Annotated in this window: 60 protein-coding genes, 1 other RNA gene and 3 pseudogenes (2 of these 64 cut by a window edge); 33 read left to right on the top strand and 31 right to left on the bottom strand. The window is 62.8% G+C overall.

The features are described 5' to 3' along the window. From accC to aroQ, 3 genes are all read right to left on the bottom strand, one after another. On the bottom strand, positions 1–347 hold the 5' portion of the coding sequence (accC, locus tag ACZ5YV_RS00855) for an acetyl-CoA carboxylase biotin carboxylase subunit (RefSeq protein ID WP_464788166.1). The gene continues 1,006 nt to the left of window position 1, outside the view; the window shows 347 of its 1,353 coding nt (coding positions 1–347); it begins with the start codon at positions 345–347; its stop codon lies beyond the left edge, outside the window. Positions 348–360: 13 nt separating this feature from the next. Beyond that, positions 361–837 carry an acetyl-CoA carboxylase biotin carboxyl carrier protein gene (accB, locus tag ACZ5YV_RS00860; protein ID WP_464788167.1) on the bottom strand — a complete coding sequence of 159 codons (477 nt, stop codon included), beginning with the start codon at positions 835–837 and terminating at the stop codon, positions 361–363. A gap of 84 nt (positions 838–921) precedes the next feature. Beyond that, positions 922–1,362 (bottom strand): type II 3-dehydroquinate dehydratase, encoded by a 441-nt coding sequence (aroQ, locus tag ACZ5YV_RS00865; protein WP_464788168.1) that lies wholly within the window; start codon positions 1,360–1,362, stop codon positions 922–924. Between the two features lie 123 nt (positions 1,363–1,485). On the opposite strand from aroQ, the gene thiS reads away from it, so the two are divergent. From thiS to ACZ5YV_RS00900, 7 genes are all read left to right on the top strand, one after another. Beyond that, complete coding sequence (gene thiS / locus ACZ5YV_RS00870; protein ID WP_464788169.1) at positions 1,486–2,487, top strand: sulfur carrier protein ThiS; 1,002 nt, start codon at positions 1,486–1,488, stop codon at positions 2,485–2,487. A gap of 160 nt (positions 2,488–2,647) precedes the next feature. Beyond that, positions 2,648–3,358 carry a CoA transferase subunit A gene (locus ACZ5YV_RS00875; protein WP_464788170.1) on the top strand — a complete coding sequence of 237 codons (711 nt, stop codon included), beginning with the start codon at positions 2,648–2,650 and terminating at the stop codon, positions 3,356–3,358. After that, positions 3,358–3,993, top strand: coding sequence for a CoA transferase subunit B (locus ACZ5YV_RS00880; RefSeq protein ID WP_464788171.1), 636 nt, complete (start codon positions 3,358–3,360; stop codon positions 3,991–3,993). The genes ACZ5YV_RS00875 and ACZ5YV_RS00880 overlap by 1 nt, the downstream gene beginning before the upstream one ends. Positions 3,994–4,003: 10 nt before the next feature. Further along, a complete protein-coding gene (locus ACZ5YV_RS00885) occupies positions 4,004–4,444 on the top strand; it encodes an HIT family protein (protein ID WP_449471208.1) in 441 nt (146 codons plus the stop codon). Between the two features lie 44 nt (positions 4,445–4,488). Further along, on the top strand, positions 4,489–5,787 hold the full coding sequence (locus ACZ5YV_RS00890; RefSeq protein WP_464788172.1) for a glycosyltransferase family 4 protein: 1,299 nt from the start codon (positions 4,489–4,491) through the stop codon (positions 5,785–5,787). Between the two features lie 75 nt (positions 5,788–5,862). Beyond that, complete coding sequence (locus tag ACZ5YV_RS00895; protein WP_464788173.1) at positions 5,863–7,455, top strand: capsular polysaccharide export protein, LipB/KpsS family; 1,593 nt, start codon at positions 5,863–5,865, stop codon at positions 7,453–7,455. Further along, the gene (locus tag ACZ5YV_RS00900; protein WP_464788174.1) at positions 7,448–8,716 is read left to right on the top strand and encodes a capsule biosynthesis protein; all 1,269 of its coding nucleotides are present in this window, start codon (positions 7,448–7,450) and stop codon (positions 8,714–8,716) included. Before ACZ5YV_RS00895 ends, ACZ5YV_RS00900 begins: the two co-directional genes overlap by 8 nt. Positions 8,717–8,911: 195 nt before the next feature. On the opposite strand, the pseudogene ACZ5YV_RS00905 reads toward ACZ5YV_RS00900, so the two are convergent. Further along, a pseudogene (locus ACZ5YV_RS00905) lies at positions 8,912–9,718 on the bottom strand (phosphotransferase family protein); the annotation flags it as partial. On the opposite strand from ACZ5YV_RS00905, the gene ACZ5YV_RS00910 reads away from it, so the two are divergent. Next, complete coding sequence (locus ACZ5YV_RS00910; RefSeq protein WP_464788175.1) at positions 9,611–10,357, top strand: HAD-IIB family hydrolase; 747 nt, start codon at positions 9,611–9,613, stop codon at positions 10,355–10,357. The pseudogene ACZ5YV_RS00905 and the gene ACZ5YV_RS00910 overlap by 108 nt on opposite strands. Before the next feature lie 113 nt (positions 10,358–10,470). Here ACZ5YV_RS00910 and ACZ5YV_RS00915 read toward each other — a convergent pair whose 3' ends face one another. Both ACZ5YV_RS00915 and ACZ5YV_RS00920 read right to left on the bottom strand, forming a co-directional pair. Then, positions 10,471–11,643 carry a glycosyltransferase gene (locus tag ACZ5YV_RS00915; RefSeq protein WP_460987502.1) on the bottom strand — a complete coding sequence of 391 codons (1,173 nt, stop codon included), beginning with the start codon at positions 11,641–11,643 and terminating at the stop codon, positions 10,471–10,473. Positions 11,644–11,701: 58 nt separating this feature from the next. Further along, positions 11,702–12,265: a helix-turn-helix domain-containing protein gene (locus ACZ5YV_RS00920; RefSeq protein ID WP_464788176.1), complete on the bottom strand. Its 564-nt coding sequence runs from the start codon at positions 12,263–12,265 to the stop codon at positions 11,702–11,704. A gap of 100 nt (positions 12,266–12,365) precedes the next feature. On the opposite strand from ACZ5YV_RS00920, the gene ACZ5YV_RS00925 reads away from it, so the two are divergent. Continuing rightward, positions 12,366–12,824: a DUF6456 domain-containing protein gene (locus ACZ5YV_RS00925; RefSeq protein ID WP_464788177.1), complete on the top strand. Its 459-nt coding sequence runs from the start codon at positions 12,366–12,368 to the stop codon at positions 12,822–12,824. Between the two features lie 3 nt (positions 12,825–12,827). On the opposite strand, the gene ACZ5YV_RS00930 is transcribed toward ACZ5YV_RS00925, so the two are convergent. The 4 genes from ACZ5YV_RS00930 to ACZ5YV_RS00945 are packed head-to-tail and all read right to left on the bottom strand — an operon-like array spanning position 12,828 to position 15,462. Next, positions 12,828–13,373 carry an NUDIX hydrolase gene (locus ACZ5YV_RS00930; protein WP_464788178.1) on the bottom strand — a complete coding sequence of 182 codons (546 nt, stop codon included), beginning with the start codon at positions 13,371–13,373 and terminating at the stop codon, positions 12,828–12,830. Beyond that, entirely contained in the window at positions 13,370–14,047 is a 678-nt protein-coding gene (locus ACZ5YV_RS00935; RefSeq protein WP_464788179.1) for a TPM domain-containing protein, read from the bottom strand. Before ACZ5YV_RS00935 ends, ACZ5YV_RS00930 begins: the two co-directional genes overlap by 4 nt. Then, a complete protein-coding gene (locus ACZ5YV_RS00940) occupies positions 14,047–14,847 on the bottom strand; it encodes a TPM domain-containing protein (RefSeq protein ID WP_464788180.1) in 801 nt (266 codons plus the stop codon). The genes ACZ5YV_RS00935 and ACZ5YV_RS00940 overlap by 1 nt, the downstream gene beginning before the upstream one ends. A gap of 9 nt (positions 14,848–14,856) precedes the next feature. Continuing rightward, complete coding sequence (locus tag ACZ5YV_RS00945; RefSeq protein WP_464788181.1) at positions 14,857–15,462, bottom strand: LemA family protein; 606 nt, start codon at positions 15,460–15,462, stop codon at positions 14,857–14,859. A gap of 102 nt (positions 15,463–15,564) precedes the next feature. Between ACZ5YV_RS00945 and mscL the strand changes: the two genes are divergently transcribed. The 11 genes from mscL (at position 15,565) to ACZ5YV_RS01000 (ending at position 24,064) form a co-directional block, all read left to right on the top strand. Further along, positions 15,565–15,993, top strand: a complete 429-nt coding sequence (mscL, locus tag ACZ5YV_RS00950) for a large conductance mechanosensitive channel protein MscL (protein ID WP_464788182.1) — start codon at positions 15,565–15,567, stop codon at positions 15,991–15,993. 145 nt (positions 15,994–16,138) lie between these two features. Further along, a complete protein-coding gene (locus ACZ5YV_RS00955; protein ID WP_464788183.1) occupies positions 16,139–16,414 on the top strand; it encodes a hypothetical protein in 276 nt (91 codons plus the stop codon). 139 nt (positions 16,415–16,553) lie between these two features. After that, a complete protein-coding gene (locus ACZ5YV_RS00960) occupies positions 16,554–18,917 on the top strand; it encodes a chemotaxis protein CheA (RefSeq protein ID WP_464788184.1) in 2,364 nt (787 codons plus the stop codon). Between the two features lie 10 nt (positions 18,918–18,927). Then, positions 18,928–19,365, top strand: a complete 438-nt coding sequence (locus ACZ5YV_RS00965) for a chemotaxis protein CheW (RefSeq protein ID WP_464788185.1) — start codon at positions 18,928–18,930, stop codon at positions 19,363–19,365. 76 nt (positions 19,366–19,441) lie between these two features. Next, a complete protein-coding gene (locus tag ACZ5YV_RS00970) occupies positions 19,442–19,807 on the top strand; it encodes a response regulator (RefSeq protein ID WP_196225378.1) in 366 nt (121 codons plus the stop codon). A 54-nt stretch (positions 19,808–19,861) separates the two neighbouring features. Next, entirely contained in the window at positions 19,862–20,944 is a 1,083-nt protein-coding gene (locus ACZ5YV_RS00975; protein WP_464788186.1) for a chemotaxis protein CheB, read from the top strand. Further along, complete coding sequence (locus ACZ5YV_RS00980; RefSeq protein WP_464788187.1) at positions 20,941–21,813, top strand: CheR family methyltransferase; 873 nt, start codon at positions 20,941–20,943, stop codon at positions 21,811–21,813. The genes ACZ5YV_RS00975 and ACZ5YV_RS00980 overlap by 4 nt, the downstream gene beginning before the upstream one ends. Positions 21,814–21,957: 144 nt before the next feature. Further along, positions 21,958–22,656, top strand: a complete 699-nt coding sequence (locus ACZ5YV_RS00985; protein ID WP_464788188.1) for an N-acetylmuramoyl-L-alanine amidase — start codon at positions 21,958–21,960, stop codon at positions 22,654–22,656. Between the two features lie 43 nt (positions 22,657–22,699). Continuing rightward, positions 22,700–23,099: RNase P RNA component class A (gene rnpB / locus ACZ5YV_RS00990), an RNA gene on the top strand. Positions 23,100–23,198: 99 nt separating this feature from the next. After that, a complete protein-coding gene (locus tag ACZ5YV_RS00995; protein ID WP_464788189.1) occupies positions 23,199–23,747 on the top strand; it encodes a J domain-containing protein in 549 nt (182 codons plus the stop codon). Further along, complete coding sequence (locus ACZ5YV_RS01000; protein WP_464788190.1) at positions 23,720–24,064, top strand: (2Fe-2S) ferredoxin domain-containing protein; 345 nt, start codon at positions 23,720–23,722, stop codon at positions 24,062–24,064. The genes ACZ5YV_RS00995 and ACZ5YV_RS01000 overlap by 28 nt, the downstream gene beginning before the upstream one ends. Here the strand turns inward: ACZ5YV_RS01000 and ACZ5YV_RS01005 are convergent. Both ACZ5YV_RS01005 and ACZ5YV_RS01010 read right to left on the bottom strand, forming a co-directional pair. After that, entirely contained in the window at positions 24,057–24,488 is a 432-nt protein-coding gene (locus ACZ5YV_RS01005; RefSeq protein WP_464788191.1) for a hemerythrin domain-containing protein, read from the bottom strand. The genes ACZ5YV_RS01000 and ACZ5YV_RS01005 overlap by 8 nt on opposite strands. A gap of 130 nt (positions 24,489–24,618) precedes the next feature. Beyond that, positions 24,619–25,230: a superoxide dismutase gene (locus ACZ5YV_RS01010; RefSeq protein ID WP_464788192.1), complete on the bottom strand. Its 612-nt coding sequence runs from the start codon at positions 25,228–25,230 to the stop codon at positions 24,619–24,621. Positions 25,231–25,442: 212 nt separating this feature from the next. On the opposite strand from ACZ5YV_RS01010, the gene ACZ5YV_RS01015 reads away from it, so the two are divergent. Continuing rightward, positions 25,443–26,006, top strand: a complete 564-nt coding sequence (locus ACZ5YV_RS01015; RefSeq protein WP_464788193.1) for a urate hydroxylase PuuD — start codon at positions 25,443–25,445, stop codon at positions 26,004–26,006. A gap of 95 nt (positions 26,007–26,101) precedes the next feature. Here ACZ5YV_RS01015 and ispZ read toward each other — a convergent pair whose 3' ends face one another. The 4 genes from ispZ to dapF form a co-directional block, all read right to left on the bottom strand. Further along, complete coding sequence (gene ispZ, locus ACZ5YV_RS01020; protein WP_464788194.1) at positions 26,102–26,749, bottom strand: septation protein IspZ; 648 nt, start codon at positions 26,747–26,749, stop codon at positions 26,102–26,104. Positions 26,750–26,854: 105 nt separating this feature from the next. Further along, a complete protein-coding gene (gene ftsY, locus ACZ5YV_RS01025; RefSeq protein WP_464788195.1) occupies positions 26,855–27,793 on the bottom strand; it encodes a signal recognition particle-docking protein FtsY in 939 nt (312 codons plus the stop codon). Then, a complete protein-coding gene (gene mtaB / locus ACZ5YV_RS01030; RefSeq protein ID WP_464788196.1) occupies positions 27,790–29,121 on the bottom strand; it encodes a tRNA (N(6)-L-threonylcarbamoyladenosine(37)-C(2))-methylthiotransferase MtaB in 1,332 nt (443 codons plus the stop codon). Before mtaB ends, ftsY begins: the two co-directional genes overlap by 4 nt. Positions 29,122–29,124: 3 nt before the next feature. Continuing rightward, on the bottom strand, positions 29,125–29,928 hold the full coding sequence (gene dapF, locus ACZ5YV_RS01035; protein WP_464789116.1) for a diaminopimelate epimerase: 804 nt from the start codon (positions 29,926–29,928) through the stop codon (positions 29,125–29,127). 345 nt (positions 29,929–30,273) lie between these two features. Between dapF and ffh the strand changes: the two genes are divergently transcribed. From ffh to rplS, 6 genes and pseudogenes are all read left to right on the top strand, one after another. Beyond that, positions 30,274–31,746: a signal recognition particle protein gene (gene ffh / locus ACZ5YV_RS01040; RefSeq protein ID WP_464788197.1), complete on the top strand. Its 1,473-nt coding sequence runs from the start codon at positions 30,274–30,276 to the stop codon at positions 31,744–31,746. Between the two features lie 104 nt (positions 31,747–31,850). After that, positions 31,851–32,336, top strand: a complete 486-nt coding sequence (rpsP, locus tag ACZ5YV_RS01045; RefSeq protein ID WP_449471253.1) for a 30S ribosomal protein S16 — start codon at positions 31,851–31,853, stop codon at positions 32,334–32,336. A 147-nt stretch (positions 32,337–32,483) separates the two neighbouring features. Continuing rightward, positions 32,484–32,948, top strand: a pseudogene (rimM, locus tag ACZ5YV_RS01050) (ribosome maturation factor RimM); the annotation flags it as partial. Positions 32,949–32,961: 13 nt separating this feature from the next. Beyond that, entirely contained in the window at positions 32,962–33,234 is a 273-nt protein-coding gene (locus tag ACZ5YV_RS01055) for a hypothetical protein (protein ID WP_464788198.1), read from the top strand. Further along, entirely contained in the window at positions 33,231–33,962 is a 732-nt protein-coding gene (gene trmD, locus ACZ5YV_RS01060) for a tRNA (guanosine(37)-N1)-methyltransferase TrmD (protein ID WP_464788199.1), read from the top strand. The genes ACZ5YV_RS01055 and trmD overlap by 4 nt, the downstream gene beginning before the upstream one ends. A gap of 12 nt (positions 33,963–33,974) precedes the next feature. Next, positions 33,975–34,343, top strand: a complete 369-nt coding sequence (gene rplS, locus ACZ5YV_RS01065) for a 50S ribosomal protein L19 (protein WP_449471260.1) — start codon at positions 33,975–33,977, stop codon at positions 34,341–34,343. Positions 34,344–34,438: 95 nt separating this feature from the next. On the opposite strand, the gene ACZ5YV_RS01070 is transcribed toward rplS, so the two are convergent. The 10 genes from ACZ5YV_RS01070 to ACZ5YV_RS01115 form a co-directional block, all read right to left on the bottom strand. After that, positions 34,439–35,431: a TerC family protein gene (locus tag ACZ5YV_RS01070; protein WP_464788200.1), complete on the bottom strand. Its 993-nt coding sequence runs from the start codon at positions 35,429–35,431 to the stop codon at positions 34,439–34,441. A 4-nt stretch (positions 35,432–35,435) separates the two neighbouring features. After that, positions 35,436–35,615, bottom strand: a complete 180-nt coding sequence (locus ACZ5YV_RS01075) for a hypothetical protein (protein WP_464788201.1) — start codon at positions 35,613–35,615, stop codon at positions 35,436–35,438. A 205-nt stretch (positions 35,616–35,820) separates the two neighbouring features. Further along, positions 35,821–37,095 (bottom strand): MFS transporter, encoded by a 1,275-nt coding sequence (locus ACZ5YV_RS01080; RefSeq protein ID WP_464788202.1) that lies wholly within the window; start codon positions 37,093–37,095, stop codon positions 35,821–35,823. A gap of 24 nt (positions 37,096–37,119) precedes the next feature. Then, the gene (locus tag ACZ5YV_RS01085) at positions 37,120–37,923 is read right to left on the bottom strand and encodes a TrmH family RNA methyltransferase (RefSeq protein ID WP_464788203.1); all 804 of its coding nucleotides are present in this window, start codon (positions 37,921–37,923) and stop codon (positions 37,120–37,122) included. Positions 37,924–37,988: 65 nt separating this feature from the next. Next, positions 37,989–38,261: an HPr family phosphocarrier protein gene (locus ACZ5YV_RS01090; RefSeq protein ID WP_464788204.1), complete on the bottom strand. Its 273-nt coding sequence runs from the start codon at positions 38,259–38,261 to the stop codon at positions 37,989–37,991. Further along, complete coding sequence (locus tag ACZ5YV_RS01095) at positions 38,258–38,662, bottom strand: PTS sugar transporter subunit IIA (RefSeq protein WP_097091003.1); 405 nt, start codon at positions 38,660–38,662, stop codon at positions 38,258–38,260. The genes ACZ5YV_RS01090 and ACZ5YV_RS01095 overlap by 4 nt, the downstream gene beginning before the upstream one ends. Before the next feature lie 29 nt (positions 38,663–38,691). Next, positions 38,692–39,624: an RNase adapter RapZ gene (gene rapZ / locus ACZ5YV_RS01100; RefSeq protein ID WP_464788205.1), complete on the bottom strand. Its 933-nt coding sequence runs from the start codon at positions 39,622–39,624 to the stop codon at positions 38,692–38,694. After that, positions 39,621–40,055, bottom strand: coding sequence for an HPr kinase/phosphorylase (locus tag ACZ5YV_RS01105; protein ID WP_464788206.1), 435 nt, complete (start codon positions 40,053–40,055; stop codon positions 39,621–39,623). Before ACZ5YV_RS01105 ends, rapZ begins: the two co-directional genes overlap by 4 nt. Positions 40,056–40,148: 93 nt before the next feature. Next, positions 40,149–41,744, bottom strand: a complete 1,596-nt coding sequence (locus ACZ5YV_RS01110; protein WP_464788207.1) for a sensor histidine kinase — start codon at positions 41,742–41,744, stop codon at positions 40,149–40,151. Further along, positions 41,713–42,417: a response regulator gene (locus ACZ5YV_RS01115; RefSeq protein WP_464788208.1), complete on the bottom strand. Its 705-nt coding sequence runs from the start codon at positions 42,415–42,417 to the stop codon at positions 41,713–41,715. Before ACZ5YV_RS01115 ends, ACZ5YV_RS01110 begins: the two co-directional genes overlap by 32 nt. A 286-nt stretch (positions 42,418–42,703) precedes the next feature. Between ACZ5YV_RS01115 and ACZ5YV_RS01120 the strand changes: the two genes are divergently transcribed. From ACZ5YV_RS01120 to ACZ5YV_RS01130, 3 genes are all read left to right on the top strand, one after another. Next, positions 42,704–44,299, top strand: a complete 1,596-nt coding sequence (locus tag ACZ5YV_RS01120; protein WP_464788209.1) for a phosphoenolpyruvate carboxykinase — start codon at positions 42,704–42,706, stop codon at positions 44,297–44,299. A 114-nt stretch (positions 44,300–44,413) separates the two neighbouring features. Next, entirely contained in the window at positions 44,414–44,731 is a 318-nt protein-coding gene (locus ACZ5YV_RS01125; RefSeq protein ID WP_449471275.1) for a hypothetical protein, read from the top strand. 171 nt (positions 44,732–44,902) lie between these two features. Continuing rightward, a complete protein-coding gene (locus ACZ5YV_RS01130; RefSeq protein ID WP_464788210.1) occupies positions 44,903–45,718 on the top strand; it encodes a ferredoxin--NADP reductase in 816 nt (271 codons plus the stop codon). Positions 45,719–46,822: 1,104 nt separating this feature from the next. Here ACZ5YV_RS01130 and ACZ5YV_RS01135 read toward each other — a convergent pair. Beyond that, positions 46,823–47,266, bottom strand: a complete 444-nt coding sequence (locus ACZ5YV_RS01135) for an NfeD family protein (RefSeq protein WP_464788211.1) — start codon at positions 47,264–47,266, stop codon at positions 46,823–46,825. Continuing rightward, positions 47,266–48,237, bottom strand: a complete 972-nt coding sequence (locus ACZ5YV_RS01140; protein ID WP_464788212.1) for an SPFH domain-containing protein — start codon at positions 48,235–48,237, stop codon at positions 47,266–47,268. Before ACZ5YV_RS01140 ends, ACZ5YV_RS01135 begins: the two co-directional genes overlap by 1 nt. A gap of 98 nt (positions 48,238–48,335) precedes the next feature. Here ACZ5YV_RS01140 and ACZ5YV_RS01145 point away from each other — a divergent pair, with 98 nt between their 5' ends. Beyond that, the gene (locus tag ACZ5YV_RS01145; protein WP_464788213.1) at positions 48,336–49,151 is read left to right on the top strand and encodes an HpcH/HpaI aldolase/citrate lyase family protein; all 816 of its coding nucleotides are present in this window, start codon (positions 48,336–48,338) and stop codon (positions 49,149–49,151) included. A 60-nt stretch (positions 49,152–49,211) separates the two neighbouring features. Here ACZ5YV_RS01145 and ACZ5YV_RS01150 read toward each other — a convergent pair. The 3 genes and pseudogenes from ACZ5YV_RS01150 to ACZ5YV_RS01160 form a co-directional block, all read right to left on the bottom strand. After that, positions 49,212–50,215 (bottom strand): annotated as a pseudogene (locus ACZ5YV_RS01150) (IS30 family transposase). A 163-nt stretch (positions 50,216–50,378) separates the two neighbouring features. Continuing rightward, the gene (locus ACZ5YV_RS01155; protein ID WP_464788214.1) at positions 50,379–50,999 is read right to left on the bottom strand and encodes a hypothetical protein; all 621 of its coding nucleotides are present in this window, start codon (positions 50,997–50,999) and stop codon (positions 50,379–50,381) included. An 84-nt stretch (positions 51,000–51,083) separates the two neighbouring features. Continuing rightward, complete coding sequence (locus ACZ5YV_RS01160) at positions 51,084–52,532, bottom strand: sigma-54-dependent transcriptional regulator (protein WP_464788215.1); 1,449 nt, start codon at positions 52,530–52,532, stop codon at positions 51,084–51,086. A gap of 157 nt (positions 52,533–52,689) precedes the next feature. On the opposite strand from ACZ5YV_RS01160, the gene ACZ5YV_RS01165 reads away from it, so the two are divergent. Together ACZ5YV_RS01165 and ACZ5YV_RS01170 are read left to right on the top strand one after the other, a co-directional pair. Next, on the top strand, positions 52,690–52,815 hold the full coding sequence (locus ACZ5YV_RS01165; RefSeq protein ID WP_464788216.1) for an aa3-type cytochrome c oxidase subunit IV: 126 nt from the start codon (positions 52,690–52,692) through the stop codon (positions 52,813–52,815). A 25-nt stretch (positions 52,816–52,840) separates the two neighbouring features. After that, positions 52,841–53,765 carry the 5' portion of an NAD(P) transhydrogenase subunit alpha gene (locus tag ACZ5YV_RS01170; RefSeq protein ID WP_464788217.1) on the top strand. 194 nt of this gene lie beyond the right edge of the window, so the window shows 925 of its 1,119 coding nt (coding positions 1–925); the start codon lies at positions 52,841–52,843; its stop codon lies off the right edge, out of view.

Here is a 53,765-nt window from a genome sequence, read left to right on the forward strand (position 1 = left end):
TCGCCCATGATGCGGATATGTTCAGGCTTCGGCCCGACGAAGGCGATGTTGTGCGCCTCCACAATCTCCGCGAACTGGGCGTTTTCCGACAGGAAGCCGTAGCCGGGGTGGATCGCGTCTGCGCCGGAAATTTCGGCGGCGGAAATGATCGCGGCGACGTTCAGATAGCTGTCCTTGGCGGCAGGCGGGCCGATGCAGATCGCTTCGTCGGCGAGGCGCACATGCATGGCGTCGGCGTCGGCGGTGGAGTGGACCGCCACCGTCTTGATGCCCATTTCATGGCAGGCGCGGTGGATGCGGAGCGCGATTTCGCCCCGGTTCGCGATCAGCAGCTTTTCGATGGCCATGTGTCGCGCGGCCTTATTCGATGACGATCAGCGGCTGGTCATATTCGACCGGCTGGCCGTTATCGACCAGCACGGCCTTGACCGTGCCCGCGTTGGGCGCGGTGATGGCGTTCATGACCTTCATCGCTTCGACGATTAGTACGGTGTCGCCTGCCTTCACGCTCGATCCGACGGCGGCGAACGGTGCCGCGCCCGGTTCAGCCGAGAGATAGGCGGTGCCTACGATGGGCGAGCGGACGGCGTTGGCGGCGGCGGGAGCGGCCGCTTCGGCAAGCGCCGGGGCGGCTGCCGCAGGTGCGGCCACCGGAGCGGCGACGGGTGCGGGCGCATAGGCGACAGCAGCGTTGGCCGCCTTGCGCGCGACGCGGATCTTGCGATCGCCGTCCTCCACCTCGATTTCCGTCAGATTGGTGTCGTCGAGCAGCGCGGCGAGGTCCCGCACCAGCTGCACGTCGACCTGCATTGCGCCCTTTTCAGCCTTTTCGTTCATTTGAAGTCCCTGGACGGTAAAATGTCTTATGCGATGCCCGCGCCTATGCGCATTTGGGCCGAAGCGCAACTTTTGAGCGACGTGTTACAGTTCGAGCGCGGCTTCCAGTGCCAGCATGTAGGACATAGCGCCGAAACCCGCGATCGTTCCCTTGGCCGCCATGCCGACATAGCTTTTGTGGCGGAAAGGCTCGCGCTTGTGCGGGTTGGACAGGTGCACCTCTATGACGGGCACGCTGATGCCCTTGATCGCGTCATGCAGCGCGACGGAAGTGTGGGTGAGGCCGCCCGGGTTGAGGATCACGGCATGCGCGCCTTCCTCATGCGCTTCCTGCAACCAGTCGATCAGGTGGCCTTCATGATTGGATTGGCGAAAATCGATTTCGACATGGGCGCGCTGCGCCGCATCCTCCATCCGCTCGGCAATGTCGTCGAGCGTGTCGAAACCGTAGATTTCCGGCTCCCGCGTGCCCAGCATATTGAGGTTGGGGCCATTCAAGACGTAGATTTTCCGCGCATCGGCCATGGCAATCCCCCTTAGCATGTTGCGGCGGGGGCGTCGCGGCCCCTATATGCTGCCCAAGATCCTTAGCCTTTCGTGTCGCGCCAAGTCGAGACACGTTCTTTCGATTGAAGACAGGACAGAGCATTGCACGTCGACGGAACCGTATCGGTCAACATCAATGGAGAGCATCGCCGCATCCGTGCGGGCATGACGCTGGCGGAGCTGGCGAGCGAGCTGGGCTTCGTGCCGGAGAAGGTCGCGGTCGAGCGTAATCTGGAGGTTGTGCCGCGTTCCACGCTGGCGCAGGTGTGCGTCGAGGATGGCGATGAGCTGGAGATCGTGCACTTTGTTGGCGGTGGCGATGTGTCGGCTGTGGATGACGACAGCTGGGCGGTTGCCGACAAGACGTTCCGCTCGCGGCTGATCGTGGGCACGGGGAAATACAAGAATTTCGAGCAAAATGCGGCGGCGGTCGCGGCTTCGGGGGCGGAAATCGTCACCGTGGCGGTGCGGCGCGTCAATGTGTCGGACCCCCATGCGCCTATGCTGACCGACTTCATCGACCCGAAGAAGATCACCTATCTGCCCAATACGGCGGGTTGCTATACAGGTGAGGAAGCGATCCGTACGCTGCGCCTGGCGCGTGAGGCGGGGGGATGGGACCTCGTAAAGCTGGAGGTGCTCGGCGAGGCGCGGACGCTGTATCCCGACATGGTGGAGACGCTGCGCGCGACCGAGGTGCTGGCCAAGGAAGGCTTCAAGCCGATGGTCTATTGCGTGGATGATCCGATCGCGGCCAAGCGGCTGGAGGATGCGGGCGCGGTGGCGATCATGCCGCTGGGCGCGCCGATCGGGTCGGGGCTGGGCATCCAGAACCGGGTGACGATCCGCCTGATCGTGGAGGGCACGAAGCTGCCGGTGCTGGTCGATGCGGGTGTCGGCACGGCGTCGGAAGCGGCAGAGGCGATGGAGCTTGGCTGTACCGGCGTGCTGATGAACACCGCTATTGCCGAAGCGAAGGACCCGGTGCTGATGGCGGCGGCGATGAAGGCGGGGGTTGATGCCGGGCGCATGGCTTATCGCGCTGGGCGGATGGGCAAGCGGATGTACGCCGACCCTTCGAGTCCGTTGGCTGGGTTGATTTAACGGGCAACGTGCTCCTGCGCAGGCAGAAGTCCAGTTGAAACGTCTGGACTGGGTTCCTGCCTTCGCAGGAACGCCGGAGCGCTACTTTCGCCATTGCAGCAAATTGACCGGCTGCCCGCTTCCTCCTATGGGCGAAACGCATTCAGGAGGAGGAAAAGCGATGGTCAAGAAGCTATACCCCGATGCTGCGTCTGCGTTGGAGGGCCTTCTCTTCGATGGCATGCATCTTTGTGCAGGTGGCTTTGGACTTTGCGGAATTCCCGAGCGTCTGATCGACGCGATCCGTGATTCGGGGGTCAAGGACCTTACCATCGCTTCCAACAACGCCGGAATTGATGGCGAGGGGCTCGGCAAGCTGCTGCGCACCCGGCAGGTCAAGAAGATGATCTCCTCCTATGTCGGCGAGAACAAGGAGTTTGAGCGGCAATATCTGGCTGGTGAGCTGGAGGTGGAGTTCTGCCCCCAGGGCACGCTGGCGGAGCGCTGCCGCGCTGGCGGCGCTGGCATTCCGGGCTTCTACACCAAGACGGGCGTCGGCACGGCGGTTGCCGAGGGCAAGGAAGTCAAGAATTTCGACGGCCAGGACTATATCCTGGAACGCGGGATCTTTGCCGATGTCGCCATCATCAAGGGGTGGAAGGCTGACGAGAGTGGCAACCTGATCTTCCGCAAGACCGCGCGCAATTTCAACCAGCCGATGGCGACCGCCGCCAAGATTTGCGTAGCCGAAGTCGAGGAAGTGGTGCCGGTCGGCAGCCTTGATCCCGACGCGATCCACCTGCCCGGCATTTATGTGAAGCGCATGATCGTCGGCGCGCCTTACGACAAGAAGATCGAATTCCGCACTGTGCGCCAGAGGGAGGCCGCGTAATGGCTTGGACGCGTGACGAGATGGCTGCGCGGGCGGCCAAGGAACTGAAGGACGGTTTCTACGTCAACCTTGGCATCGGCATTCCGACGCTGGTGGCGAACCATATTCCCGCTGGCGTGGAAGTGACGCTCCAGTCCGAGAACGGCATGCTAGGCATCGGCCCTTTCCCGATCGAGGGCGAGGAGGATGCGGACCTGATCAATGCGGGCAAGCAGACGATCAGCGAACTGCCGAACACCGTCTATTTCTCCAGCGCTGACAGCTTCGCCATGATCCGGGGCGGGCATATCGACCTTACTGTGCTGGGCGCGATGGAGGTCGCGGAAAATGGCGACATTGCCAACTGGATGATCCCCGGCAAGATGATCAAGGGCATGGGCGGCGCGATGGATTTGGTCGCGGGCGTCAAGAAGATCATCGTCGTCATGGAGCATACGTCCAAGGACGGCAGCCCGAAGTTCATCCCGGCCTGCACTCTGCCGCTGACCGGCAAGAATGTGGTCGACATGATCGTGACGGACCTGTGCGTATTCCAGCGCCCCGACCATGACAGCCCGTTCAAGCTCGTTGAACTCGCGCCGGGCGTGACGGCGGAGGAAGTCGCCGCTAAGACCACGGCTCATTATCTGAGCTGAGGACTGTGGCATGAGCCTTGAGGGCACCTATGACGAAGGCAATGTCTTTGCATTGATCCTTCAGGGCAAGATCCCTTCGACCAAGCTGTATGAGGATGCGCATACATATGCCTTCCTCGACATCCAGCCGCAGTCGAAGGGTCACAGCCTGGTCATTTCCAAATGGTCGAAGGCGCGCAACATCCTTGAGATCGAGGAGGATGCACTGGCGCAGGTGATGGCGACGGTGAGGAAAGTCGCCAAGGCAACGGCCAAGGCGCTCGATCCTGACGGCATCCATGTCGCCCAGTTCAACGGTGCGCCTGCCGGGCAGACCGTGTTTCACCTGCATTTCCATATCGTGCCGCGCTGGCAGGGCGGGCCGATGGGCTTTTCCGCCCATGCCCAAGGCAATTTCGCTGATCCCGCTGCCCTTGAAGCGCTGGCGGAAGAGATACGTGGCGCATTCTGAGCCGCGCGCCAATTTCATGACCAAGCCTGTTGAGACGCGCTGACATGGCGCTGAAACCGTTCAATGCGCCCGGCGCCCGGCTGGCGCTGCGATCGAAACCAGCAAGAAGCTATGTCGCGGCGGCTGATGGCAAGGCGGAGATCATCCTCGACATTTCCCGGCTATTGTCGCGCAGCTTCCATGCAGCGCCGACGGGCATCGACCGGGTCGAATATGTCTATGCGCGTGAATTGCTGGAGCGAATTCCGGATCGGCTGGCCTTTGCCGCCGTGCATCCGGCAGGCGGCTATTATGGTCGGCTGAACAGTGCGGCGGTGCGGCAGTTTCTGGCGTTCACGGCGGCGCGCTGGCGCAATAGCAGTGCCAAGGATGAGGCGGCGAGCCGGGCGGCGGTGATCCGGCACCTGATTGCGCTGCGTCCGCGTCCTGTGCCCCGCGCCCGGAGCCCGCGCGTCTATCTGCAAGTATCGCCCCACCATCTGGACGATCCGGATCAGGTGGGCGCTATACTGAGGGCGGAAGGCGCGCGTTTCGTGACGCTGGTTCATGATGTGATCCCGCTCACCCATCCGGAGTTCGCACGGCCGCAGGGGGCGGAGGAACATCGGCGGCGGATACGCACGATTGATCGCTATGCTGACGGCATCATCGGCAACAGCCAGGCGACGATCGATGCGCTTGGCCCCTTCATGACGCGGAGCATGGAAGGGCGCAGCCTCTGCGTCGCTCATTTCGGCTCTGACCCGCCCGATATTTTTGGGGGCGATAGCCATAAGGTGCCGTCACGGCCTTATTTCGTTTATATCTCGACCATCGAACCACGAAAGAACCATCTGCTGCTGCTCAATCTGTGGCGGCGCCTGGTGGAGCGGTGGGGCGATCGGGCTCCGGTGCTGGTGCTGATCGGCCGCCGTGGCTGGGAAAATGAGAATGTCGTCGACATGCTGGAGCGGGCGGCAATCCTGCGCGGCCATGTCATCGAAGCGGGCAGCGTGCCGGACACGGAAATGCACGCGCTGGTAGCGGGCGCGCGGGCGATGCTGATGCCTTCGTTCGAGGAAGGGTTCGGCATTCCGGTGATCGAGGCGCTGTCGGTGGGTGTGCCGGTGATTTGCAGCGACATCGTCGCGCATCGGGAGGTTGGGGGAGAGGCGCCGGATTATCTCGACCCGCTGGACGGGCTAGGCTGGATGCGGTTGATCGAGGCTTATGCGCTGCCGGATGCGCCCGAGCGCGAGGCGCAGATGGCGCGTATCAAGGCGTGGCGCGCGCCGCAGTGGCGAGACTATTTCGACATCATCATGCAATTGCTGGCCGATGTGACGGCTTCCACGCCCGCTTGACGTCCCTGCCGGGGGTGCGCATGAAAGTTTTGTGGACAATTGCTTTTCTGCCGGGTGCGGACGGGATTTGACGAAGTGACGCCGCTGCCCTTCCTGCGATCGCCGCCCTTTCCCGGAATTGCTCCGCGCGTGGCGGCGGTGAGTGTTCTGCATGGTCGGGGGGGTGAACCGGACGAAGTTCCAGACGGCGTTATCGACCAGATCGCGGCGGCGCGGGTTGGAGGGGCCTTTTGGGGTCGCCAGCGAGAGGGCGTGAAGCTGGTGGCGCGAGCAGGGTGCCGTTTCCCCCGCGAGGGCTTGCAGCGCGATGAGATCGTCATTCTGTCTGCGCGACCTTCCGGCAAACAATATGATCCCTGGGTGCTGGTGGCGCAGGCGCGCTCCGTCCACGCTGCGGCCGACGATGAACTGGCGATCATTGCGGGGATGCTGGGCGTTGCTGTGCATGGACCTGATGGGGAAGTGATCGCGCCGGAGCGGCTTCGGCTGGCGGCAAAGCGCGCGGTCGCGGCCGCCACTTACCGGAATTGTTTCAGCGGCGAGACGGTGGGCGTGGAGCAAGCCGTCGCGCAACTGGCAGAGTGGGGCCGCCATCTGCAAGGCAACCGGCATATCGCCGCAGCCAGCGGCATGGCCTTCTGGAAGCGCGAAGCGATGCAGCGGTTCCTATGGGATGGGGAGCGTTCGCCGCCCTTCCTTTCCCCGCGCGCCGGGATGCGGCGGGTAAGGCGCGAGGGTGGGGCGTTGGCGGTGTGGCCATCGCGGGTGCCATCGTCCTTGCAGGCGGATGCGCCGGACATTGCGGTTGCGCGGGTGGAGGATGGCTTCTTGCGGTCGAAGGGGCTGGGGGCCGCGCTCACGCCGCCCGGTTCGGTCGTCATCGACCGGTCGGGCATCTATTATGATGCGGGCGGGCCGAGCGATCTTGAGACGTTGCTTGCAACACATGCTTTTTCACCGGCGCTAGTGAAGCGCGCCGGTCGGCTCCGTGCGATGATCCGGGCGTCTGGCGTCACCAAATATGGACAGGATGGGGGGCAGATGCCGAGCCTCCCCAGCGCCAAGCGCACGGTATTGGTCGTCGGGCAGGTGGAGGATGACCTGTCAGTGCAGCTCGGCGGCGCTGGGGTCGAGGGCAATCTGGGCCTGCTGAAGCGAGCGCGGCGGGCCGAGCCGGATGCCCATATCATCTACCGGCCCCATCCCGATGTGCAGGCCGGGCTGCGGCGCGGGCATTTGAGCGATGCTGTGGTGCATGAGCATGCCGATGCGCTGGATAGCGGCGCGCCGTTGATGGCGCTGGTTCAGGCGGTCGATGAAGTGCATGTGCTGTCGTCGCTCACCGGGTTCGAGGCGCTGCTGCGCGACCGGCCTGTCACGGTGCATGGCATGCCATTTTATGCGGGATGGGGGCTGACCCGCGACCTGGCCGAGCCCAATCCGCGTCGAGGCCGCAAGCTAACGATCGACCAGCTTGTGGCGGCTGCCCTCATTCTCTATCCACGTTACCTGGACCCGGTAACATGTCTGCCCTGCGGCCCCGAAATCATGGTGGAGCGTTTGAGTAGTGGATCGACGTCATCAACTTCATGGCTGATCCGAATGCGGACGCTACAGGGGAAAATTAGAAGATTTATGACTTTGTCTGCCGAGCATCTCCATGGCTGACGGCCACGCCAAGACCTTCCTTTTTCTTCAGGGACCGCATGGCCCCTTTTTCGCGATGCTGGCGGATGCCTTGCGGACGCGTGGGCATGGCGCGCTGCGGATCAACATCAATGGCGGGGATAAGGTCGATTGGCCGGGGGAGGCGACGGACTATCGCGGATCCTTCCGCAACTGGCCGCTCTTCTTCGATGATTTCATCGTCCAGCATGGCATAACCGATCTGATCCTCTACGGCGATTGCCGCCCCTATCATGCGTCGGCGCACAAGATGGCGCGGCTGCGCGGCTTGCGCGTCCATGTACTGGAGGAAGGTTATATCCGGCCGGATTTCATGACGTTGCAAGAGGACGGGGTGAACGGCAATTCAACGCTGCCGCTCGACCCGCAATGGTATCTGGATCAGGCGCTCGGCTTGCCGCCGGAGGGCGGGCGGGAGCCGCAAATTCCTTCGACCTTCCGCAGGCGCGCGGTGAATACGACGCGTAATGGGTTGGCGTCGGCGATGATGTGGCCGATCTTTCCCTTTTACCGGACGCACCGGCCGCAAAGCTTCCTGCTGGAGGCGGCGGGCTGGTTCAAGAAGCTGATGCTGCGAAAGCGGGATGTGCGTTTGTCGCGTACCCAGTGGCACGAGATTAAGGACAAGCCCTATTTCGCCCTGCCGTTGCAGCTGGATTCGGACTATCAAATTCGCGTCCATTCGCCGTTTGGCAATATGCGCGCGGCCTTGCGGTTCGTGATCAAGAGCTTTGCGCGATATGCACCCGAGGGCACTAACCTGTTGGTGAAGCGGCACCCGCTGGATTCGGGATTGGTCGCCTGGGAGCGGCTGACGCGGCGGCTCGCGGCCCGATATGGGGTGGTGGATCGCGTCTATTATCTGGCGGACCTCGACATCGCGCAGGTGGTGGGCCGGTCGCTTGGCGTGGTAACCGTCAACAGCACGGTCGGCACATTGGCGCTGAACAAGGGCAAGCCAGTGCTGGTGCTGGGACATGCTGTCTACAAGGTGCCCGGCGTCGTTTATAGGGGGACGCTGGACGAGTTCTGGCTCGATCCGGGAGCGCCGGACCAGACTCTCTATGCGGCATTTCGCCGGGTGCTGATCGACCGATGCCTGATCCGGGGCGGCCTGCTAAGCGATCAGGGCCTCGATATGCTGGTGAACAATGCCGTGGAGCGGCTTTGCGACGAAAGGCAGCAGGGGGAGCGCAGTTCGGATGGACCAGTGCGGCACATCAATCTTGCGCGGGTCAGCTGAGGACAGGATTCGTGCGCCGCGTAGGGCGTTGTTGAGATAGCGGGTGAAAGCTGCATTGCGGACGGGAGGGCGCGCGCGGAGCCATGCTAGCGCGACAACTGGGCGCCAGAGGGTAAGCTGATCGGGCGTGACACCGCTTTGCCTTTGATAGGCGCGGCCAAGCTGATGGGCGGCCCAGTCGCGCCAGATGTTGGTGATGGGGTCGGCAGGGCCTTCGCCGAACCGCATCAGCATCTCGCTCCTGACGACATCGGCGGCGGGCGCGCCGATCGCGGCCTTCGCCCAGTCGAGGACGACCAGCCCCTTATCATTGACCAGAATATTGTCGATGTGGAAGTCGCCGTGGAGGAGCTGATTGCCATCCGGGAGGCGAGCGAGATAATCGGTGGCAGCGCGCTTGAGCCGATCCGGCGCCGGGCCATATTCGATATCGGTTTGAAGCACGGACTTCACGGTGCGCAGTCCGGATGCCGAGCGACCGTGCATCTTATGGAAGAGGCGAGCCATGTCCCGGAGGAGGGAGGCCGCCGAGAAAGGTTTCTGGCGAATTGCTCTGGCGACGGATGGGCCGTCTATCTCTGGATAGATAAGGGCGCGTTTGTCATCCACCTCGACGCGCGCGCGGGGTGCGGCGGTGGGGAGGCCCAGGGAATGGGCCAGCGTGGCAGCCGCCCTTTCGCGCTCGATCATTTCATCGGACACAGCGGGATGGAAGATCTTGATGACCTTTCCGTCGCCAATATGGAAAACCTCCGAGCTCTGGCCCCGGTCGAGCAGCAGCCAATCGCTTCCCATTTTCAACGACATGTGCTGCATCATTTCCTCGCTTCCGTGCATTTGCCGATCGCTCAATTGATGGTAGCTGCGCCGACAGGATTCCAGGAGCTTGCCCAAATGAAAGAGTTGATCGCCTTTGATCTCGACGGAACGCTGGCGGAAAGCAAGCAGCCTTTGGGCGAAGAGATGGGGGAAGCGCTGGCTGACCTGATGACGGTCGCGCATGTTGCCGTGATTTCCGGGGGTGACTGGCCGCAGTTCGACAAGCAGGTGGCAAGCCGCCTGCCCGGCCGCGCGGACCTGTCGCGCCTGTGGCTGATGCCGACGACCGGTACCAAGCTTTTCACGCATCAGGCGGGCGCATGGACGCCAGTCTATGCCGAGCTATTTGATGAGGCGCAGAAGCAGAACATCTTCGCCGCCTTCGATCAGGCGCTGGAAGCGACCGGCTTTGTGCCGGAAGAAACATGGGGCGAACGGATCGAGGATCGGGGCAGCCAGATCACCTTTTCCGCGCTGGGGCAGCAGGCTCCTATCCAAGCGAAGGAGGGATGGGACCCCGACTTTGCCAAGCGCCGCATCATCCAGGCCGACCTGCGGGAGCGGTTGCCTGGCCTGTCGATCAACATGGGCGGCGCGACATCGATCGACATCACGCGTGAGGGCGTGGACAAGGCCTATGGCCTCAAGAAGTTGCGCGATGCGAGCGGCATCGCACTGGACGCGATGATGTTCATCGGCGACGCGATCTTCCCGGGCGGCAATGACTATCCTGCCAAGGAATTGGGGCTGGACACGGTGCGCGTCCGGGATCCGGAGGAAACGCTGTCCGTGATCGCGGCGATCGTTTCCTGCCAGAAATGACCGATTTGCACTGATGCCGAGCGCCGTCAGTTGCGGCGTGCGGGCATGATCTGAGAGGGGCGGGGGTGTGCTTCACAGGCGAACCCGTCCATCCGGCCAATACCGCTGCTGGTCTAGCCGTTGCGGGCGATGCCTTTTAGATGATGGAGTAGAAGGTCGGCATTGGCTTCCCAGGTGAAGCGCAGTGCTGCATCGCGCACCGCTTCGCGCTCGGGCGGGTTATAGAGAATCTCTCCGATGGCGGCCGCGATCGCTTCAGGGTCGCGATCGACGATCTGGCCTGCCTCCGGCCGGTCGAGCAGCTCGCGCGCCCCACCAACATCGGTGATGACGATCGGCGTGCCGCAGGCGAGCGATTCGACCCAGGCGTTGGCGAGCCCTTCGGATGAGGAGGGCAGCGCCATCACATCAGCGGCGGCATAGATGCGGGGCAGCCGGTCATGCGGAACGGAGCCGAGGAAACCGATGCGCCGGTCGACGGCCAGTTCCTCCGCCTGCTTTTCCAGCGCCCGGCGATATTGACCCTGACCAGCGAACAGCAAGGTGATGCCGGGCAGGCGCGGAAGCGCCTGCACCAGCAGTTCCTGTCCCTTGCGCGGAATGAGCGCGCCGACGCACAGGACCACGGGTCCTTCAAAGCCCAATGCTTCCTTGGCGGCAGCGCGGTCGGCCAGTTCAAATCGATCAAGATCGACGCCGGTATAGTGAACGCGGATCTTTTCCGCATCCATGCCCAGCTTGACCATCGACCGGCGCATTGCGCTGGACACGGCGAGCAGGCCCGCCGCTTCCGCCCCGGCGCGTTTCACCATGCCGCGCGTGTCGCGCCGTTTGCCCCAATAATGGATGTCGGCGCCGCGCGCCTTGACGGAATAGGGGATGCCGAGGGCGCGTGACAGGCGCTGCGCCACTGGGCCGTCGGGGAAGAAGAAGCTGGCGTCGATCACGTCGAAGGGCTGCTGTTCATGCAGATGGCGTACCAGCGGCAGGATCGCGCGTGTCATGCTGCCGACATTATAGCGCGCGCCGATCTTCGGAATCGTCGAAAAAATCGGGCGGTAGACGGTGAGGTTCTGCCACCTTTCCTTGCGCGGCAGGGCGCGGAGCGGCGCATATTGATTGCCAAGGCCGATCGGCCAGATGGGAACCCCGAGCGGTGCGATCACCGTGACATTGACGTCGGGGCGGCTGGCGAGTTCCCGCGCCTGCCGTTCGACGAACACCCCGAAATTCGGACGGCTCATGTCCGGGAACAGGGTCGAGAGCGTAAGGACATTCAGCGTCATGCTGCCCCCCTTAAAGCATCGCGGTTAATCGAGAGTTAGGGCTGAAGCGCGGCTTTGGCTACAATTGTCTTACCAACTGAACGGCCACGGCCCCCCAGGGTGGGTCGCTGATGATCTGTTGGCGGCTGCCGCTACCCAGAGGCAGGATGTGCAATTTGTCACCCTCTCTCCCGATCAGTCTGCCAAAGACGAAGCGTCCGGCATGGCGTGGCAGCAATATGTCGCGATTGAGCGCGCTCGCAAATTCGTCCGGGCCGATGCGGCGGCACCAGATTTCGTCGCCGCTGCGATAATCGCCGATGCTGGCGGATACCTGGACGCCGATCATCGCGTCGGCGGGCACGGGTGGGGGGAAGGACAGGCTGCGGGTGGGCGCGCGGGCGCCTTCCGGGCCGAGCAATGCCGCGACCGGCACCACGCTTTGGCCCGGCAGCGCCACCAGCTCGGACGAGCCAACGCCCAGAGCGTCGGCGATGCGGTTCAACCAGTTGACCGATACGGTTCGCGTGCCGGTTTCCAGCCTGCCGATCGTCTGTGCCGTGGTTGCAGGGCGGCAGAGCGCCGCGACTTGTTCCAGCGTCAAACCCTTGGCTTTTCGAACTTCTCTAATCCGGGTGATCATGCCTATTCCAGATTTTTTACCTATTTGGTTTTTAGTCTTTCCTACAAATGGTTCGTCGTGGCAAGCCCCTTCGCATCATTCATGCATAAGGAGGAAGCCGATGCGAAGCCAATATGTGGAGCAGAAGATCGAGGACCCCGCAGGACATGTCCAGACAGTGGCGGTGAATATCGGCGAATCGCCGCTGGCGTGGCTGCATGCGCGTGGTCATCTGAGCGAGCGTTGCTTCCGGGCGGGGGAATTGTTGCGCGCTGACTGGGAGAAGGCGGGGCTCGGGCCGCGCGTTACCATGCGATGGGACGCGGCGCCTTCGATCGGTGGCCCAAGGAGTGGCTCAGGAGCGCCCGATCCCAGCATGGCTCAGCTGTCGGCGCGGGAGCGTTTCCATGCCGCTATCGCCGCCGCCGGACCAGGGCTCAGCGACATATTATGGCGGGTAGCCTGCGCTGGCGAGGGGCTGGTCGCGGCGGAGCGGGCGCTCGGATGGCCGAGCAGGGCGGGCAAGTTGGTCCTGACGCTGGCGCTGGAGAGGGTGGCCGCTTGGTATCGAGTGCCGTGACGTTTAACGGCTCAGCTCGGCACCGAGGAGCAGCAGCAGTTTGACGTCGATGGCAAAGCCCTCGGTACGCCAGACGGCTATCTGCGCCGCCAATTGATCCAGCGGAACGCGGTGGACGCGGATATCTTCCCCGTCCACGCCTCCGCCATCGCCCGTCTTTTGCAGGTCATAGGCGCGGAAAAGGCAGAAGCTTTCGGATACCATGCCGGGCGAACTGTAAAAGTCGCCAGCTGCCTGCATGCGTCCGGCGCGGTATCCGGTTTCCTCTTCCAGTTCGCGGGCGGCCGCGCGTTCGGATGCCTCGCCTTCGTCATCATCGCCGACGAGGCCCGCTGGCAGTTCGATGCAGCGGCGGCCGAGCGGAACCCGGAATTGATCGACCAGCAGCACATGCCGCCGCCCGTCTGCGTCTTCGTCGATGGCGAGGATAACGGCGGCATGGATGCCGCGCGCCCGGCCGACATATTCCCATCCGCCGCGACGCTTGGCGGTGATGAAGCGGCCAGCCCACATGATTTCTTCCGGGGCGGCCATATCCTGTTCACTCATAATTCGATCAGCCTGTCGGGCAATTCGTTGATGTCATCATGCTCGCGCGGGAAATGCGCCGCGAGGACAGTGCCGACCTGACGCACGGCCTCTGCCAGGCCCTGTCCGGGCTGGCCCGCCCGGATCGCATCGATCAGTGCTGCCATGGCTTCGCCCCATGCCTCTGGCGCGACTTTTTCGTTGATGGCGCGGTCGGCGACGATCTCGGCGCGATGCTCGTCAAGCGACAGGTAGATTAGGACGCCCGTGCGCCCGCGCGTGCGCGCTTCGGCGGCGGTGCGGAAAAGCAGGATCGCGCGGCGGCGTACCCGGCGTGCCTTGGTAGCGCGCGGCGTCATCAGCATGCGTAGTGGCATGATGGCGAGCAGATAGCGCACCACGAGAAACTTCAGGATGAGAAGGCCGGTCAGGCCCAGGATGAGCTTCCAGTCGGCAAGCTCATGTTCCCAATCCAGCAGCAGAGTGGATAGGAAGGCGCGCAGCTGCGCGGGGAATGCGGCCATGAAAGACAAAGCTAGGAATATGGCCGCGACCGCCCAACTGAGGCCGACATCATGATAGCTGTCGGAACGGCGGGTGACGATCGTCACGATTTCGCCGGAAGAGTGTGTCTCCGCTTCCTTGACGGCGGCGGTAACAAGGTCGTGGTCGGCTTCGCTTAACAGCAATTGCATCACCAGCCCCCCGAGGCGCCACCGCCCCCGAAGCTGCCACCGCCGGAAAAACCGCCGCCTCCGCCGCTACCCCAGCTTGATCCGCCCCCGCCGCCAGAGCCCCATCCAGAGCCCATACCCGGCCCCCAGAGGATGACAGGCGCGCCGCCGCCACGGCGATAGCGCTTGCCGCCCCGCGCTCGCGACAGCAGCGGCAGCAGGACGAAGAAGATAAAGAACATCATGATCCAGAAGCCGAGGATGCCGCCGCCTCCGCTATCCTGCTGGCGGGCTTCGGCCTCCGCCTGCGCGGCGCGCGCTCTCGCCTGATCGGGGGGCAGGGAGAGCAGCGACGTGATCTGGTCGACGCCCGCATCGATGCCGCCCGCCATGTCGCCAGCCTTGAAGCGGGGGGTGATGGCGTTGCGGATGATCTGCGAAGACAGCGCGTCCGTCAGTATGCCTTCGACACCATATCCGACCTCGATTCTCACCTTGCGTTCATTGGGTGCGATGATCAGCAAAACGCCCTGGTTATTCTTGTCCCCGATCCCCCAGGCGCGGCCGAGGCGGTAGCCATAGTCCGATATGTCGTAGCCCTGAAGGTCAGGAATGGTCGCCACCACCAGCGCCCGCCCGCTCGCCTGCTTCTGCGCGATCAGCTTCTGGCTCAGCGCCTGTTCCTGCGCGGGGTCGAGGATGTTGGCGGCATCCACCACGCCCTTGTCGTCGAACTTCGGAAAGCTCTGGGCTCCGGCGGACGGAGCCATGCCAAGCATCCCTGACAGGAGCGCGAAGATCAGGAACAGGCGGCGGAGCATCGCTGGCGCTTACTTGCCGAAGTCGACCTTGGGCGCTTCTTCGGCTCCCGGTGTGGTTGCCTGGAATGGGGTCATCGGCTTGGCGCCATGAATGATCTTGGCACCGATCGCGTCGGGGAAGGTGCGGATGCGCGTATTATAGGCGCGGACTGCCTCATTATAGTCCCGAATGGCGACCGCGATGCGGTTCTCGGTGCCTTCCAGCTGGGACTGGAGGTCGAGGAAATTCTGGTTGGTCTTGAGGTCGGGGTACGCTTCAACCGACGCGAGGAGTCGCCCGAGGCCCTGGCTCAGTTGCGCCTGTGCCTGCTGGAACTGCTGAACCTTGGCGGGGTCGGACAGATCCTCGGCGTTGACCTGCACCGATGTGGCCTTGGCGCGCGCCTCCGTGACCTTGACCAACGTGTCCTGTTCCTGCTTTCCGGCTGCCTTCACCGTGGCGACCAGGTTGCCGATCAGGTTTGAGCGACGCTGATATTGCGCCTGGACATCGGCCCATTTGGCTTTTGCCGCTTCTTCGGCAGTGGGGACGCTGTTGATGCCGCAGGCCGACAGCGCGAACGCCGTGAGCAAGGGTAGAAGGAAGGCAGGAGAAAATCGGCGCAGGATCGTCATGGAACATCCTCGGCATTGTTACGATGTCGGAAATAGGTGGTTGTGGAAGCGGGTGCAACGGCTCATCCTGTTAAACACGTAATCAGGGCAAGGGGTTCGTACATGGGACTGATTTCCGAATTCAAGACGTTCATCAACCGTGGCAATGTGATGGACCTGGCCGTCGGCGTCATCATCGGCGGCGCCTTTGCCACCATCACCAAGTCGTTGACCGATGACCTGATCATGCCGGTCGTGGGCTACCTGTTCGGCGGGGCGGACTTTTCCCGCTATTTCATCCGGCTTGGCGACATACCTGCCGGGTTCAAGGGCAATCCGGAAAGCTATGCCGACCTCAAGGGCGCAGGCGTTGCCATGTTGGGGTGGGGCGAATTCCTGACCGTGCTGGTCAATTTTCTTATCCTCGCCTTCATCATCTTTCTGCTGGTGAGGGCCGTGAACAGGCTGATGCCCAAGCCCGATGAAGCACCCGTCGCGACCCCGGAGGAAGTGCTGCTGCTCCGTGAAATCCGCGACAACCTGAAAAAATAATTCGTTTCTGCGACGAAAGGAGCCTGCGGCGGGAACCATCTGCCGTGCGACCAGTTGATCGCGGTCAGAGTTCTGGGTGCTTTGCGAGGCCAGAATTCTTGCCGAATGACGTCAGCCCCAGGGGGGCGCAACAGGAGAACACGCCGTGAAAACCATCGTCTCAGTCCTCGGCCTTGCCAGCTTGATCGCGCTTGCTGCGTGCGATTCCAAGCAGGAAAACAAGGTCGAGAACGCATACGAGAATCAGGCGGACGCCATCGACAACCAGGCCGATAATATGGAAGCGATGGCCGATAACCTGTCCGGCAATGCCGAAAACGCTGCCGAGAACGCCGCCGACGCTTTGGAGAACAAGGCTGAAGCGACCCGTGAAGCTGGCGAGAAGGCCGCAGATGCTGCCGAAAAGAAGGCGGATCACTAAGCTTTCGCTTTTCCAAACCGGAAAGGGCGTCGCGATGATGATCGCGGCGCCCTTTTTGCTGGCTATTCAACGTCTTTAACGAGCCTTTAACCACGCCGTCCCCATGGTGCCGTCGCGCGCATCCGTGAAGGCCAAGGGAATGGACGAGTTACTTCAGGAATTCATAGCCGAGACACAGGAGACGCTGGAAGCCCTGGCGGGCGAGGTCGTCGCCTGGGAGGCGGACCCCAGCGACCGCGACCGGCTGGACGCCATTTTCCGATTCTTCCATACGGTAAAGGGCAGCTGCGGCTTTTTGAACCTGCCGCGATTTGAACGGCTGAGCCATGCGGCCGAGGATGTGCTGTCGGAAATCCGCGCTGGAAACCGTACCGCCGATCCGGCGACGGTCAGCGCTGTGCTGGGCATTATGGACCGGATCGCCGAACTTGCCGAGGCGGTGGCGATCGGCGCTGCGCTGCCGGATGAAAATGACGACTATCTGATTGGCGCCCTCGCCGCACGCGAGGAAGTAACGGCGGCCGCAGAGGTCGCTCCCGCGATTGAGGCCGTGCGCCAGAGTGGCGCGCAGGCGGTGCCCCGGACGATCCGATTGCCGCTGTCGCTGATCGATCAGTTGATGAACGGCGTGTCGGACATGGTGCTGGCGCGCAATGAACTGTCCCGCAAGCTGCGCGAACGATCGAGCGATCCCGAACTGGAAAGCAGCTTCGAACGGCTTTCCACATGCGTTGCCGACATGCGGGACGCCATTTCCAAGACGCGGATGCAACGCGTGGAACGGCTGTTCACCGCCATTCCGCGCATGGTGCGTGACCTGGGCCGCGAACTGGGCAAGAGGATAGACCTGGTCCTTGAGGGCGGTGATGTCGAAATGGATCGCGAGATGGTGGAGATGGTGGTCGATCCACTGACCCACATCGTGCGGAACAGCATCGACCATGGCATCGAAACGCCCGAGCGGCGCAAGGCGCTGGGCAAGCCGGAAGCCGGAACGCTGAAGTTGCAGGCGCGACAGTCGGGCAACCAGATCGTGATCGAAGTCAGCGACGACGGGCAGGGTATCGATACCGGGCGCCTGGTGGAAAAGGCAGTCTCAGCAGGCAAGCTGACCCGCGATGCCGCCGCCAGAATGAGCGAGGCGGAAAAGCTGGAGCTGATCTTCCATGCCGGGCTGTCGACCGCCAGCCACGTAACCGCGATATCGGGCCGGGGGGTCGGGATGGACGTGGTTCGCGCCAATGTGGAGCGGATCGGCGGCGTCATCGCGCTGCACAATGAGCTGGGACGGGGATTGCGGATCGTGCTGCGCGTTCCGTTGACGCTGACGATCATTCCGGGCCTCATCATCCGGTCTGGCGGGCTGCACTTCGCCATTCCGCGCGCGGCGGTGGTCGAGATACTGCACGATAATAACGAGACGCTGCACGTCGCCGAAGTCGGTGGCGCGAAGATCGCCACGATCCGGTCGGTGCGTCATTCGATGATCGATCTGGAAGATGTGCTGGGGATGGAAAAGTCCGTCCAGCCGGGACCGCGCGCAATCATGGTGGTGCGATCCGCGACCGGCGTTCCCTTCGCCCTGGGTGTCGCCGCTGTCGATAATCATGAGGAACTGGTTATTCGTCCCGCGTCTCCGCTGGTCATGGCGACCGGCGTCTATGCGGGCATGACGCTGCCCGACAATGGCAAGCCGATGCTGCTGCTAGACGCGGCAGGCCTCGCCAATGCCGCGCGCCTGCCGAATGTTGCGGATGAACGGGCAAATGATCAGGCCGATGACAATGACGATGGCGCTGTCCGGGTCGAGATGGTGTCGGCCCTGCGCTTTGAGGAGCTGTCGGGCGAACGGCGGCTGATCAAGCTGTCTCTGGTCGAGCGGGTAGAGGATGTGGAGGCATCGCTCTTCGGCCGTTCGGGCGCCCATGCCTTTGTGCGGCTGGATGGACGGCTGGTGCCGGTGGCCAACGGTGCGCATAAATTTACTGCCGATCATGTTTCGGCGCTGCGGCTACGCGATGGCAATCAGGAAGCCTGTTATCCGGTCGCCGCTGTTCTCGATATCGTGGAAATGCCTGCCGTGCCCGACATGGTCGCCCTGCAAGGCGTGCTGAGCGGCGTCGCCATGGTCGATGGCGAACATCTTGAGGTCCTTAATCCCTTCGCACTGTTTGCCGCCCTGCCAGATAGTGGCTTCGCAAGACGCGTTCGGGGACGGTGCGTCCTTGCTGACAGTGAGGATGGCTGGACGCGTGAGATATTGGCGCCCTTGCTCCGTCAGGCGGGCCATGAAGTCCTTCTGGGCCTGCCCCAAGGTGAGGCCGTCGATCCGGCGGACGTGGTTCTTTGTTCTGACCGTGACCTGACGCAGGCGGCCGAGATATTGGGATGCCGCATCGTTCAACTGCGCGCGTCACCAAAACCGGCAGGGCCAGAAGATGGCAGCATCTACCGCTATGATCAGGACGCCCTGATGGCGGCCATCACTGGCAACCGGCGCTAAGGAGGGTTTTATGGAGCAGCTTTACCTTCTGGCGACATTGGCGGACACCCGCGTCGCCGTGGCCGCCAATGAGGTCGAGGCGGTCGTGAAGCTGGCCGACATTTCGCCCGTGCCGGGCATGCTGGGGCATGTGGCGGGGCTGTCGGCCCTGCGCAGCCGCGTGCTCACGATCATCGACGTGCCCGCCCTGATCCATGGCGCGCCCACGCCGCCGGATCGGCGGGGCCTGGCGATCATCGCCGACATCAGTGGGCACAGTTATGGCCTGATGGTGGATGCGGTGCATGATATTTGCCAGGTGCCCGAAGGCGACCTGCCGCTGCGTGGGCAGTTGGACAAGGCCTGGGCACCTTATGCACGGGCGATCGTCGAACAGGATGGGCATCCGCACCTGCTGGTTTCGCTGGCAAGTTTCATCGAAACCGGCCTGCTGGCACAGGCCGCATAAATTCCCGGCTCGTTTACGAATTACTCGGCTTTGGTGGCTAATCTTTCCTGCACGGGAAAAATCCAAGGGACGCTTCATGAAAAACTGTCTGGTAGTCGATGATTCGAAAGTCATCCGCAAAGTTGCACGGCATATCCTGGAATCACTTGATCTGTCGGTAAGTGAAGCGGTGGATGGGCAGGATGCACTGACCCAATGCGAAGCCGCAGCGCCGGACGTGGTCCTGCTGGACTGGAACATGCCGGTCATGAGCGGCATGGAATTTCTTCAGGCGCTTTCCACCGCGAAGGTAACCGCTCGGCCGAAGATCATCTTCTGCACCACTGAAAACGGCATCAGCCATATCAAGGCAGCCGTGGAGGCGGGGGCCGACGAATATGTGATGAAGCCGTTCGATCGCGAGACACTGGAAAGCAAGCTGTCGATCGTGGGCGTCATCTGAACCGTTGATTCGCTGATTCGCCCCAGTCCTTTCCTGTCGCCAGAAAGCCCATCAATGTCCGCCGTCACGCCTATCCTGGCCAGCCAGAGCAGACCGCAGGTCCGCACGATGGTTGTCGACGATTCCGTCGTCGTGCGGACAATGATCGCGCGTATCCTGGATAGTGATCCGGCATTTTCGGTGGTTCACAAGACCAATAGCGCCGAACATGCGTTGGGTTATTTGGCTGCGCATGAGGTCGACCTGGTCCTGTTGGACATCGAGTTACCGGGGCAGAGCGGATTGTCGGCGCTTCCCGCCCTTCTTCGCGCGAATCCCAGCGGCAAGGTGGTCATCCTTTCCGGAAATTGCCAGGAAGGCAGCGGAGCCGCGGTTGAGGCGCTGGCACTGGGGGCAAGCGACATTTTCGCAAAGCCCGGCAGTGGCAGCTTTGGTGAACAGTTTCCCCAATCGCTGATCGATCGGTTGTCGCGCCTGTTCGGCACAAACACGCAACAAGGGGGGGAAGCGCAGCCGGTCGTGATGGCCGCGAGCAAGGCGACCGCCCCGCTTGCCTGTCTGGGCATCGGCGCTTCGACAGGCGGTATCCACGCGCTGGGCCAGTTGTTCGCCGGTATGACCGAGCCGCTGGGCGTGCCGATCCTGCTGACCCAGCATTTGCCGGTCAGCTTCACATCCTATTTCGTCCAGCAACTCGCCCGGATGACCAGCCTGCGGGTGAAGGTTGGCGAACAGGGCGAAATGCTGGTGCCCGACACCATCTATGTCGCGCCCGGCGACGCCAATTTGCAGGTCCGCCGGGGGCTGTATGGGCGGGTGATGGTCACGTTGAATCCCCAGCGCACGCCTGCGGGAAACCTGCCCGGCGTCGATCCGATGTTCACTACCATGGCCGAAGCCTATGGGGCGGGCGCGGCAGGCGTCGTCCTGACCGGGATGGGCCGTGACGGCACGGTCGGCGGACATGACATCGTTGCCGCGGGCGGTTGGATCGTAGCGCAGAATGAAACGAGCAGCGTCGTTTGGGGCATGCCGGGATCGGTGACAGCGGCTGGACTCAGCTGCGCGTTGCTGGACCCCTATGCCATCATGGATTTTGTCGCGCGGCGCGGAAAGAGCAGAGGTTTGACACATTGACCCTTTCGACCGATTCATCCTCGAGCGGCGCCGCCCGCATCTTTTCGGCTCTGCTGGAGGCGCGCACCGGGCAGATATTGTCGGAAAGCCGCGCATGGCGGATGGAAACGGCGCTGAAGCCGGTCATGCGCACCCATGGTCTTGCCGACATGGACGAACTGGCCGCCCGTCTGCTGGGCAATCGTGATCCCCGGCTGGAAGATGAGGTGATCAACGCGCTGCTCAACAACGAAAGCAGCTTTTTCCGTGATCTCCAGATCTTCGACATGATCCACCGGCATATCCTGCCCTCCTTTTATGCGGATCGGCGGGACCGGATGCTGCGGATCTGGAGCGCGGGCTGCTCCACGGGTCAGGAAGTCTATTCCCTAGCGATTCAATTGCGCAACGACATCGCCCGCTGGCGTGGCTGGCGCATCGAAATATTGGCGACGGACATTTCGACCGCCGCTATTGAACAGGCGCGCAGCGGCGTCTTTTCGCAGATGGACGTTCAGCGCGGTCTCGCCGTCGGGGACCTGATCAAATGGTTCGAACCCGTTGGGGACAACTGGCGCGCCAGCCCGGAACTGCGCCGGATGATCGATTTCCGGACGGACAATCTGTTCGATGCGAAGGCCCCATCGGGTGAATATGACCTGCTCCTTTGCCGCAATGTGCTGCTTTATTTCACAGCGGAACGACGGCAGGAGGTATTCCGCCTTCTGACGCGCCATAGCCAGGAAAAGTCGGTGTTGTTGCTGGGGGCGGGTGAGACCGTGATCGGCCATAGCGAAGATTTCATTCCCCATCCCGAATTTCGCGGGGGATATGCGCGGCGGCTGGAAACGGCGCGGAACAGCGACGAGGCCCTTCGTCGCGCCATCTGACCAGGATTTCGCGCACATCCCGTTCCCGATACTGGATCGGGGAAATGCTTGCGCTTGATCGGCCATTCGCTCTCGGCCATTGTCTGCGGCAGTTGCCCGTCCTGATGCGGCGCGGCGAGGACAGATGATGGTTGCGGGTTTCCGATGAGCGACATTCCAATGATCGAAACGCCGTCGCCCAATTTCGACGACCGCAAGCTGCCCATATCCATGCTGGTGCTGCATTATACCGGCATGCCGGACGCCCAGAGCGCGATCAACTGGATGGCCAGTCCGGAATCCAAGGTTTCCGCGCATTATGTCGTCACCGAAGAGGGTAAGATCGTCCGAATGGTCGATGAAGCCAGACGGGCCTGGCATGCGGGCCGGTCCCACTGGCGCGGCACGGATGACGTCAATTCGGCGAGTATCGGGATCGAAATCGTCAATCCTGGGCATGAATGGGGTTATCGCCCCTTTCCCGACGCGCAGATTGAGGCACTCGTCCCGCTGATGCATGACATCGTGCAACGTCACGGCATCACGCGCGGCAATATCGTCGGGCATAGCGACGTCGCCCCGGCGCGCAAACAGGACCCGGGCGAGCTTTTCCCCTGGTGGCGACTGGCCCGGTTGCGTCTGGCGTTGCCGCGTCCCACCCGCAACCTGATGGACCCGCTTTGGTCCGACAGCGCTTTCCTGCTGGCGCTGGAGCGCTTTGGCTATGATATTGCCGAGCCTGATGCGGCAGTGATCGCGTTCCAGCGGCGCTTCCGGCCGGAATTGATCGACGGGGTGATCGATGGCGAATGCCGCGCGATCCTGCTCGCATTGTTGCTGCCAAAGCCGAGGGGCGATGAATAAGCGGGGATGACGGGCGCGCGGAGTCCGTGTATGGCCCGCCTTGCCAGAGGGCCGGGCGGCCGCGGCGTGGCGGGTAACTTCCACGGCGAGGAAAGTCCGGGCTCCACGAAATGACGGTGCCGGCTAACGGCCGGCTGGAGTGATCCAAGGGACAGTGCAACAGAAAGCAGGTCGCGAAGGTTTCGGCCCCGCGAAATTGAAAGGGTGCGGTAAGAGCGCACCGCGTCTCCGGCAACGGAAGGCGGCACGGTAAACCCCACCGGGAGCAAGACCGAATAGGGGCGGCGCGCGGCCAGTCTGCAAGGATGAACCGCTAGGCCAGTTTCGGCTGAGACCGCCCGGGTTGGTTGCTTGAGGGACGGAGCAATCCGTCTCCTAGAGGAATGGCCGCCCATCCATGGTGACATGGTGGACAGGACCCGGCTTACAGGCCCTCTGGCATTAGAATCCTCCCCCCGCTTCGCGCGGGGAGGATGGAGATAGCAGTAATTTCATGAACCGCCGGGGTGGCGTTCTGCCTGCGGCTTACCTAATTGGGACCGATGGCACGAAGCAGCCGATCAAATGACTGGGGCTTTCCCCGCTGGCGCAGCTATGGCGCATCGCGTGAGGCGCAACAGGTGCGCATGTGCGATCGATATGGCTGTGACCAGCCGGGCAACTGCCCCGCGCCCAAGTCGCCCAACAGCCCGGAACGCTGGTATTTCTGTTCTGACCATGCGGGTGAGTATAACCGCAACTGGGACTATTTTCAGGGGCTGGACAAGGAAGAGCGGGAGCAGCGCGAGCGCGCCGAGCGCCGCGATGCAGGCGGCTATCAAGGCAGCGCCTATCATGGCTGGGGCGGCCCGGGTGACGGCAGCCGGTCGCGGGACGAGTTGCACGCTCTGAAAGCGCTGGAGCTGGAGGACGATGCCGATTTCGAGGCGGTGAAGAAGAGCTGGCGGCGTCTGGCCAAGGAATATCACCCCGACGTGAAGCCGGGCGACGTGGACGCCGCCGTCCGTTTCCAGACGATTCAGGCCGCCTATGAAGTGCTGCGGTCGGCGGAGGAACGGCGAACGTGGAAGCCGCGGGAGACGGTGGATTGAAGGATCATGTCCGGTCCAACTGGCGGAATGCGGTGCTGGTCTGCCGCAAATGTTCGAAGAAGCTGGATGGGGGATTTGGTCCCGATGGGGACGAGCGGCTCGCCAAGGCGCTACGGAGGCGGTTGTCGCTGAAGAAAGGGCGCAAGGCGGCGGCGGGGGTTATCGAGGTGAATTGCCTCGGTGTTTGTCCCAAGGGGGCGGTGACCGTGGTCAATGGCGCGCAGGCGCGGGACTGGCTGCTGGTCCGGCCGGGCGTTGATCTGGACGAAGTCGCGCGAAGCTTGGGTCTGGCCCCGGCCGTTGGCAGGGTCAGCTAGCCTGTTTGAGCGGTGGCTCCAGCCCCGCTTGGGCGAGCAGGGGCATCAGCAGCTTCTCTTCCTTGCGCATCCGGTTGAGCAAGGCATCGATGATCTGGCGGCTTTCGCGGCAAAATTCGGGCCATTCGCGCGCAATGCGATCATCGCTCCATCGGGACATATAGTGGGTGAAGTCCAGCGCCAGCGGCGCCATTTCCGCTTGCAGCCGCGCTGCCGTTTCCCGCAGGGGGGCATGCGCCTGCCGCTGCATCGCGGGATAGAAGATATTGTCTTCCAGGGCGAGGTGAGACATTAATTGCCGGGCAAACTGCCAGCGGAAGGTGCCAAGCTGGCGAGGCGTGGCATTATCGGAAATCAGCTGCAAAAATCCATCGGCGGCTACGTCAAGCGCGTCATGTTGGCTTTGTAATTGATGCAGGTCCATCGGCCATTTCCAAACATAGGATAAGATGCTTTTCGCACGGCGCCGTTAATAATCCGTTCTTTCCGGGGGATATTGACCGAGGGAGGCGCCGTCCGCCGCGACTTCCAGGCGGCGGACGGCGTTACAAGCATCAGCCCGGCTGGTCAGCGCGGCTCGCGCCTTCACCGTCCAGATTCAGCGCCACGAAATCCCAATCGATCGCGTCCTTCAACAGGCGCTCGGCATAGTTGGGGCGCAGGTTACGATAGTCGATATAATAGGCATGTTCCCAGACATCGAGGATCAGCAGCGGCGTATGGCCGTGCGCCACCGGCGTGTCGGCGTCATGATAGCTGGTGACTTCCAGCTTCCCGTCCTTCAGGATCAGCGCGGCCCAACCGCTGGCGAAATGGCCGACGGCTTCCGCTTTCAGCTTTTCGAGCAGGGCATCAACCGAGCCGAAGCCTTCGTTGATGAGGGCGAGCAGCGTGCCGGTCGGCTGCTTCTTTTCCGGCGACAGCGACAGCCAATAGAATGTGTGGTTCCAGATCTGTCCGACCTGATTGAACAGTGCCCCCTTGCTGCTCTTGATCAGTTCAACGAGCGACTTGCCCTGCAGGGTGGGATCGGCTGCGACCAGTTCATTCGCCTTCACGACATAGGCATTGTGATGCTTGCCATGGTGATAGTCGAAGGTTTCAACCGAAAGAATGTCGCCAAAGGCATCCTTGGGGTAAGGCAGATTGGGCAGCACAAAGGCCATATTGGAACTCCTCGGGTTCTTGGGATGGATGGCGGCATAACGGGCATGCCACCGAAAGGGTCCCGGCCCCGTAGCAGCCTTATTGCACTGCGGAAAACAGGATATTTTCGTTTAGCTGCATGGAAATATCCATGTGACAGCAGCGTAACGATGACATAGAATCATCGGTCAGGCCGTTCACAAATAGCGGCCGGATAATAGGGGACGGATCAATGGCAAAATTCTTCGGTAATTTGCATCTGGTGCTCGCCGTGGGGCTGGTGTTTGCGCTCGTGGTGATTTTCTCGGTTCCGGCAAACACGATTCCCGAGCAGGCGATCCTGCGCTGGCTCCACCTGTTCTTCGGTATCGTGTGGATCGGCCTTCTTTATTATTTCAACTTCGTCCAGATCCCAACCATGCCCAAGGTTCCGGCCGAACTGAAGCCGGGCGTGTCGAAGTTCATCGCGCCTTCGGCCCTGTTCTTCTTCCGCTGGGGCGCGGCGCTGACCGTGCTGACCGGGGCAACCATCGCCTGGCGCAGTGCCTATCTGGTGGAAGCGCTGACACTTCAGCAGGGTTTCGTGCTGATCGGCGTGGGCATGTGGCTGGCGCTGGTGATGGCGTTCAATGTGTGGTTCATCATCTGGCCGAACCAGAAAAAGGCGCTGGGTATCGTGCCTGCCGAGGATGCGGTGAAGGCCAAGGCGGCGACCACGGCCATGATGTTTTCGCGCATCAACACCTTGCTGTCGTTGCCGATGCTCTACTGCATGGTGAACTTCAACGGCGGTTGATTTATGACGCGGGCGGGGCTGGTTGAGGCTGGCTCCGCCCTGCGCTTTATATGATGCGCTCCTGCGAAGGAGTGCGGTGGTGTAAGGGGCCTACATCACCCCTGCGGCGGGGTGGTTTCGCCGATTTCCTCGCTGTCGATATTGTTACCTAGCGTCAGTCCGTGGCGCGTAAGCATCGGGATATTGGCGAGGGCGAAGAGCAGCGAGACGACGGTGACGCCCCAGACTTTCACCGCCAACCAAGCGTCGAAGCTCATCGAGTGGCGCATCACTTCATTGGCGACCGCCATAGCGACAAAGAAGAAGCCCCAGTTGCGCGACAGCTTGCGCCAGCCTTCGTCAGTGAGGCCGTCATAGGCGGCTAGCAGCAGATATTTGAGCAGCGCCTTGCCCCGCAGCAGTCCGCCGAACAGCATCAGGGCGAAGAAGCTGTAGATGATCGTCGGCTTCACCTGGATGAAGCTTTGATCCTGGAAATAGATGGTGAGGCCGCCGAAAAAGAGCACGAGCATCGCCGACAGCCACAGCATGGGCGACACGCGGCCAAGCTTTATCTTCGAAATGATCACGGCGATGACGATCGCTGCCATAAAGGCTGCCGTGCTGAGGGTCATCGCGGTAATCGGATTGCCGGGACCCCAAATCCAGCCCGCGCCCTTGTAGCTCAGGAAGAAGGCGAGCAGTGGGCCGAAGTCGAGCGCTAGGCTCAGGTTGCCGCCGTGGGTGGGTTTGGTGTCAGTCATTGTGCATGGTCCGTCATCCCAGCGGAAGCTGGGATCTTATGAAGCTGGGTTATGCCGTACAGGCATGGGATCCCAGCTTCCGCTGGGATGAGGGAGGCGGGGAATTTACCGCGCATAGGCTGTTCCTGCGATCGCGCGCGCCATGTCCCCGGCATCGAAGGGGCGCAGATCCTCGATCTTTTCGCCGACGCCGATAGCATGGATGGGCAGGCGATATTTCTCCGCCGCCGCGACCAGCACGCCGCCTCGCGCGGTGCCGTCCAGCTTCGTCATGACGAGGCCGGTGACTTGCGCGACCTCCTTGAAAACCTCGATCTGGTTCAACGCATTTTGTCCCGTGGTGGCATCCAGCACCAGCACAACGTCATGGGGTGCGGCCGGGTTCAACCGGCCAAGGACGCGACGGATTTTGGCGAGTTCGTCCATGAGCTCGGTCTTGTTCTGAAGGCGGCCCGCCGTGTCGACGATCAGCACGTCAATGCCGGTCGCGGTTGCCTGTTTGACCGCGTCGAATACAATGCCCGCCGCGTCGCCGCCTTCCTTGCCCGCGACGATGGGGATGCCGAGGCGATCCGCCCACACCTTCAACTGCCCGATCGCGGCAGCGCGGAACGTGTCGCCCGCCGCCAGCATCACGCCATAATCCTGCTCCAGGAAATTATTGGCGAGCTTGGCAATGGTGGTGGTCTTGCCGGAGCCATTGACGCCGATGACGAGGATGACTTGCGGGCGGGGGAAGGCTTCGATCTCCAGCGGACGCGCGACCGGGGCGAGAACCTTCTCGATCTCCTCCGCGATGATCTCCCGCAGATAGTCTTCTGTCAGTTCGCGATTGTAACGGCCTTCGGACAGGCGGTCACGCACGCGGGCGGCCATGGCGGGACCAAGGTCGCTGATGATCAGCGCTTCCTCGATCTCGTCGAGCGTTTGGTCGTCCAGAGCGGCCTTGGTGAAGATGCCGGTGAGGTTTTCGCCGAGCTTGTCGGAGGTGCGCTTCAAGCCGCCGAAGAGGCGGTCGCGCCAGCTGGTGCCGGGTTCAGTCATTGCCGAGCCTCTTGCGCGATCAGCACGCCATTCTCAAGCGCCGTGATCGTTGCCCACGTGATGCAAGAGGGGGATTGGGGCGTTTCGAAGCGCACCGGGGCGAAATTTTCCGCGTGGCCCGAGAGACCGTTGCGCTCGACCAGCACGGACTGGGGGCTGCCGATGAGGCTTTGCAGCCATTGCTGGCGCTGCGCTTCGCAGGCCGAGCGGAGGCGGGCGGCGCGGGCCTTTATCGTAGCACGATCGACTTGGGGCATGCGGGCGGCGGGTGTGCCTGCGCGCGGGGAGTAGGGGAAGATATGGCCGTGGACGATGGCGCATTTCTCGACCAGCTTCAGGCTGTTTTCGAACATCGCCTCATCCTCGGTCGGGAAACCGGCGATGATGTCCGCGCCGATGCTGATGGCGGGGCGGGCAGCTTTAAGGCGCTCAACTATGCGGATGGCGTCGGCGCGACTGTGGCGGCGCTTCATGCGCTTGAGGATCATGTCGTCGCCTGCCTGGAGCGAGAGATGGAGGTGCGGCATCATGCGCGGCTCATGGGCGATGAGGTCGAAGAGCCGATCGTCAATCTCCACGCTGTCGATCGAGGACAGGCGCAGGCGGGGCAGGGCGGGCACGGCTTTCAGGATGCGTTCGACCAGCAGGCCGAGCGAGGGTGATCCGGGGAGGTCGGGGCCATAGCTGGTGACGTCGACGCCGGTGAGCACGATCTCCTGATAGCCTGCCTCCACAAGCTCGCTCGCCTTGTCGATGACGGCGCCTGCGGGGACGGAGCGGCTGTTTCCCCGGCCATAGGGGATGATGCAGAAGGTGCAGCGATGGTCGCAGCCATTTTGCACTTCGAGGAAGGCGCGGGCGTGCTCGGCAAAGGCGCTGGCCATGTGCGGCGCCGTGTCGCGGACGGCCATGATGTCGGAGACCTGGACTTTTTCCGTTGCTCCAAACACATCCGTCATCCCAGCGGAGGCTGGGGTCTCGGGCGGGAGGGAACGGTGTTGGGCCTGAGATCCCAGCTTTTGCTGGGATGACGGGTAGTGGGAGGGGTCGAGTTTCTCGCGATTGCCTATCACCGCGTCGACCTCCGCCATTTTGGCGAAGGTTTCCGGCTCGGTTTGCGCTGCGCAGCCCGTTACCATGATCCTCGCCTCTGGCCGTTCGCGGCGGGCGCGGCGGATGGCTTGGCGTGTCTGACGTACCGCTTCTGCGGTTACCGCGCAGCTGTTGACGACGATCAGGTCATCCTGCCCACCCGCCATCTCGCGGATGGCTTCGCTCTCCGCGATGTTCAGGCGGCAGCCGAGGGTGATGATCTGCGGGCCGCTCATGCTCTAAAAGTGGTTCCAGTCGGCCTCGCCATCGAAGACGTGAGTGGCTGGACCAGTCATCATGATAGGACCGCCGGTCTGCCAATCGATGACGAGGTCGCCTCCGGGCAGGGTCACGCGTGTCGGGCCGCTGACGAGCTTGCGGCGCACGGCTGCGACGGCTGTTGCGCAGGCGCCGGTGCCGCAGGCGCGGGTGAGGCCAGCGCCGCGTTCCCACACGACCAGGCGGATATGATTGTCGCCGATGACCTGCGCGAAGTTCACATTGACGCGGGCGGGAAAGAGCGGATCGGTCTCGATCAGCGGGCCTAATCGGTCGAAGTTCACACCGTTCATATCGTTGCAGAAGAAGACGACATGCGGGTTGCCGACATTCACGGCGGCGGGGGCGGGGAGGTCTTCCCAGCTGACCGGCATGGTCAGCGTGTCCATCGCGTAGGCGAGGGGGATTGCGTCCCAGTCGAGCCGGGGCGCGCCCATATCAACGGTAGCGCCGCCATTGATGGCCCTGGCTTCCAGCAGTCCTGCCCTGGTTTCGATCAGCACGTCGCGGCCCACGAACAGGGGCACGCAGCGGGTGGCATTGCCGCAGGCTTCGACTTCGCCGCCGTCGCTGTTGAAGATGCGCATGGACACGTCGGCGCGATCGGATTGGCCGATGAGGATCAGTTGGTCGCAGCCTATGCCTGCGTGGCGGTCGGCTATGGCTTGGGCGCGTGTGGCGGTCATTTCGACGGCATCCTCGCGCGCGTCGATCACGACGAAGTCATTGCCCAGTCCGTGCATTTTGGAAAATCGGCCCATAATGGTCGCGCATGTAGGGGGTGTGGGAGGAAAAGGCGAGTCTGCATCCCGACATCCCAGATCCTCGTCATCCCAGCGGAAGCTGGGATCTCGGGCGAGCGCGCGCGACTTGTCCTGAGATGCCAGCCTTCGCTGGCATGACGGAGGGGGGGGCGGTTGCATCCCTCCCTCCGTTCCGCTAAGGGGCACATCGCAATTTGGGCGGTTCGCCGTTCGATACCCTGACAGATCCATGGCGCTCACAAGGGAGCACCGGATGGACGCTGGCCGGCGAGGTTTCGCCCGCCGGCGATTTTGTCGTTTGGCGGGGTGGCGCAGTTTTCCGGGCTTTTTGGCCCAAATGAGGTGATGATGTTCGATTCGCTAAGCGATCGTCTGAGCGGGGTATTCGACAAGCTGCGTGGGCGCGGTGCGCTGACGGAGGACGATGTCCGCGCCGCGATGCGCGAGGTGCGAATCGCGCTGCTGGAGGCCGACGTCGCGCTGCCGGTGGTGCGCCAGTTTGTCGATCAGGCGACCGAGCGGGCCGTGGGCAGCGATGTGCTGCGGTCGGTCACGCCGGGGCAGATGGTCGTCAAGATCGTCTCCGACACGCTGACCGAGACGCTCGGTTCTGAAACGTCCGACCTGCTGATCGACGTCAGCCCGCCCGCCGTCATCATGATGGTCGGCCTGCAGGGGTCGGGCAAGACCACCTCCACCGCCAAGATCGCCAAGCGCCTGAAGGAAAAAGAGCGCAAGAAGGTGCTGATGGCGTCGCTCGACGTCCAGCGCCCCGCTGCGCAGGAGCAGCTGGCGGTGCTGGGCACGCAGACCGATGTCGCCACCCTGCCGATCGTGGCGGGCCAGCAGCCGGTCGATATCGCCAAGCGCGCGTTGCAGGCGGCGAAGCTTCAGGGCTTCGACGTGGTAATGCTCGACACGGCGGGCCGTCTGCACGTCGATCAGGCGCTGATGGACGAGATGAAGGCGGTGGCCGACGTCTCGAACCCGGCGGAAATCCTGCTGGTGGTCGATTCGCTGACCGGACAGGACGCGGTGAATGTCGCGACCAGCTTTACCCAACAGGTGCCGCTGACCGGCGTGGTGCTGACCCGTATGGACGGCGATGCGCGCGGTGGTGCGGCGCTGTCGATGCGCGCAGTGACGGGTCGTCCGATCAAATTTGCGGGCACGGGCGAAAAGCTCGACGCGATCGAGCCTTTCCATCCCGCGCGTGTGGCGCAGCGCATTCTTGGCATGGGCGATGTCGTGTCGCTGGTCGAGCGCGCGGCTGAGAGCATCGACGCCGAGGAAGCGGATAAGCTCGCCAAGAAGATGGCGAAGGGTCAGTTCGACATGAACGACCTGCGCAGCCAGCTTAATCAGATGCGGCGCATGGGCGGCCTTGGCGCGCTGGCGGGCATGCTGCCGGGCCTCAAGAAGGCGCAGGCGGCGATGGCGGCAAGCGGCGCCAACGACAAGACGCTGATTCATCTCGACGCGATGATCGGGTCCATGACGCTCAAGGAGCGGGAAAAGCCCGCCCTGATCAACGCCAAGCGCAAGATTCGCATCGCCAAGGGCTCCGGCCGCACCGTGCAGGAAGTCAACAAGCTCCTGAAAATGCATCAGGAGATGGAAACGGCGATGAAGAAAATCCGCAAGATGGGCGGATTGAAGGGCCTTGCCAAGATGTTCACCGGCGGTGGCATGGACAAGCTGATGGGCGGCGCGGGTGGCGCGCCGGACCTTGGCGGTCTTGGTGGATTGGGTGGCCTTGGGGGCGGGGGCAATATGCCCAACCTGCCGCCGGGGTTTCAGAATTTCATGAAGAAATAGCCCGTCATCCCAGCGAAGGCTGGGATCTCAGGCACAAGATCCCAGCCTTCGCTGGGATGACGAATTGAAGCTAAATAGATTAGAGTAGAAAGGTCAAAAACAGCATGGCAACGTCCATTCGTCTTTCGCGCGGTGGTTCCAAGAAGCGTCCTTATTACCGCATCGTCGTGGCTGACAGCCGCGCCCCGCGTGACGGCAAGTTCATCGAGCGCATCGGCAGCTACAACCCCGTCCTGCCCAAGGGCGACGAGAAGCGCGTCGTGATCGACGTTGAGCGTGCGAAGCACTGGGTTGCCGCTGGCGCGCAGCCGACCGACCGCGTTGCCCGCTTCCTGGACGCCGCTGGCGTGAAGGAGCGCGCTGCTCGCAGCAACCCGAAGAAGGCTGAGCCGGGCCAGAAGGCCAAGGATCGCGCCGAAGATCGCGCCACGAAGGCTGCGGAAGCCGCTGAAGCTGCCGAAGCCGCCAAGGCTGCTGCCGCTGAGGCCGCCGCCGCTCCTGCGGTTGAAGAAGCTCCGGCTGTCGAAGAAGCGCCTGCCGCTGAAGAAGCTGCTCCCGAAGCCGCTTCTGAAGAACAGGCTGAAGGCTAAATGGGTAATCACCCCTCCCCTTCAGGGGAGGGGCCGGGGGTGGGGGCTGGCAATGGCTCCGCACCCGGCACCCCCCAGCCCAACCCTTCAACCGAGGCACGTGACTCGGTTGAACCTGAAGGGGAGGGGCTAGCCTCTTCGCGCGCCCTTACGCTCGCCGTCATCATCGGCGCGCATGGGGTGGCGGGCGAGGTTCGTCTGAAGCTCTTCGGGGAAGGCGTGGAAACGCTCAAATCCTACAAGAGCTTCGACGCTGCGGGTGCCAAGCTGACGTTGAAGTCGGTGCGCGCCGGTTCCAATGGCGCGGTTGCGCGTTTCGCCGAGGTCAATGACCGAAGTGCGGCCGAAGCCCTGCGCGGGACGGAACTCACCGTTCCCCGATCTGCCCTGCCTCCGCTGGAGGAGGGCGAATATTATCATGCCGACCTCATCGGCCTGCCCTGTTTCTCCAGCGAGAGTGAGGGGCTGGGCAATATCGTCGCGATCGAGAATTTCGGCGCTGGCGATATCATCGAGGTCGAACGGCCCAACGGCAAACGCTTCATGGCGCCGATGCATGCGGTCACGATCTCGGACGGACGGGCCGTGATCGAAGCGGCCTTTGCGGCTTGATCGGCGGTCGCTGATGCCCCAAATCCTTACCGCCCTCTATCTGCTGATGATGATCGCCGCAGGGTGGCGCCTGTTCACCATGCCATGGAAGCGCGCGTTGAAGATCGGCGCGGCGGTGGCGCTGGTCATCCCTATTCCCTTGCTGTTTCTTTTGCCTGCCCTGATGAACCCGGAGCGGCCCTTTGCCGATCTGTTGCGTGCGATCGGCATCGCCCTGATGGCAGGCGGCATCGTGTCGTTGCTGGGGGGCATGTCCGCGGCGTGGCTGCGCAAGCGCAAGGCGTGAGTTTTCGGACGCAAATATTGACGCTTTATCCGGAGATGTTTCCGGGACCGTTGGGTGTGTCGCTGGCCGGGCGCGCTCTGGCGGAAGGAAAATGGTCGTGCGATCCGATCCATATCCGGGATTTTGCGACCGACAAGCACCGCACCGTCGATGATACGCCTGCGGGCGGTGGCGCAGGGATGGTGCTGCGCGCCGACATCTTGGGGCTGGCTGTCGATCATGCGCTGAAGCAGGGGCCGAATCTGCCGGTGATCGCCATGACGCCGCGTGGCAAGCCGATCACCCAGACCCGCGTGCGCGAACTGGCGGCGGGTCCGGGCGCGACGATATTGTGCGGGCGGTTCGAGGGCTTTGACGAGCGGATTTTCGAAGCTCGGCCAGTTGAGCAGATCAGCATGGGCGACATCATCCTGTCCGGCGGCGAGATGGGCGCGCTGATGCTGCTCGATGCTTGCATTCGGCTGCTTCCCGGAGTAATGGGCGCGGCTTCCAGTGGGGATGAAGAGAGCTTCGAAAGCGGCCTTCTCGAATATCCGCACTATACCCGGCCCGCTTTGTGGGAAGGGCGCACGATCCCTGAAGTGTTGCGATCGGGGGATCATGCGAAAATCGCCGCCTGGCGGAAACAAAGGGCGGAAGATGACACACGGCTAAGGCGGCCGGACCTTTGGGAACGTCATATTGGCGTTCGGGACCAGCCGCCCTCTGGTGCGCAACGCGAAAAGTAGGACTTGAGTTACATGAACTTGATCCAGCAGATCGAGGCCGAAAATATCGCGGCCCTCGCCAAGGATATCCCGGAATTCCGCCCCGGCGACACGCTGCGCGTCGGTGTGAAGGTCATCGAAGGTGACCGCAGCCGCGTCCAGAATTATGAAGGCGTGTGCATCGCCCGCTCGAACAAGGGCATGGGCAGCAACTTCACCGTGCGCAAGATTTCGTTCGGTGAAGGCGTGGAGCGCGTGTTCCCGCTTTACTCGCCGAACCTCGATTCGATCACCGTCGTCCGCCGTGGCGTCGTGCGTCGTGCGAAGCTCTATTATCTGCGCGGCCGCACCGGCAAGCGCGCTCGCATCGCCGAGCGCCGCGACGTCCGCACCGAGGATTGATCCTCCTTGCGGCTTTACGGTCGCTAAGTTGAACAGGCGGCGCTCGAAAGAGCGCCGCCTGTCTGCTTTTGGGGTCCGACTGACCCGACCAGATCCTACTGGACTTCGGCAGGAAGCGCCGCCTTTTCTGGTCGCGTCTTCCACAATGACCAGCCTACGCCGCCTGCCAGAATGGCGAAGGTCACCGCCAGCGAAACCGGCGGCGGGATTTTGGCCAGGCCCAGCGCGTCGGCGACAAATATCTTCGATCCGATGAAGATCAGCAGCAGGCTGAGCGCATATTTGAGGTAGTGGAAACGTTCCACCATCGCGGCGAGGGCGAAATAGAGCGCGCGCAGGCCAAGGATCGCGAAGATGTTGGACGTATAGACGATGAAGGGGTCCGTGGTGATCGCGAAGATCGCCGGCACCGAATCGACCGCGAACACCACATCGACGAATTCGATCATGACCAGCGCCAGGAACAGCGGTGTGAAGAACAAAGCCCGCTGTCCAGTCTGGGGATCGGCCTGCCTCACCCAGAAATGCCGACCATGCAGAGTGTCGGTCACCCTCATGCGGCGCTTGACCCAGCGTAGCACCGGCGACGCGCCGACGTCATAGTCCTTCTCCGCGGTCATCCACATCTTGATGCCGGTCGCGATCAGGAAGGCGGCGAAGAAATAGAGCAGCCAACCCCATTGCTGCACCGCCGCCGCGCCGAAGCCGATCATCACGGCGCGTAACAGGATGACGCCCAATATGCCCCAGAAGAGCACCCGATGCTGATAGAGACGCGGTATGCCGAAATAGGTGAATATCATCGCGATGACGAAGACATTGTCCATCGCCAGGCTTTTTTCGACGACAAAGCCGGTGACGTAGTTGAGGCCCGCCGTCGCGCCCATCTGCCACCATATCCAGGCACCGAACCCAAGGCCTAGAAGGATGTAGAAGGCGGAAAGGGTAAGGCTCTCGCGCACGCCAATCTCGCGTTCGCGCCGGTGCAGGACGCCGAGGTCGAGCGCCAGCAGGGCGATCACGATGCCAAGGAAAGCGAGCCACATCCAGAGTGGCGTACCGAGCCAGACAAGCGATAGGAAATCCATGGCGTCAGCTCCCGTTCCAGGCGGGCCGCGCTATCGACCGGCGCAGGCGGGCGTTCAGCTGCTCCCTGCGCTGCAACAGTCTTTCGATGCGGCGGGGATCAGGTGCTGAGCGCAGCCGCTCCATACGCAGCTGGTCATCGACGCGCTGCGCCAGAAGCAGGAGAATAAAGGTAAACGGCTTCATATGTGCCATCCTCTTTCGTGCGTTTCGCTCGATCGGATGACAGGGAGGGATAAGGAGCCTGCACCGGTGTCACCCGATGCGGTCCGACATCACGTCGCTTCCAAGGAGAAGCAGCGCCAGAGGGGCCCGGTCCGCAGAGATGGGGATAACCGGTTCCCGGGCTGGGTGCAAGTCTGGCGGGTGACCTAGCGCTGCCGTGCCACGATCAGGCTGGTTGTCGGCTCGTGAACCACAGCCCGCCCAGGCTGATCGCCGCAGCCGCCGACATGTAGAGGCCGACGAGTGCCACGCCCTGCACCTGGATCAGCCAGGTTGCGACGATCGGGGCGAGCGCGCCGCCAATGATGCCGCCGAGGTTGAAGGAGAAGGATGCGCCTGTGTAGCGCAGCTGGACCGGGAAGAGGTGGGGCAGATACGCGCCCAGCGGCCCGTAGACGAAGCCCATCAGGAACAGCGCCAAGCTGAGAATCAGGAAGATCGGCAGCAGCTGGCCCGTGCCCATGGCGGGGCCGAAGATGACGCCCATGAGGACGGTGCCGATGCAGCCTGCGACCAGCACGCGGGTGGGACTGGTCTTGTCCGCCCACCATCCCGCGATGACGATGCTGAGAGCCATGAACAGGATCGCGCCGAGCTGGATTGCCAGGAAGGTCTCGCGATCGATCTTGAGGGTGGTGGTGCCGTAGCCAAGCGCGAAGGCGGTCGCGATATAATAGACCGCGAAGCAGGCGACGACGGCGAAGGTGCCCGCGATCGCGGCGCCGAGATGGTTGGAGAGGAGCGTTGCGAGAGGGAGCGCGGGGGGTGGCGCTTCGGCTTGAGCGGCGGCGAACTCCGGCGTTTCGGTGAGTTTCAGGCGGACCCAGAGGCCAAGGAACACCAGCACCGCGCTGCCGAGGAAGGGCAGGCGCCAGCCCCAGGCGAAGAAATCCTTGTCCGTCAGGAACATGCCGAGGATCAGGAACAGGCCATTGGCGGCGAGGAAGCCCACCGGCGCGCCGAGCTGGGGGAACATGCCGAAGCGCGCGCGCCATCCGGGCGGGGCGTTTTCGACCGCCAGCAGCGCCGCGCCGCCCCATTCTCCGCCAAGCCCGAAGCCCTGACCGAAACGCAGGATGCACAGGATCAGCGGCGCCCACCAGCCGATCATCTGGTAGGTCGGCAGGAAACCGATGGCGAGCGTCGATCCGCCCATCAGCATGAGTGAGGTGACGAGCGTCGCCTTGCGGCCGATGCGATCGCCATAATGGCCGAACACCGCCGCGCCCAGGGGGCGGGCGAAGAAGGCGAGGGCGAGGGAGCCATAAGCGGCGAGCAACTGCGCCGAAGGGGAGGAGGCGGGGAAGAAGAGGGGGCCGAACACGAGGCTGGCGGCGGTGGCATAGATGTAGAAGTCGTAAAATTCGACCGCCGTGCCGATCAGGCTGGCTGCCAGCACCCGCTTGTGGCGCAGCATCGCGCCTATTCCGTCCGCAGCCATGTCTTCCCCGCCCCTTGCCATGTCTTAAGTCTTCTTCACTCGTTTCTGGTTCAGCAATTCGTAAGCCATCACGGCGCAGGCGACGGCCGCATTCAGGCTGTCGGCCTTGCCCAGCATCGGCATCTTCACCAGCTGGTCGCACTCGGCCTCGTACGATTCGGGCAGGCCCTGCGCTTCGTTGCCGACGAGCAGGAAGGAGGGGCTGGCATAGCGCGGCTCCTGATAATCCTGCGTGGCCTTGAGGCTGGTGCCGATGAGTTCGCCCGGCCCCTGCCGCAGCCACGCCAAGAATTCGCCCCAGCGCGCCTGGCTGATCGATTGGGTGAAGAGCGCCCCCATCGATGCGCGGACGGATTCCACCGAGAAGGGATCGACACAATCGTCGATCAGGATGAGGCCGCCAGCCCCCACCGCGTCGCCGGTGCGCAATATGGTGCCAAGATTGCCGGGATCGCGGAGCGACTGGGCGACGATCCAGATGTCGGCCTTGCTTCGGTCGAGCTTGGCCAAGGGGGTGAGGCGGTCGCGATAGACGCCGACCACGGCCTGGGCATTATCCTTGCCGGAAATCTTCGAAAGAATGTCCGGCGTGGTTTCGATGACGTCGCCGCCCGACGCCTCCATCGCCGCGATCAGGTCTGCGGCGAGGGGATGGGTGGAACCGGCGTGGAACAGCATTTCCGGCAGCACGCCTTCCTCGCGCGCTTCGGTGAGGATGCGTAAGCCTTCGGCCAGGAACAACCCTTCGGCCTTGCGGAACTTCTTTTCGCGCAAGGAGCGGACACGCTTCACCAGCGGGTTGGAAAATCCGGTGATCTCGCGTGCCACTGCGCCTGCTTTCCTCCTTGGGACGAGGCGGCCTCTCTATCGGGCCGGGGCGGAGCGCGGAAGAGCTATTCTTCGCCGAACTTGTCTTCGACCAGCGTGACCAGCTTTCCCAGCGCTTCTTCCGCATTGGGGCCGGTGGCGCTGATGACGATCGAATCGCCCAGCGCCGCGCCCAGCATCATGAGGCCCATGATCGATGTGCCGGTCACTTCGCTGCCATCCTTGCGCACGGTGATCTGGGCGGGAAGGCCGCTGGCCAGCGTCACGAACTTGGCGCTGGCGCGCGCGTGGAGGCCGCGCTTGTTGCTGATCAGGACTTCCTGACTGATTTCGCTCATGTGGTGCTGCCCAACAATTCGGATGCGACGCTGATATATTTTTGGCCTGCTTCACGCGCGGCGGCGACGGCCTGGCGCACGTCCATGACCTTGCGCGCGCTTTCCAGGCGGATGAGCATGGGCAGGTTGATGCCCGCGATAACCTCGATCTCGCCCGCCTTCAGGAGCGATATGGCAAGGTTGGAGGGGGTGCCGCCGAACAGGTCGGTGAGCAGGATGACGCCCGAACCGTCATTCACCCGCTCCACCGCAGAAGCGATGTCAGCGCGGCGCACCTCCATATCGTCTTCGGGGCCGATGCAGATGGTCGCGATCTGCTGCTGCGGACCGACCACATGCTCCATCGCGACGACGAATTCCGTCGCCAGCGACCCATGAGTGACGAGAACAAGTCCTATCATCTACTTACCGGCCCACATTGTTTCATGATTTAAGCTTTCGGGCCTCCCGGCTCGCGCTTCTCCAGACTATCCTGGGGCGCTGATTCCATATTGCGGTGCGAGATCGTGGGCGAAAAGCCCGCCTCTTGCAAGTATTTGGCGACCCGTTCGGCGACATGGACCGAACGGTGCCGTCCGCCGGTGCAGCCGAAAGCGACGGTCACATAGGATTTGCCGCTGTCCTGATAGCGGGGAATGAGCAGGGCCAGCAGTTCCTCTATCCGGCGCACGGCCTCCTCATAGGCGGGATCTTCGACGATATAGGCGGCGACATCGGGGTCCAGCCCGGTCTTGGGCTTCAGCTCCGCTTCCCAATGCGGATTGCGCAGAAAGCGCATGTCGAAGACAAGGTCTGCGTTCAGCGGAACTCCGCGCGAAAAGCCGAAGGACATGATCGTTAGCACTGGGGCAGACAGCCCCTCGCGCGAAAAGCGGTTGCGGATTTCCTGTTGCAGCCCGTTGCTGGTCAGGCTGGTCGTGTCGATGACATGGGTCGACCAGCGGCGCAGCGGGTCGGTCAGCTCCCGTTCGCGGGCGAGGCCGTGGGTCGCGGGGCGATCAGACGCCAAGGGGTGACGGCGGCGCGTTTCGGCGAAGCGGCGCTCCAGTTCCATGTCGGAGCAATCGAGAAAGAGTGTCTCGACGTCATGGCCCTGGCGCGTTCGCAGGGCCTTTATGCGTTGAACGATCGTTTGCGCATCGAACCCACGGGTGCGCGCGTCGATGCCCAACGCGAGGGGACGGTCATCCAGTTCCTCGTGACCTGCGGGCACGGGCGTGTCCAACAGCCGCTCAAGCAGGAGGAGGGGAAGGTTGTCGACGACCTCCCATCCCATATCCTCCAGCGTCTTGAGCGCCGTCGTCTTGCCCGCGCCGGAAAGGCCGGACACCAGCAGGATGGTCTTGGGCGTCCGTGCGGTCACGCCAGCCCCATCGTTTTGAGCGCGAGTTCGACCTTGATCGGCGCCGATGCTTCGAAAGGTGAAACCTTGACCACCGGCAGGGGGGCACCGGCGACGAGCCATTCTTCGGGGTCGCCCGGCATGCGATCAATGTCCTGCGACAGGTCGATGATCAACGCCAGCCGTGCCCCGTCGATCGACGGCAAATCCACGACACCGACGCCGCGCACCTCCATCTTTCCGGCGATCGTGGCTGGCGCCGACGCCTCCAACTGCCCCCCGCTGGATCGCACGATGGTGTAGTCGTCGCTGATGAGCGTGGCGCCACGGTCGATCAGGCGCAGGGCGAGATCCGATTTGCCCGCGCCGCTCGCGCCGCAGATCAGCACGGCCCGCCCGTCTATCGCGACGCTTGTCGCATGCATTGTTTCGGTTGAGTCTTGCGCCACCATGTCCCTGAACGCATCCTAGACCTAGAGACGGCGCGTGTGAATCGAATTGACGCGAAGAATTCACGCAAAGGTCAAAAACTTCGAGCGGCCGTCCTATTCCGAGACAATGCCGGGGTCGCGTTCCACGCCCATGGGAAGGCGCAGCATGAAACAGGCGCCCTGCTGATTATCTTCGCGGTCGGCAATGCTGATCTTGCCCTGATGCCCTTCGACGATCGACCGGGCGATGGCGAGGCCAAGGCCCGAATGCTTGCCGAAGCCCTCCGTTTCCGGGCGGACGCTGTGAAAGCGGCGGAAGACATGCTCGCGCTGGGACTCAGGTACGCCGGGGCCTTCATCCTCGACGCTGACCAGCACTTCATGATCGGCCACGGTCGCGACGATCTGCACCAGCCCCCCATCGGGTGAGAAGGAGATGGCGTTGTCGATAAGATTGTCGAGCACGCGGAGCAGGCGTTGCTCTTCGCCAAGCACGACGGCGACATCCTTGCGCGGGCGGGCAAAGGCGAGGCGGACGCCGCGTGGAACGCCCCGTGCCTCGCGCGCCACCACCATGCGCTCGATGAGAAGGCCAAGGTCGATCGGCTCGAACCGCGTGCGCGACAACTGCGCATCGATGCGGGAGGCTTCGGCAATGTCGGTGACGAGCCGGTCCAGCCGCCGCACGTCATCCTGCGCGATCGCCATCAGCTGATCGCGCAGTTCCGGCTTGTCGATTCGCTCCAACGCGTCGAGGGCGGAGCGGAGCGAGGCGATGGGGTTTTTGAGCTCATGGCTGACGTCTGCGGCAAAGGCGTCGGTGGCGTCGATCCGCTGGCGCAGCGCGTGGCTCATGTCGGACAACGCGCGGGCGAGCATGCCGATCTCGTCGCGTCGTTCGGGCAGGCGGGGCACCGTCACCTCGCGCGCGCGGCCGAGGCGGACGCGTACCGCCGCGCGGGCGAGGCGTTGCAGCGGCTGCACAATGGTCCGGGCGAGGAAAAGCGACAGCAGCACCGAAGCCAGCACGGCCGTGGCGATCACGATGCCCAGCCTCAGACGTTCGGCGCGCACCGTCCGGGTGATGTCGCGGGCATTTTCGGTCGCGAGCAGGCTGCCGCCATCCTTCAAGCCGGTTGCAGCCGAAATCATGAAGGTGCGGTCGGGCGCATAGCGGTTCATCGCCTGCGGCTGGCCTGTCTTGCGGGCGAGCAGCAGCTCCGGCCAGGCATCGGCGCGATCGACGGCAGGTTCTTCGAAATTGGGCGGTCGGTCGGCAAAGACGACGCGGTCCACCGCCTTGTCCAGAAAACGCGCGACATGGCGCCGCCACCCTTCTTCCGACGGCAGGGTCAGCCGATAACGAGGAGCATCCATCGCAAAGCTGTCGGCGATCAGTCGTCCGTCCGGTCCATAGCGGCGAACGCGATCGCGCGTCTGCCGGGCATAGGCTGCGATCAGCGCATTGTGCCGTTCGGCCGGTGCCGTCTCCAGGCCGATCGCCAGCAGCTTCAGCTCGCGCGCGGACTGGTCGAGGCGCGCGTCCACGATTCGGGTGCGATAGCTGTCCAGATAGAAGAAGCCGCCCGCCAGCAGGGCCAGCGCGAACACGTTGACCGCCAGGATGCGCGGCGTCAGGCTGATCCGGCCCGACCAACGCAACCCGCCGTCCCGCGGATCACTCTTCGGAGAATCGGTATCCGGCGCCATAGAGCGTATCGATTGCGTTGAATTCAGGATCGGCCTCGCGGAATTTGCGGCGGAGCCGCTTGATGTGGCTGTCGATGGTGCGGTCGTCGACATAGACGTCATCCTGATACGCAGCATCCATCAACTGGTTGCGATTCTTGACGACGCCGGGGCGCGCCGCAAGTGTTTCTAGGATCAGGAATTCCGTGACCGTCAACGTCACATCCTGACCCATCCATTTGACGCGATGCCGGGCGGGGTCCATTTCAAGCCGTCCGCGGATGATCGGGTCGGCTGCGGGCTCGTCACTGGCATCGGCCATCCGGCCCACCTCCGCCCGGCGCAGGATGGCGCGGATGCGGGCGATCAGCAGGCGTTGCGAAAAGGGCTTGGCGATATAATCGTCCGCGCCCATGGCGAGGCCCAGCGCTTCGTCCAGCTCATCGGCCTTGGACGTCAGGAAGATCACCGGCATCTGGCTCTTCTCACGCAGGCGCCGGAGCAGTTCCAGGCCATCCATGCCCGGCATCTTGATGTCGAACACGGCAAGATCGGCCGGATTGTCGAGCAACGCCTTCAGCGCTGCCTCCGGGTCCGAATAGAGGCGCGTCATGAAGCCTTCGGCCTGCAGCGCGATGGACACGGAAGTCAGGATATTCTTGTCATCATCCACAAGGGCGATGGTTGGAGTCATACTTCTTCCCAATGATCTTGGCCGCCCTGCTCAGGCCTTCCTGTCCAGCGTTAGACGATGCCTGTCCCGCTCGCAAGAAAGGGGTAGGACGGCAATTATGCGGTTTTCGTCCCTTAATCTGGGACAAACGGCTTGCTGGCGGGATTTGACGCTGGGGGTGCAAAGGCTTATTGGGCCTCCCATCTGCAGGAATGTCGCCGCCCATAAGGGAGAGCGGCGCTGGGAGCGGATCGGTCGCAAGCGTTCGTTGTTGGCGAGCCGGAGTAATCACATCAGGAGCTAAGGCGTGCAGGCCAAATCCTCAATTACCCTGGATCAGCAGGGCATTTCCACGACCGCTGAACAATATTGGAATCTCGGCACCGCGCCGCTCGTCGAAGCTGCCATCGCAAATGGCGAGGGCGTCCTGTCCAAGGATGGCCCGCTGGTCGTGAAGACAGGCAAGCACACTGGTCGTTCGGCCAACGACAAGTTCATCGTCAAGGACGCCGAGACCGAATCCACGGTATGGTGGGGCAAGACGAACGTTCCCATGACGCCGGAGCATTTCGCTGCGCTGAAGGGAGATTTTCTCAAGGCGCTGGGCGAAAAGAACAAGCTCTACGTCGCTGACCTGTTCGGCGGTTCGCAGCCCGAGCATCGCGTCAACGTCCGCGTCATCAACGAACTCGCCTGGCACAATTTGTTCATCCGCACGCTGCTCGTGCGCCCCAGCCAGGAAGAGCTGAGCGGCTTCGCGCCTGAATATACGATCATCGACCTGCCTTCTTTCCAGGCCGATCCTGCCCGTCACGGGTCGCGCAGCGAGACGGTGATCGCGGTCAATTTCAGCGAAAAGCTGATCCTGATCGGCGGCACCAAATATGCTGGCGAGATGAAGAAGTCGGTCTTTGGCATCCTCAACTATCTGCTGCCGGTCAAGGGCGTGATGCCCATGCACTGTTCGGCCAATATCGGCCCGAACGGCGACACGGCGGTCTTCTTCGGCCTGTCCGGCACCGGCAAGACGACGCTGTCGGCCGATGCCAGCCGCACGCTGATCGGCGACGATGAACATGGCTGGTCGGACACGGCGGTCTTCAATTTCGAAGGCGGCTGCTATGCCAAGATGATCAACCTGTCGGCCGAAGCCGAGCCGGAGATCTTCGCGACCACCAAGCGCTTTGGCACGGTGCTTGAAAATGTGGTGATCGACGAGGATACGCGCGAAATCGACCTCGACGACAACAGCCTGGCTGAAAACAGCCGTGGTTCCTACCCGATCGACTTCATTCCGAATGCGTCGGAAAAGAATCTGGGTCCGGTGCCAAAGAACATCATCTTCCTGACCGCCGACGCCTATGGCGTGCTGCCGCCGATCGCGCGGCTGACCCCGGACCAAGCGATGTACCACTTCCTGTCCGGCTACACCGCGCGCGTCGCGGGCACGGAAATCGGCGTGACGGAGCCTTCGGCGACCTTCTCCACCTGCTTCGGTGCGCCTTTCATGCCGCGTCACCCTTCGGTCTACGGCAATCTGCTCAAGGACCGGATCAACAAGGGCGGGGTCACCTGCTGGCTGGTCAACACCGGTTGGACCGGCGGCAAATATGGCGTTGGCAAGCGCATGCCGATCAAGGTGACGCGCGCTCTGTTGAACGCGGCGCTGGACGGTAGCCTTAACGATGCCGAGTTCCGGGTCGATCCCAATTTCGGTTTCCAGGTTCCCGTCGCGGTGCCGGGCGTCGATGCGACGATCCTTGATCCACGCGCGACCTGGGCCGATCAGGCCGCCTATGACGAGACGGCGGGCAAGCTGGTGAAGCAGTTTGTCGACAATTTCGCCCAGTTTGAAGAGCATGTCGATGCATCGGTGCGGCAGGCTGCGCTGACGGCGGCCTGACAGGCGGGCTGCCCGCTTCCAAAGGTTGAAAAAGAGCCGGGGGCAGTGCTTCCGGCTCTTTTGCTTTCGGGCGGCGGCTTGCGGTGCTATTCTGGTGCCCAATTCAATGGGATTATGGCGATGTTTGACCAACTGATAAACAGCGTGGGCGGATTGGAAGCAGTGGCGGCGAAGCTGGGGCTTTCGGCCGAGCAGATGCAGGCGCTGATGACCGAGATAGGCGGCAAGATCGCGTCCGGTGAAACCGATGTCGCGGCGCTGGCTACCACGGCGGCGGAACATGGCGTGTCGGCGGACAAGTTGCAGGAACTGTTCGCGCAGTTCGGTGGCCCCGAGGCGATTCTGGGCAAGCTTGGCGGCCTGTTCGACAGCGATGGCGACGGTAGCCCGATCGGCGAACTGAGCAGGCTGGCCAAGGGATTGTTCGGCTGAAAATAGGGCTGAAGCTGGCGGGCATGATCGTCAGCTATCGGCCATGAAAGTTTTTTCACCTTGCCTTAACGGGGCCGAAAAGGCATTCGCGCCGCCATCACTTATTGCGAAAGCCACGCAACTGGCGTCCTGCGCGGGCGTTGGCGAAGGGGATTTGCAGGAGACAAGGTTTTGAGCGACGTGACGATCGAAAAGCCGGTACTGGAGCCGACCGGCGCCCTGACTGTCGAAACTGTGCTGTCTGTCCGGCATTGGAACGAGCATCTGTTCAGCTTCCGCATCAGCCGCCCGGCAAGCTTCCGCTTCCGTTCGGGCGAGTTCGTGATGATCGGGTTGCAGGGCGACAATGGCAAGCCGCTGCTGCGCGCCTATTCCGTGGCTAGCCCGGCCTGGGACGAGGAACTGGAATTCCTGTCGATCAAGGTGCAGGACGGCCCGCTGACGTCCAAGCTTCAGCTGATCCAGCCGGGCGACCAGATCTATCTGGGCCGCAAGCCCACCGGCACGCTGGTGACCGACGCGCTGCTGCCGGGCAAGCGGCTGTTCATGCTGTCGACTGGTACAGGCCTTGCGCCGTTTCTCAGCCTGGCGCGCGATCCGGACGTGTATGACTTTTATGAGGAAGTCGTGGTCGTTCATTCTGTCCGCCGGGTCAGCGATCTTGCCTTCCATGATGAGATGGAAGGCAAGCTGGCGGAGGACCCGCTGGTGTCCGAGCAGGCTGCCAATCAGTTCCACTATGTGCCCACCGTCACCCGCGAGCCCTTCCGTAACAATGTGCGGATCGACAAGCTGGTCGAGAATGGCGCGCTGTTCGAAGGGCTTTCGGGGGACAAGAAGTTCAATCCCGAGACCGACCGCATCATGATGTGCGGCAGCATGGAGATGATCAAGCAGTTCGCCGCTTATTTTGAGACCGAGGGCTTCGTCGAAGGCTCGAATGCGGCGCCGGGCGCCTTTGTGATCGAGCGTGCTTTCGTCGGGTAAGCGGGCGGAGATCAGTGGTACGAGAGGGGCTGGCGGTGATGCTGGCCCCTTTTTGTTGCGGACGGCGGCGAGCCTTTGCGCATGGCCATTTGTAATCACTGCACTTCGGTCATCGCTGGTCTGACGTTGATCAGCTTACGACCATTGGCGGACGTCGCTCTAACACGTTACCCCCGCCTAATAGCCGCTATGGCTAGGAGTAGGTACCCGCTATATGAGCATATTTGCATTAGCTCTAATAAATCTAATTTTTGCCGTTCTGGCGTCACGGATCGCATCTAAGCAGGGACGGGAGTGGGCGTTATGGTTCTCTTTCGCTTTGTTAACTGGACCAATAGCGCTGTTAGTCCTGATGTTTCTCAAGGATGAGAGCGCATAATTTTTGCAGAAAATGTTGCGTATTTGGCGGAGGTAATCGACCAGTTTAGGCCGACCGACCCGGATATAGTTGTCTCTATAGCGGACATCACCAATGTTGGGCGGTCATCGGTCCCTCCATAGATAGACGGCCAAATTTTGGTTCGGGATGACTATCAAGGTGCCGTTCCCTTTGGTGCTGTAATAGGCTCCGGGGGTTTTCATGGCCGGTATCGCCGCCTTCGGCCAAAACCACGCTCGTGTGGCACAATACAGCGGTGGAGGCATTCCATCTGACCACCAGCTATTCGGAACGGGTGTTTGCGCCCAGTTTTCGAATGTCCGACTGCCTTTGTGTCCCCGAGAATGTTGCACATCACGAAAATATCGCAAGCCTTGGCGTCTGATTGCCGTCGACACCTCCGGTTTGAGGTTGATGGCAAATCCTCCCCAAGAACCAAGCATTCCGCCGCATTCGCCTCGCGTATAGAACCGACCGGTCTTTAGTTTGTCCGGGATCAATTCTTCCTGATAATGCCGTGCGTATGCTTGGAAACACAGCCAGAGAGCGGCGGCAACGCAGATTATCCAGATTATCCAGATGATCGCGGACCGCATCGACATTCCAAAATCTCGCCCTATCCCGACACAAGATCAATGGGTTGTTTGGCTTTATGTCATCGCGAAAGCGGCCTGTCTCCCACCCATCCAATACATTCCCCTCCCGCAAGCGGGAGGGGAATGATCTTAGGCCAATTCCACCTGTAGCACCGAAGCCTCCGCCCCGATGACGCGCACCCGGCTCCCCGCTGGCGCGTCGGGGCCGCGGCAGGACCAGACGCTGTCGCCCACCTTCACGCGTCCGCGGCCTGCGTCGATCGGTTCGACCACCAGCACGACCTCGCCGATCAGCCTCGCTGTCCGGTCATTGAGCAACGGGTCCTGCGAGTCCACGGGATTGGCCACATACCAGCGGCGGCCACCCCATACCGATACCAGACAGAGCAGCGCGAACAGCAATAGCTGCACCGGCACCGAAACCGGCAACAGGAGCGCGATCAGCCCCGTCACCGCTGCCGCCAACGCGACCCAGATCAGGAACACGCCGGGGATCATCACCTCAGCGACCCCGAGCAGGGCAGCGAAGACCAGCCAGCCCCAGTGATCGTCCAGCATGCCGAGCCAATCCATCAGCCCTGACCCTGAGCAAAGGGGCTGCGGCGGGGCGGAGCAGGGGGCGAGGTCGGCGCGCCGTCACCGCCCAGCGCTTCCTTGGCAAGTGCGCCGATGCCGCCCAGCGTGCCGATCAGCTGCGTAGCCTCGACGGGGAAGAGGATCGTCTTGGCATTGGGTGACGTCGCAAACTGGCTCACCGCATCGACATATTTCTGGGCGACGAAATAGTTGATCGCCTGCGCATTGCCGTTCGCGATGGCCTCGGACACCATCTGGGTCGCCTTGGCCTCCGCCTCGGCTTCGCGTTCGCGGGCTTCGGCATCGCGGAAGGCGGCTTCGCGGCGGCCTTCGGCTTCCAGGATTTGGCTTTGCTTTTGGCCTTCTGCTTTCAGGATTTCAGAAGCCCGCAAACCTTCGGATTCCAGAATCAGCGCGCGCTTTTCGCGTTCCGCCTTCATCTGGCGGCCCATCGCGTTGACGATGTCGGCGGGCGGGCGGATGTCCTTCAGCTCCACGCGCGTGATCTTGATGCCCCAGGCGTTGGTGGCATGATCGACCACGGACAGCAGGCGGGCGTTGATCTCGTCGCGCTTGGAGAGGGTTTCGTCGAGGTCCATCGATCCCATGACGGTGCGCAGGTTGGTCGTCGCAAGCTGCATGATGGCGACATACAGCTCGGACACCTCATAGGCGGCCTTGGCGGCGTCCAGCACCTGGAAGAACACGACGCCATCGACCGAGACCATGGCGTTGTCCTTAGTGATGATTTCCTGCCCCGGAATATCGACCACCTGTTCCATCATGTTGATCTTGCGCCCGACGGCGTAGAAGAAGGCGGGGTAGAAATTGAGGCCGGGGCGCGCGACTTCGGTGAAGCGGCCGAAGCGTTCTATGGTATATTGATAGCCCTGACGCACTACCTTGACGCTCACGGCCAGATAGAAGAGCACCAGGAAAGTCACCGTTAGCGCGAAGGTCGTCAGCATCTTTTTCCCCCTTAAGAAGCGCTTGACTATGACGCGGATTCGTTAACGGGGAAAGTCAAACCGTCACGAAGGCGGTTGGGCCATACAGGAGACCTGCCATGTTGCTGCGCCACGCCCGATCGCTGCTGTTTCTGCCAGCGTCGAACAAGCGCGCCATTGCCAAGGTGCGTACGCTGTCCTGCGACATGGTCATGCTGGACCTGGAAGATGCGGTGGCTGACGACCGGAAGGAAGAGGCGCGCGCCAACGCGGTCGAAGCCGCCGCCGAAGGCTTTGGCAAACGGCTGTGCGCCGTGCGGATCAATGCCGAAGGGACGGCGTGGCACGGCCCGGAAATGATCGCGGTCAAGCGTTCCGCCGCCAACTATGTCATCCTGCCCAAGGTCGAAAGCGGCAAGCAGGTGCGCGACGTGTTCAGCGTCTGCCAGAAGCCGGTCATCGCCATGATCGAGAGCGCGGCTGGCGTTCTTGCCGCCACCTCAATCGCGGCGGAAGAGGGCACGGCCGGGCTGTTCATGGGCACCAATGACCTGCGGCAGGACCTTGGCATTCCTCCTTCGGCGGGTCGGGAAGGGCTGAGCCTCGCCTTGCAGTCCGTGATCCTGAGCGCGCGGGCGGCGCGGATCGCGGTGTTCGACGGCGTGTTCAACCGGCTGGACGATGAAGCGGGGTTCGAAGCGGAATGCGCCGCCGGGCATGCGTTGGGTTTCGACGGCAAGACGCTGATCCACCCGAGCCAAGTGCCGGTCGCCAACCAGGTGTTCGGGCCGGATGCGCAGGCGGTGGCTGATGCCCGTCGGCTGATCGAAGCGGCGACGGGAGGGGCTGAGCGGTTCGAAGGGCGCATGATCGAGGGGATGCATGTCGAGGAGGCTCGGGCGCTTGTTGCTCGGGCTGAGGCGGTGGTGGGTTGATGGGGTGGCGTGTGATTATCTCGCGCGGCTTGTCATGCCAGCGGAAGCTGGGATGTAGATTCACGTTTGAAGTGCAACATTTGATTTGAAGTGGGAGAATGCCTCGGCGGGAGTAAGGAAGTCGAGGCATTTTCTTGGGGTGTGGTTGTAGCGATCTGCGGCGTGTCGGATGAGGGCGTGATCGATGGCGTCGAGGTTGGTTTTGCGGGGCAGAGTACGCCGCAAGCGTCTGATGGCATTTTCGACGCCGCCTTTTTGCCAGGGTGACCGGACATCGCAGAAGAAGGTCTGGATGCCGGTCTGCCTTGCGAGTTGATGATGTAGGGCGAACTCGGGCCCGTTGTCGAAGGCGATGGTCCGCCGCATGGGGCGCGGTAGTGTGTCGAGCATGTCGGCGAGATGATTGGCGGTTTGCCTGGCCTTTCGATCCTGTGGACTGTGGATGATGATGAAACGGGAAGCGCGTTCATGAGCGACCAGGATGGAGTGGCCATATTGGGCGAAGAGCATGAAATCGGCTTCCCAATGACCGGGCTGTGCCGGTCATCAGCTTCAAGGGGCCGTTCGCTCAAGGGGCGGCGATGCTTGATGATGTCGATCATGCTGCCGCCGAAACGGGCATGGCGACCGCGCCTGTGCTTGGCGCGAGGGAGCAGGCGATGCCAATAATCCTTCTGCGCCGAGCGGTGGTAGATGAAGCGGTAGATTGACTCATGGCTGATGAGGGTGCGACCATGCTCGCGCGTCAGCCGGCCGACGATCTGTTCGGGGGACCATCCCATCGCAAGGCGGGTCCTCACCAGATCGCGCAGGTCCGGTTGGCGTTCCAGCTTGAAGCGGCAGTCCCAGCGCCGCCGCCGCTCGGCAAGATGTTGGGCGCGAACAGGCTCGTAGCCACCAGGCCAAACCTTTGTTCTGACGCTGTTGCGCCGCAGCTCGCGGCTGATCGTGGACGCCGCGCGCCCCAGATGCACCGCTATGGCTCTTCGAGATTTACCGCCTGCATGCAGCCGGTATATCTCGATCCGCTCCTCAAGGCTGAGCTGGCCGTAATCGTCTCCCATCGCAACACCATCCTAGCAGGTGTTGCACTTGTTCCGTGAACTTAGGGCATCTCGTTAGGCTGGGTTGAGCGCTATCGATGGAGATGCCAGCCTGCGCTGGCATGACGGAATAGTTTCTTCAACATTTTCCCCTCCCGCAGGCGGGAGGGGAGATGAGGTTTCTCTATTGCTCCGCCGCGTTCGCAGCATTCCCCGCCTCTACGGGCGCCTCCGCCCCCTTCGCCGCAAAAACACGCAAGCTATCCAGCACCTTCTTCGCGATAGGCTGATATTGTTCGCTCAGCATCTCCGGGTAAACGAAGGTGGCGGTAACGATCCCTCCGTCCGGCTGGCGGAGCAGGCGGACGGCGACATTATTGCCCTCGCCATCATTGGCTGTGCCGCGATATTCATTGTCGCCGATGAAGTCGCCATCGACGCCTTCCGAACCGCTGCTCATCGACTGGACGACCTGCTGGAGCGTCTGCTGTTCTCCGTTGCGCTGCCAGAAGACGCGGACGTCGGCACCTGCGCCGGGGTCCTGAAAGACCGTGCCGTCTGGAGTGGTTGCGGCAGCATCCTGCTCCCAGCCTTCGGGGAAGCTGACCGAAAAGCCGCGATCATCATTCACATAATTACGGTTCTCTGCGGCCTCCGCCTTGCCCTCCGCCAGCGCCTTGGCCGCGGCGGCGTTGGCGGCGGCGGCCAGTTCTTCCTGGCTCGGCATATCCGACACCGGCTCGGCGCGTCCGCAGGCGGCCAGCAGGAGGACGGAGAGGAGGGCGGCTTGGCTGAGCTTTTTCATGCCCTGTCCAAAGCATAGGCGGCCCGACATTTCAACGCCGCAACGATGCCGAGCGGCGGATGAGCGCTGTGCCGCGACGGGCGTTCAGGCGGCGCTGTCGATTCCGAGTTCGGCGAGCTTGCGGTAGAGCGTCGAGCGCCCGATGCCGAGGCGGCGGGCGACCTCCGTCATGCGGCCGCGATAATGGCCGATGGCGAGGCGGATGACGTCCGCTTCGATTTCCGCAAGCTGGCGGACATGGCCGTCGCCTTCGAACAGGGTGATGCCCGCCGCTTCCCGGTGGGTCTGCGGCACGGTGCGCAGGCGGGGATGGAGCGGCTCGCCACTGGCGCGCGTCCGGATATGCGCGGCGATCTGCGGGAAATCCTGCGGCGTCAGGGCGTCGCCTTCGCACAGGACGGCGGCGCGGAAGAGGGCGTTTTGCAGCTGGCGCACATTGCCCGGCCATTCATGCTGCATCAGCAGGGCGAGCGCGTCGTCGGTCAGGCCCAGGCCACGCAGCCCCGGCTGGGTCGCGATGCGGGCCAGAAGATGGCGGCAGAGCGCGGGCACGTCGCCGATCCGCTCACGCAGCGGCGGGATGGTCAGCTGCACGACGTTCAGGCGATAATAGAGGTCTTCACGGAAGCGGCCCGCTTCGATTTCTTCGACCAGCCGCTTGTTGGTCGCGGCGATGATCCGCACATCGACATGGACCGGCCGCCGCGCGCCCAGCGGCTGTACTTCGCCATCCTGAAGGACGCGCAGCAGCTTCACCTGAGCGTCGAGCGGCATTTCGCTGACTTCATCGAGGAAGATCGTGCCCATGTCAGCGGCGACGAACTTGCCGACCTGACGCTCGAAGGCCCCGGTGAAGGCGCCGCGCTCATGGCCGAACAGGTCCGATTCGACCAGGTTTGCCGGGATGGCCCCGCAATTGACCGTGATCATCGCCTGCTTGTGGCGGGGCGAGGCGGCGTGGATGGCGCGGGCGATGACGTCCTTGCCGACGCCGCTTTCACCTTCGATCAGGACGGGCACGCGGGCGCGCGCCGCCTTTGCCGCGATCGCGAGGGCGGCGCGGAATTGCGGCGCTGCGCCGACCACATCCTCGAACGACAGGGCGGCGGAGATTTTTTCGGTGAGCGGGCGCAGCTCCCCCTTGCCATGCTCCTGCGACAGGGTGGCGTTGAGCGCGGCAAGCAGCCTTTCGGGTGCGACTGGCTTGGCCAGATAGTCCGTCGCGCCAGCGCGCATTGCATCGACGGCAACCGCGACACTATTATGCGCGGTCAGAATCAATATGGGCAGGGCGGGGCGGCGGCTGCGCAATTCGCGAACGAGGCCAGTGGCTTCCGGACCCGGAATCCACTGGTCGAGCAGCACCGCGTCGAGCCTCATGCCGTCCTGCGTGCCGAGCATGGCGATCGCCATGTCGCCGTCACTGGCGAAGATCGTGCGCCACCCGGCGCGTGCGGCGAGCGCCGACACAAGCCTGCGCTGGGCAGGCTCTTCATCGATCAGCATCAGCATGGGAACGCCGTCGCGCGCCATCTTACCCCTCTTCTTGTTCCGTGGCAGCAGCCTAGCCCAAGGGGGTAAAGGCGCCCTTAACCGGAAAGTTTTTCTTGCGTGGTTTCGAGGTTGAGGGGGAAGAACCTTGTCGATAAGAGGGGCGCGCTTAAAAACACAGGCGACTAAGGGAATGGAAATGGCGTCAGAAGGAAATATGGAGAGCGCGACCCAGACCTATTCGGGGTTCGTGTCCCTCGTGAAATGGGGCGCCATCGCATGCGTGGTGCTGGCTGCGATCGTCGTCCTGCTGATCTCCAGCTAAGATTGGTGCCGCGAGGGGGATGCCGATGAAGATTGCAATCGTGAAGGAGCTTGCCGAGGGCGAGCGCCGCGTGGCGGGTACGCCCGAAACCGTCAAGAAGTTCAAGGCGCTGGGCGCCGATGTCGCGGTCGAAGCAGGCGCGGGCCTGACCGCCGCCATCGCTGATGCCGACTATGCCGCGATGGGCGCGACGATCGCCGATCGTGCAGCAACGGTCGCGGGCGCGGACATCATCCTGGGTGTCCAGGGTCCGGATGTAGCCAGCATTACAGGCGCCAAGCCGGGTGCTTGGATCGTGGCGGGCCTCAATCCCTTCGTCGAGCGCGCGCGTGTCGATGCCTATGCATCGGCGGGTTATGAGGCGCTGGCGATGGAATTCATGCCGCGCATCACCCGCGCGCAGTCGATGGACATCCTTTCTTCGCAATCGAACCTTGCTGGCTACAAGGCGGTGCTGGACGCTGCGGCCGAATATGGCCGCGCTTTCCCGATGATGATGACGGCGGCGGGGACGATTTCCCCGGCCAAGGCGTTCGTCATGGGCGTGGGCGTCGCCGGGCTTCAGGCGATTGCCACGGCCAAGCGGCTGGGCGCGCAGGTGTCGGCGACCGACGTGCGTTCCGCCACCAAGGAGCAGATCGAAAGCCTCGGCGCAAAGGCGGTTTTCGTCGAAAGCGTCGCGGGTATCGAGGGCGAAGGCAAGGGCGGCTATGCCACCGAAATGTCCGAGGATTATCAGAAGGCTCAGGCTGAACTGGTGTCCAGCCACATCGCCAAGCAGGATATCGTCATCACCACCGCGCTGATCCCCGGAAGGCCCGCGCCGCGCCTCATCACCGACGCGCAGATCGCGACGATGAAGCCGGGTAGCGTGATCGTCGATCTGGCGGTCGAGCAGGGCGGCAATGTCGAAGGTGCGGTGCTGGGCCAGGTGGTCGAGCGTCATGGCG

This window comes from Sphingobium sp. TomTYG46, assembly GCF_055396345.1.

What these genes read in the sequence shown, in the direction of transcription:
- ACZ5YV_RS00885 (WP_449471208.1), top strand. Translation starts at nt 4,004, where the DNA reads ATGAGCCTTGAGGGCACCTATGACGAAGGCAATGTCTTTGCATTGATC.
- ACZ5YV_RS01140 (WP_464788212.1), bottom strand. Translation starts at nt 48,237, where the DNA reads ATGCTGACGACCTTCGCGCTAACGGTGACTTTCCTGGTGCTCTTCTAT.
- mtaB (WP_464788196.1), bottom strand. Translation starts at nt 29,121, where the DNA reads ATGAGCGGCCCGCAGATCATCACCCTCGGCTGCCGCCTGAACATCGCG.
- ACZ5YV_RS00975 (WP_464788186.1), top strand. Translation starts at nt 19,862, where the DNA reads ATGTCCGCCGTCACGCCTATCCTGGCCAGCCAGAGCAGACCGCAGGTC.
- ACZ5YV_RS00880 (WP_464788171.1), top strand. Translation starts at nt 3,358, where the DNA reads ATGGCTTGGACGCGTGACGAGATGGCTGCGCGGGCGGCCAAGGAACTG.
- ACZ5YV_RS00965 (WP_464788185.1), top strand. Translation starts at nt 18,928, where the DNA reads ATGGAGCAGCTTTACCTTCTGGCGACATTGGCGGACACCCGCGTCGCC.
- ftsY (WP_464788195.1), bottom strand. Translation starts at nt 27,793, where the DNA reads ATGACTGAACCCGGCACCAGCTGGCGCGACCGCCTCTTCGGCGGCTTG.
- ACZ5YV_RS00940 (WP_464788180.1), bottom strand. Translation starts at nt 14,847, where the DNA reads ATGCTCCGCCGCCTGTTCCTGATCTTCGCGCTCCTGTCAGGGATGCTT.
- ACZ5YV_RS01135 (WP_464788211.1), bottom strand. Translation starts at nt 47,266, where the DNA reads ATGGATTGGCTCGGCATGCTGGACGATCACTGGGGCTGGCTGGTCTTC.
- ACZ5YV_RS01075 (WP_464788201.1), bottom strand. Translation starts at nt 35,615, where the DNA reads ATGAAGCCGTTTACCTTTATTCTCCTGCTTCTGGCGCAGCGCGTCGAT.
- ACZ5YV_RS00985 (WP_464788188.1), top strand. Translation starts at nt 21,958, where the DNA reads ATGAGCGACATTCCAATGATCGAAACGCCGTCGCCCAATTTCGACGAC.
- ACZ5YV_RS01015 (WP_464788193.1), top strand. Translation starts at nt 25,443, where the DNA reads ATGGCAAAATTCTTCGGTAATTTGCATCTGGTGCTCGCCGTGGGGCTG.
- ACZ5YV_RS01105 (WP_464788206.1), bottom strand. Translation starts at nt 40,055, where the DNA reads ATGGTGGCGCAAGACTCAACCGAAACAATGCATGCGACAAGCGTCGCG.
- ACZ5YV_RS00930 (WP_464788178.1), bottom strand. Translation starts at nt 13,373, where the DNA reads ATGAGTGAACAGGATATGGCCGCCCCGGAAGAAATCATGTGGGCTGGC.
- ACZ5YV_RS01160 (WP_464788215.1), bottom strand. Translation starts at nt 52,532, where the DNA reads ATGGCGCGCGACGGCGTTCCCATGCTGATGCTGATCGATGAAGAGCCT.
- ACZ5YV_RS01095 (WP_097091003.1), bottom strand. Translation starts at nt 38,662, where the DNA reads ATGATAGGACTTGTTCTCGTCACTCATGGGTCGCTGGCGACGGAATTC.
- ffh (WP_464788197.1), top strand. Translation starts at nt 30,274, where the DNA reads ATGATGTTCGATTCGCTAAGCGATCGTCTGAGCGGGGTATTCGACAAG.
- ACZ5YV_RS00920 (WP_464788176.1), bottom strand. Translation starts at nt 12,265, where the DNA reads ATGATCACCCGGATTAGAGAAGTTCGAAAAGCCAAGGGTTTGACGCTG.
- aroQ (WP_464788168.1), bottom strand. Translation starts at nt 1,362, where the DNA reads ATGGCCGATGCGCGGAAAATCTACGTCTTGAATGGCCCCAACCTCAAT.
- ACZ5YV_RS00875 (WP_464788170.1), top strand. Translation starts at nt 2,648, where the DNA reads ATGGTCAAGAAGCTATACCCCGATGCTGCGTCTGCGTTGGAGGGCCTT.
- ACZ5YV_RS01070 (WP_464788200.1), bottom strand. Translation starts at nt 35,431, where the DNA reads ATGGATTTCCTATCGCTTGTCTGGCTCGGTACGCCACTCTGGATGTGG.
- mscL (WP_464788182.1), top strand. Translation starts at nt 15,565, where the DNA reads ATGGGACTGATTTCCGAATTCAAGACGTTCATCAACCGTGGCAATGTG.
- ACZ5YV_RS00945 (WP_464788181.1), bottom strand. Translation starts at nt 15,462, where the DNA reads ATGACGATCCTGCGCCGATTTTCTCCTGCCTTCCTTCTACCCTTGCTC.
- ACZ5YV_RS00960 (WP_464788184.1), top strand. Translation starts at nt 16,554, where the DNA reads ATGGACGAGTTACTTCAGGAATTCATAGCCGAGACACAGGAGACGCTG.
- ACZ5YV_RS01155 (WP_464788214.1), bottom strand. Translation starts at nt 50,999, where the DNA reads ATGAAAAAGCTCAGCCAAGCCGCCCTCCTCTCCGTCCTCCTGCTGGCC.
- ACZ5YV_RS01145 (WP_464788213.1), top strand. Translation starts at nt 48,336, where the DNA reads ATGTTGCTGCGCCACGCCCGATCGCTGCTGTTTCTGCCAGCGTCGAAC.
- ACZ5YV_RS00925 (WP_464788177.1), top strand. Translation starts at nt 12,366, where the DNA reads ATGCGAAGCCAATATGTGGAGCAGAAGATCGAGGACCCCGCAGGACAT.
- ACZ5YV_RS00915 (WP_460987502.1), bottom strand. Translation starts at nt 11,643, where the DNA reads ATGACGCTGAATGTCCTTACGCTCTCGACCCTGTTCCCGGACATGAGC.
- ACZ5YV_RS00900 (WP_464788174.1), top strand. Translation starts at nt 7,448, where the DNA reads ATGGCTGACGGCCACGCCAAGACCTTCCTTTTTCTTCAGGGACCGCAT.
- ACZ5YV_RS00995 (WP_464788189.1), top strand. Translation starts at nt 23,199, where the DNA reads ATGGCACGAAGCAGCCGATCAAATGACTGGGGCTTTCCCCGCTGGCGC.
- ACZ5YV_RS00910 (WP_464788175.1), top strand. Translation starts at nt 9,611, where the DNA reads ATGAAAGAGTTGATCGCCTTTGATCTCGACGGAACGCTGGCGGAAAGC.
- ACZ5YV_RS01010 (WP_464788192.1), bottom strand. Translation starts at nt 25,230, where the DNA reads ATGGCCTTTGTGCTGCCCAATCTGCCTTACCCCAAGGATGCCTTTGGC.
- ACZ5YV_RS01090 (WP_464788204.1), bottom strand. Translation starts at nt 38,261, where the DNA reads ATGAGCGAAATCAGTCAGGAAGTCCTGATCAGCAACAAGCGCGGCCTC.
- ACZ5YV_RS01110 (WP_464788207.1), bottom strand. Translation starts at nt 41,744, where the DNA reads ATGGCGCCGGATACCGATTCTCCGAAGAGTGATCCGCGGGACGGCGGG.
- ACZ5YV_RS00935 (WP_464788179.1), bottom strand. Translation starts at nt 14,047, where the DNA reads ATGCAATTGCTGTTAAGCGAAGCCGACCACGACCTTGTTACCGCCGCC.
- ACZ5YV_RS01055 (WP_464788198.1), top strand. Translation starts at nt 32,962, where the DNA reads ATGCCCCAAATCCTTACCGCCCTCTATCTGCTGATGATGATCGCCGCA.
- ACZ5YV_RS01080 (WP_464788202.1), bottom strand. Translation starts at nt 37,095, where the DNA reads ATGGCTGCGGACGGAATAGGCGCGATGCTGCGCCACAAGCGGGTGCTG.
- ispZ (WP_464788194.1), bottom strand. Translation starts at nt 26,749, where the DNA reads ATGACTGACACCAAACCCACCCACGGCGGCAACCTGAGCCTAGCGCTC.
- ACZ5YV_RS01125 (WP_449471275.1), top strand. Translation starts at nt 44,414, where the DNA reads ATGGCGATGTTTGACCAACTGATAAACAGCGTGGGCGGATTGGAAGCA.
- rplS (WP_449471260.1), top strand. Translation starts at nt 33,975, where the DNA reads ATGAACTTGATCCAGCAGATCGAGGCCGAAAATATCGCGGCCCTCGCC.
- accB (WP_464788167.1), bottom strand. Translation starts at nt 837, where the DNA reads ATGAACGAAAAGGCTGAAAAGGGCGCAATGCAGGTCGACGTGCAGCTG.
- ACZ5YV_RS01115 (WP_464788208.1), bottom strand. Translation starts at nt 42,417, where the DNA reads ATGACTCCAACCATCGCCCTTGTGGATGATGACAAGAATATCCTGACT.
- ACZ5YV_RS00890 (WP_464788172.1), top strand. Translation starts at nt 4,489, where the DNA reads ATGGCGCTGAAACCGTTCAATGCGCCCGGCGCCCGGCTGGCGCTGCGA.
- ACZ5YV_RS01165 (WP_464788216.1), top strand. Translation starts at nt 52,690, where the DNA reads ATGGCGTCAGAAGGAAATATGGAGAGCGCGACCCAGACCTATTCGGGG.
- ACZ5YV_RS01005 (WP_464788191.1), bottom strand. Translation starts at nt 24,488, where the DNA reads ATGGACCTGCATCAATTACAAAGCCAACATGACGCGCTTGACGTAGCC.
- ACZ5YV_RS00970 (WP_196225378.1), top strand. Translation starts at nt 19,442, where the DNA reads ATGAAAAACTGTCTGGTAGTCGATGATTCGAAAGTCATCCGCAAAGTT.
- rpsP (WP_449471253.1), top strand. Translation starts at nt 31,851, where the DNA reads ATGGCAACGTCCATTCGTCTTTCGCGCGGTGGTTCCAAGAAGCGTCCT.